At 59.5% G+C, this 57,671-nt stretch carries 42 protein-coding genes (2 of these 42 cut by a window edge); 20 read left to right on the top strand and 22 right to left on the bottom strand.

Annotation, left to right across the window (positions count from 1 at the left end; translation table 11 throughout):
- From EV281_RS19255 to cysG, 6 genes are all read left to right on the top strand, one after another.
- Positions 1–631, top strand: partial view of a CmpA/NrtA family ABC transporter substrate-binding protein gene (locus EV281_RS19255; protein WP_132655449.1) — the final stretch only. 644 nt of this gene lie to the left of the window's left edge; 631 of the gene's 1,275 nt are visible here — the last part of the coding sequence; the start codon falls outside the window, past its left edge; the stop codon is at positions 629–631.
- A 450-nt stretch (positions 632–1,081) separates the two neighbouring features.
- Positions 1,082–2,323 carry a nitrate/nitrite transporter gene (locus tag EV281_RS19250; protein WP_132655191.1) on the top strand — a complete coding sequence of 414 codons (1,242 nt, stop codon included), beginning with the start codon at positions 1,082–1,084 and terminating at the stop codon, positions 2,321–2,323.
- A gap of 18 nt (positions 2,324–2,341) precedes the next feature.
- Positions 2,342–4,792: a nitrite reductase large subunit NirB gene (gene nirB / locus EV281_RS19245; protein ID WP_132655189.1), complete on the top strand. Its 2,451-nt coding sequence runs from the start codon at positions 2,342–2,344 to the stop codon at positions 4,790–4,792.
- 11 nt (positions 4,793–4,803) lie between these two features.
- On the top strand, positions 4,804–5,133 hold the full coding sequence (gene nirD, locus EV281_RS19240) for a nitrite reductase small subunit NirD (protein ID WP_132655187.1): 330 nt from the start codon (positions 4,804–4,806) through the stop codon (positions 5,131–5,133).
- Entirely contained in the window at positions 5,133–7,790 is a 2,658-nt protein-coding gene (locus tag EV281_RS19235; protein WP_132655447.1) for a nitrate reductase, read from the top strand. The genes nirD and EV281_RS19235 overlap by 1 nt, the downstream gene beginning before the upstream one ends.
- Positions 7,762–9,237 (top strand): siroheme synthase CysG, encoded by a 1,476-nt coding sequence (gene cysG, locus EV281_RS19230; RefSeq protein ID WP_132655185.1) that lies wholly within the window; start codon positions 7,762–7,764, stop codon positions 9,235–9,237. Before EV281_RS19235 ends, cysG begins: the two co-directional genes overlap by 29 nt.
- Before the next feature lie 41 nt (positions 9,238–9,278).
- Here the strand turns inward: cysG and EV281_RS19225 are convergent, their stop codons facing one another.
- Entirely contained in the window at positions 9,279–10,166 is an 888-nt protein-coding gene (locus tag EV281_RS19225; protein WP_132655183.1) for an AraC family transcriptional regulator, read from the bottom strand.
- Positions 10,167–10,385: 219 nt separating this feature from the next.
- On the opposite strand from EV281_RS19225, the gene EV281_RS19220 reads away from it, so the two are divergent.
- Complete coding sequence (locus tag EV281_RS19220; RefSeq protein ID WP_132655181.1) at positions 10,386–11,141, top strand: SDR family oxidoreductase; 756 nt, start codon at positions 10,386–10,388, stop codon at positions 11,139–11,141.
- 297 nt (positions 11,142–11,438) lie between these two features.
- Complete coding sequence (locus EV281_RS19215; RefSeq protein ID WP_132655179.1) at positions 11,439–14,732, top strand: cellobiose phosphorylase; 3,294 nt, start codon at positions 11,439–11,441, stop codon at positions 14,730–14,732.
- A gap of 51 nt (positions 14,733–14,783) precedes the next feature.
- On the opposite strand, the gene EV281_RS19210 is transcribed toward EV281_RS19215, so the two are convergent.
- The 7 genes from EV281_RS19210 to EV281_RS19180 form a co-directional block, all read right to left on the bottom strand.
- The gene (locus EV281_RS19210; protein ID WP_132655177.1) at positions 14,784–15,791 is read right to left on the bottom strand and encodes a dipeptide ABC transporter ATP-binding protein; all 1,008 of its coding nucleotides are present in this window, start codon (positions 15,789–15,791) and stop codon (positions 14,784–14,786) included.
- A complete protein-coding gene (locus EV281_RS19205; protein ID WP_132655175.1) occupies positions 15,788–16,795 on the bottom strand; it encodes an ABC transporter ATP-binding protein in 1,008 nt (335 codons plus the stop codon). The genes EV281_RS19210 and EV281_RS19205 overlap by 4 nt, the downstream gene beginning before the upstream one ends.
- Positions 16,792–17,673 carry an ABC transporter permease gene (locus EV281_RS19200; RefSeq protein WP_132655173.1) on the bottom strand — a complete coding sequence of 294 codons (882 nt, stop codon included), beginning with the start codon at positions 17,671–17,673 and terminating at the stop codon, positions 16,792–16,794. The genes EV281_RS19205 and EV281_RS19200 overlap by 4 nt, the downstream gene beginning before the upstream one ends.
- On the bottom strand, positions 17,673–18,608 hold the full coding sequence (locus EV281_RS19195; protein WP_132655171.1) for an ABC transporter permease: 936 nt from the start codon (positions 18,606–18,608) through the stop codon (positions 17,673–17,675). The genes EV281_RS19200 and EV281_RS19195 overlap by 1 nt, the downstream gene beginning before the upstream one ends.
- 86 nt (positions 18,609–18,694) lie before the next feature.
- Positions 18,695–21,256: a hypothetical protein gene (locus EV281_RS19190; protein ID WP_132655169.1), complete on the bottom strand. Its 2,562-nt coding sequence runs from the start codon at positions 21,254–21,256 to the stop codon at positions 18,695–18,697.
- A gap of 203 nt (positions 21,257–21,459) precedes the next feature.
- A complete protein-coding gene (locus tag EV281_RS19185) occupies positions 21,460–23,079 on the bottom strand; it encodes an ABC transporter substrate-binding protein (RefSeq protein ID WP_132655167.1) in 1,620 nt (539 codons plus the stop codon).
- A gap of 221 nt (positions 23,080–23,300) precedes the next feature.
- Positions 23,301–24,395: a LacI family DNA-binding transcriptional regulator gene (locus EV281_RS19180; protein ID WP_245508310.1), complete on the bottom strand. Its 1,095-nt coding sequence runs from the start codon at positions 24,393–24,395 to the stop codon at positions 23,301–23,303.
- Positions 24,396–24,770: 375 nt separating this feature from the next.
- On the opposite strand from EV281_RS19180, the gene EV281_RS19175 reads away from it, so the two are divergent.
- Complete coding sequence (locus EV281_RS19175) at positions 24,771–26,960, top strand: alpha-amylase family protein (RefSeq protein WP_132655163.1); 2,190 nt, start codon at positions 24,771–24,773, stop codon at positions 26,958–26,960.
- 66 nt (positions 26,961–27,026) lie between these two features.
- Here the strand turns inward: EV281_RS19175 and EV281_RS19170 are convergent, their stop codons facing one another.
- Positions 27,027–27,839: an IclR family transcriptional regulator gene (locus EV281_RS19170; RefSeq protein ID WP_132655161.1), complete on the bottom strand. Its 813-nt coding sequence runs from the start codon at positions 27,837–27,839 to the stop codon at positions 27,027–27,029.
- Positions 27,840–28,406: 567 nt separating this feature from the next.
- On the opposite strand from EV281_RS19170, the gene EV281_RS19165 reads away from it, so the two are divergent.
- The 8 genes from EV281_RS19165 to EV281_RS19130 all read left to right on the top strand — a co-directional run bounded on the left by EV281_RS19165 (position 28,407) and on the right by EV281_RS19130 (position 37,783).
- Positions 28,407–29,540 carry a transporter substrate-binding protein gene (locus EV281_RS19165; protein ID WP_132655159.1) on the top strand — a complete coding sequence of 378 codons (1,134 nt, stop codon included), beginning with the start codon at positions 28,407–28,409 and terminating at the stop codon, positions 29,538–29,540.
- Complete coding sequence (locus EV281_RS19160; protein ID WP_132655157.1) at positions 29,537–30,118, top strand: ANTAR domain-containing protein; 582 nt, start codon at positions 29,537–29,539, stop codon at positions 30,116–30,118. Before EV281_RS19165 ends, EV281_RS19160 begins: the two co-directional genes overlap by 4 nt.
- The gene (locus EV281_RS19155; RefSeq protein WP_132655155.1) at positions 30,118–30,966 is read left to right on the top strand and encodes an ABC transporter permease; all 849 of its coding nucleotides are present in this window, start codon (positions 30,118–30,120) and stop codon (positions 30,964–30,966) included. Before EV281_RS19160 ends, EV281_RS19155 begins: the two co-directional genes overlap by 1 nt.
- Positions 30,966–31,886 (top strand): ABC transporter permease, encoded by a 921-nt coding sequence (locus tag EV281_RS19150; protein WP_132655153.1) that lies wholly within the window; start codon positions 30,966–30,968, stop codon positions 31,884–31,886. The genes EV281_RS19155 and EV281_RS19150 overlap by 1 nt, the downstream gene beginning before the upstream one ends.
- Positions 31,887–31,911: 25 nt before the next feature.
- Positions 31,912–33,531 (top strand): ABC transporter substrate-binding protein, encoded by a 1,620-nt coding sequence (locus EV281_RS19145; RefSeq protein ID WP_132655151.1) that lies wholly within the window; start codon positions 31,912–31,914, stop codon positions 33,529–33,531.
- Between the two features lie 66 nt (positions 33,532–33,597).
- On the top strand, positions 33,598–34,542 hold the full coding sequence (locus EV281_RS19140) for an acetamidase/formamidase family protein (protein WP_132655149.1): 945 nt from the start codon (positions 33,598–33,600) through the stop codon (positions 34,540–34,542).
- Positions 34,539–36,215, top strand: a complete 1,677-nt coding sequence (locus EV281_RS19135) for an ABC transporter ATP-binding protein (protein ID WP_132655147.1) — start codon at positions 34,539–34,541, stop codon at positions 36,213–36,215. Before EV281_RS19140 ends, EV281_RS19135 begins: the two co-directional genes overlap by 4 nt.
- 506 nt (positions 36,216–36,721) lie before the next feature.
- A complete protein-coding gene (locus EV281_RS19130) occupies positions 36,722–37,783 on the top strand; it encodes a porin (RefSeq protein ID WP_132655145.1) in 1,062 nt (353 codons plus the stop codon).
- A 294-nt stretch (positions 37,784–38,077) separates the two neighbouring features.
- Here EV281_RS19130 and EV281_RS19125 read toward each other — a convergent pair whose 3' ends face one another.
- From EV281_RS19125 to EV281_RS19110, 4 genes are read right to left on the bottom strand one after another with little or no spacing between them, the layout of a single operon-like run.
- Entirely contained in the window at positions 38,078–39,076 is a 999-nt protein-coding gene (locus tag EV281_RS19125) for a TRAP transporter substrate-binding protein (protein ID WP_132655143.1), read from the bottom strand.
- A gap of 17 nt (positions 39,077–39,093) precedes the next feature.
- Positions 39,094–40,923 (bottom strand): TRAP transporter large permease subunit, encoded by a 1,830-nt coding sequence (locus EV281_RS19120; protein WP_132655141.1) that lies wholly within the window; start codon positions 40,921–40,923, stop codon positions 39,094–39,096.
- A gap of 24 nt (positions 40,924–40,947) precedes the next feature.
- Positions 40,948–42,078: an LLM class flavin-dependent oxidoreductase gene (locus EV281_RS19115; RefSeq protein WP_132655139.1), complete on the bottom strand. Its 1,131-nt coding sequence runs from the start codon at positions 42,076–42,078 to the stop codon at positions 40,948–40,950.
- 10 nt (positions 42,079–42,088) lie between these two features.
- Complete coding sequence (locus tag EV281_RS19110; RefSeq protein WP_132655137.1) at positions 42,089–42,934, bottom strand: ABC transporter substrate-binding protein; 846 nt, start codon at positions 42,932–42,934, stop codon at positions 42,089–42,091.
- A 209-nt stretch (positions 42,935–43,143) separates the two neighbouring features.
- On the opposite strand from EV281_RS19110, the gene EV281_RS19105 reads away from it, so the two are divergent.
- Entirely contained in the window at positions 43,144–43,509 is a 366-nt protein-coding gene (locus tag EV281_RS19105) for a metalloregulator ArsR/SmtB family transcription factor (RefSeq protein ID WP_132655135.1), read from the top strand.
- 7 nt (positions 43,510–43,516) lie between these two features.
- Positions 43,517–44,152 (top strand): glutathione S-transferase N-terminal domain-containing protein, encoded by a 636-nt coding sequence (locus EV281_RS19100; protein ID WP_132655133.1) that lies wholly within the window; start codon positions 43,517–43,519, stop codon positions 44,150–44,152.
- A gap of 23 nt (positions 44,153–44,175) precedes the next feature.
- Here EV281_RS19100 and EV281_RS19095 read toward each other — a convergent pair whose 3' ends face one another.
- The 6 genes from EV281_RS19095 to EV281_RS19070 form a co-directional block, all read right to left on the bottom strand.
- On the bottom strand, positions 44,176–44,607 hold the full coding sequence (locus tag EV281_RS19095; protein ID WP_132655131.1) for a hypothetical protein: 432 nt from the start codon (positions 44,605–44,607) through the stop codon (positions 44,176–44,178).
- A 119-nt stretch (positions 44,608–44,726) separates the two neighbouring features.
- Positions 44,727–46,292 carry a SpoVR family protein gene (locus EV281_RS19090; protein ID WP_132655129.1) on the bottom strand — a complete coding sequence of 522 codons (1,566 nt, stop codon included), beginning with the start codon at positions 46,290–46,292 and terminating at the stop codon, positions 44,727–44,729.
- The gene (locus EV281_RS19085) at positions 46,289–47,566 is read right to left on the bottom strand and encodes a YeaH/YhbH family protein (protein WP_132655127.1); all 1,278 of its coding nucleotides are present in this window, start codon (positions 47,564–47,566) and stop codon (positions 46,289–46,291) included. Before EV281_RS19085 ends, EV281_RS19090 begins: the two co-directional genes overlap by 4 nt.
- A 36-nt stretch (positions 47,567–47,602) precedes the next feature.
- Positions 47,603–49,546: a PrkA family serine protein kinase gene (locus EV281_RS19080; protein ID WP_132655125.1), complete on the bottom strand. Its 1,944-nt coding sequence runs from the start codon at positions 49,544–49,546 to the stop codon at positions 47,603–47,605.
- A gap of 508 nt (positions 49,547–50,054) precedes the next feature.
- The gene (locus EV281_RS19075) at positions 50,055–51,422 is read right to left on the bottom strand and encodes a sigma-54 dependent transcriptional regulator (protein WP_132655123.1); all 1,368 of its coding nucleotides are present in this window, start codon (positions 51,420–51,422) and stop codon (positions 50,055–50,057) included.
- A complete protein-coding gene (locus EV281_RS19070; protein ID WP_132655121.1) occupies positions 51,419–53,296 on the bottom strand; it encodes a sensor histidine kinase in 1,878 nt (625 codons plus the stop codon). The genes EV281_RS19075 and EV281_RS19070 overlap by 4 nt, the downstream gene beginning before the upstream one ends.
- Positions 53,297–53,500: 204 nt before the next feature.
- Between EV281_RS19070 and EV281_RS19065 the strand changes: the two genes are divergently transcribed.
- On the top strand, positions 53,501–54,835 hold the full coding sequence (locus tag EV281_RS19065) for a dicarboxylate/amino acid:cation symporter (RefSeq protein WP_132655119.1): 1,335 nt from the start codon (positions 53,501–53,503) through the stop codon (positions 54,833–54,835).
- Positions 54,836–54,937: 102 nt separating this feature from the next.
- Here EV281_RS19065 and ugpC read toward each other — a convergent pair whose 3' ends face one another.
- The 3 genes in view from ugpC to EV281_RS19050 are tightly spaced (at most 24 nt apart) and all read right to left on the bottom strand, a layout consistent with a single transcriptional unit that may run on beyond the window.
- A complete protein-coding gene (gene ugpC, locus EV281_RS19060) occupies positions 54,938–56,011 on the bottom strand; it encodes a sn-glycerol-3-phosphate ABC transporter ATP-binding protein UgpC (protein ID WP_132655117.1) in 1,074 nt (357 codons plus the stop codon).
- Positions 56,012–56,035: 24 nt separating this feature from the next.
- A complete protein-coding gene (locus tag EV281_RS19055) occupies positions 56,036–56,884 on the bottom strand; it encodes a carbohydrate ABC transporter permease (protein WP_132655115.1) in 849 nt (282 codons plus the stop codon).
- On the bottom strand, positions 56,877–57,671 hold the 3' portion of the coding sequence (locus tag EV281_RS19050; RefSeq protein WP_132655113.1) for a sugar ABC transporter permease. Its footprint extends 144 nt past the window's final position; 795 of the gene's 939 nt are visible here — the last part of the coding sequence; its start codon lies off the right edge, out of view — the gene reads right to left on this strand; it ends in the stop codon at positions 56,877–56,879. The genes EV281_RS19055 and EV281_RS19050 overlap by 8 nt, the downstream gene beginning before the upstream one ends.

Raw genomic sequence — 57,671 nt, 5'->3', positions numbered from 1 at the left:
GGTCGCCTCGGAGCGCGGCGTCGGGCGCATCGTCGCCGCGAAGCAGGACATCTGGCCCTCTGCGCCGGAAAAGGTGATCGGCATGCGGCCGGAATGGGCCGAAACCCACCCCGAAACGGTCTCTCGCCTGATCGTCGCGCTTGACGCGGCCGCCCGCTGGTGCGATCAGCCGGAAAATCATGACGCTCTTGCCGAAACGCTCGCAGATGCCCGCTATATTGCTGCCCCGGTAAAGATCATTCGTCATGTGCTGGCGGGGGAATTCAGCCTCGATGCGAAGGGAACCCGGCGCGTCATCGACAATTATTTCATGTTCCATGCAGGATTTGCCAATTATCCGCGCACCAGCCAGGCGCTCTGGATTTACAGCCAGATGATCCGTTGGGGTCAGGCCGAACTCGGCCTCAACCCCGCTCGCGCCGCCGCCTCCGCCTATCGCCCCGATCTCTATCGTGCAGCCCTCGGGGAAGGCAGCGCTCCTGATGATGCCGACGTGCGCATCGAGGGCACGGACGAAGATGACCGCTTCATGGACGGCCACATCTTCGACCCCTCGAAGCTGCCGGACTATATCGCCGGTTTTACCGTCAAGAGCGCCCTACCCCTCTATTCCGGCAGCGATGAGATCTGATCTCATGCCTGTTTGCACAAAACGCCATCAAGGATCTGCGCCCGGCACACAAGGGCGCACAAAAGATTTGCACGAGCAGCAACAGCCCGAAAAACGGGCAAACGCTGAATCTTCAAAAAATCCTTTAGTTTCAACGCACTGTACCAACCGCCGAGAACTGGCACACGGTTTGCTTTGTTAATACTGCACTGGTCAAAGGCGATCGGAGCAGATGAGCGCGCAATAGGCGCTTACGGAGATACAGGAATACTCCTCAGGCCGTCTGGCGTACGGATCGCATGAGGCAGATAGGCCGAGAGGCCATGATTTGACGTCCAACGGCGGACGTCACCAGCAAAGCCGCTGATCAGGATATTTCGCGCAGCTCATACATGCGCGTCCTGACCAGCGGCTTTTTGTTTTAACCCCCAGCGATGAATCGGCACGACCTTGTCGGGCCACGGAGAAGCCATGTCTGTCATCAAGAAAGCGCAGCCCATGTCCGCCGGCGAACCAGCCAAAGCATTGTGGATCTCCACGATCGCCTTTACTCTCTGTTTTGCCGTCTGGACGATCTTTGCGATCATCGGCATTCGCATCAAACAGGAACTCGGGCTGAACGAAGCCGAGTTCGGGTTGCTGGTCGGCACCCCTGTGTTGACCGGTTCGCTCGTCCGCATCGTCCTTGGTATTTGGACGGGACGTTATGGCGGTCGTCTCGTTTATACGCTGACGATGCTTGCCGCAGCGTTGGCGACCTTCCTGCTTTCCTACGCCCACACTTATACTCAGATGCTGATCGCCGGCCTCGGTGTCGGGCTTGCCGGTGGTTCTTTTGCCGTCGGCGTCGCCTATGTCTCGCCCTTTTTCCCGGCGGAGAAACAGGGAACGGCGCTTGGCATCTTCGGCGCGGGCAATGTCGGCGCGGCCGTGACCAAGTTCGCGGCCCCCTTCGTGCTGATCGCATGGGGCTGGCAGGCAGTTGCACAGATTTGGGCGGTCGGCCTTGCGATAATGGCAATCGTCTTCTGGTTCACCACGACAGATGATCCGGCTTTCCGTCTTCGCCGCGAACGTGGCGTCGCCTCGAAGAGCCTAGCCCAAGAATTCGCACCGCTGCAGAACCTTCAGGTTTGGCGCTTCTCGCTTTACTACTTCTTCGCCTTCGGCGGCTTCGTCGCCCTGTCCTTGTGGCTGCCGCGTTATCTGGTCGGCGTCTACGGCTTCAACCTGGAAACTGCCGGCATGGTCGCGGCTGCCTACTCTATTCCGGGCAGCATCTTCCGCGCCTTCGGCGGTGTACTGTCAGACAAGAAGGGCGCGCGCAGCGTGATGTATGCGATGTTTGCCGTGTCGGCTGTCGCCACCCTCATCCTGTCGTTGCCAGCTGCTGCCATCACGCCTGTCATCTTCATCGTCGTCATCTTCGTGCTCGGCTTCTTCATGAGCCTCGGCAAAGCGGCGGTCTACAAGCACATTCCCGCCTACTACCCAGAAAGCGTCGGCGCCGTCGGCGGCATCGTCGGCATGATGGGCGGTCTCGGGGGCTTCATCCTTCCGATCGCCTTTGGCCTGCTCAAGGATATGACCGGCCTCTGGTCGAGCTGCTTCCTGCTGCTCTTCGCAATCGTCGCGATCTCGCTCATCTGGATGCACCTGTCCGTAAAGCAACTGTCGCGCCAGGGGCACTCCGCGCCCGTGCCTGCAACCTGATCCAAGGACCTGTAAATAATGACTGAAAAACTCGTCATCATCGGCAATGGCATGGCGCCCGGGCGCATGCTGGAACATCTCTTCGAACAGGCGCCCGGCCGCTACGACGTTACGATCTTCAACGCCGAGCCTCGCGTCAATTACGACCGCATCATGCTGTCGCCAGTCCTTTCGGGAGAAAAGGACTACGAGCAGATCATCATTCACGGCGACGGTTGGTACATCAAGCACGGCATTACGCTCTACAAGGGCCACAAGATCGTCAACATCGATCGTATCGCAAAGACCGTCACGTCGGATCATGGTGTCACTGAAAGCTACGACAAGCTGGTGATTGCTACCGGCTCGGTACCCTTCATCATTCCCGTTCCCGGCAAAGATCTGCCCGGCGTCATCACCTATCGCGATCTTGACGACGTGCAGGCCATGCTGCTGGCAGCGCAGTCGCGCGAGAAGGCCATCGTCATCGGCGGCGGCCTGCTCGGACTTGAAGCGGCTGCCGGCCTTGCCCAGCGAGGCATGGATGTCACCGTGCTGCACGTCATGCCGACATTGATGGAGCGCCAGCTCGATCCCGCCGCCGGTTACCTCCTGCAGAAGGCGGTCGAAGAGCGCGGCATCAAGGTAGTCTGCAAGGCCAATACCAAACAAATCATCGGCAACGGCAAGGTGGAAGGCGTCGAGCTCGATAACGGCACGATCATTCCGGCGACGCTTGTCGTCATGGCGGTCGGCATTCGTCCGAACGTTAATCTCGCCAAGGATGCCGGGCTCGCCGTCAACCGCGGCATCGTCGTCGACGCCGGCATGCAGACTTCGGATGGTAATATCTACGCGCTCGGTGAATGCGCCGAGGTGGGCGGCATGGTCTATGGCCTCGTTGCACCGCTTTATGAAATGGCCCGGGTTGCTGCCGCCCATCTTTCCGGCGATACGAAGCCAGGTTTCGTACATTCCGACACGCCGACAAAGCTCAAGGTCACCGGTATCGAGCTCTATTCTCTCGGTGATTTCGCCGATGGCGATGACCGGCAGGAAATCGTACTGCGTGATGCGACCGCCGGCGTCTATAAGCGCCTCGTGCTCAAGGACAATCGCATTATCGGCACAGTGCTTTATGGCGAAACGTCCGATGGCGCCTGGTTCAACGATCTTAAGAAAAAGGCGGTCGACATCTCCGACATGCGCGACACGCTGATTTTCGGCCAGGCCTACCAGGGAGGGTCCCCGCTGGACCCTATGGCGGCCGTTGCAGCCTTGCCGGATGATGCGGAAATCTGTGGCTGTAACGGCGTTTGCAAGGGGAAAATCACATCAACAATCACGGCTAAGGGGCTGACGTCGCTTGACGATGTGCGCGCCCACACGAAGGCCTCCGCCTCTTGCGGCTCCTGCACCGGCCTTGTTGAACAGCTGATGTCGCTGACGCTCGGCGACACCTATAATCCGAAGGCCGTCCAGCCGATGTGCACCTGCACCGAGCTTGGCCATGACGATGTGCGCCGCCTCATCAAGGCGAAAAAGCTGAAGACCATACCCGCTATCATGCAGGAACTGGAATGGAAGACTTCAGGCGGATGCGCGAAATGTCGCCCGGCACTCAACTACTACCTCGTTTGTGACTGGCCCGACGAATATGCCGACGATTACCAGTCGCGCTTCATCAACGAGCGCGTTCACGCCAACATTCAAAAGGACGGCACCTACTCCGTGGTGCCGCGCATGTGGGGAGGCGTCACCAGTTCCGGTGAATTGCGTGCCATCGCCGATGTCGTGGACAAATTCTCAATCCCCATGGTCAAGGTGACGGGTGGCCAGCGCATCGACCTTCTCGGCGTCGAAAAGGAAGACCTGCCGGCCGTCTGGGCCGATCTTGGCAAGGCCGGTTTCGTCTCCGGCCAGGCCTATGCCAAGGGCCTGCGCACGGTGAAGACCTGTGTCGGCTCCGACTGGTGCCGCTTCGGCACGCAGGATTCCACCGGGCTCGGCATCCGGATCGAGAAATTCATGTGGGGCTCCTGGACGCCGGCCAAATTGAAGATGGCAGTGTCGGGATGTCCGCGAAACTGCGCCGAGGCGACCTGTAAGGATATTGGGGTCATCTGCGTGGATTCCGGCTTCGAGATCCATTTCGCCGGCGCCGCGGGCCTCGACATCAAGGGCACCGAAGTACTCGGCCTGGTCAAGACCGAGGACGAAGCGCTCGAACATATCGTGGCGCTGACGCAGATGTACCGTGAACAGGCCCGTTATCTCGAGCGCATCTACAAATGGGCCAAGCGCATCGGCCTGGATGAAATCCGCCGGCAGATCATGGAGGATCACGACAAGCGCAAGGCCTACTACGAGCGCTTCGTCTTCTCCCAGAAATTCGCGCAGGTCGATCCTTGGTCTGAGCGTGTCTCCGGCAAGGACAAGCACGAATTCCGGCCGATGGCGACCATCGGTTTCAGTCAGGCAGCCGAATAAGGAGAACGATCATGAACTGGCACCCGATCGGCGATATCTCGGATATCCCGCTGCGCGGTTCGCGCTGCGTCAAGACCCCGCATATGAACATCGCCGTCTTTCGCACCGGCGAGGATGAGGTCTATGCGATCGAAAACCGCTGCCCGCACAAAGGCGGGCCGCTTTCAGAGGGTATTGTGCACGGCAATGCCGTCACCTGCCCGCTACACAACTGGGTGATTTCGCTGGAAACCGGCAAGGCGCTTGGCGCCGATGACGGCGCGGTGCGGACGATCCCGCTCAAGAACGAGGGAGGCTCGCTTTATATCGCACTCGAAAGCCTGATGATGGCGGCCGAATGATGGAGAAGGAGGTCAAGACCACCTGTCCCTATTGCGGCGTAGGCTGCGGCGTGATCGCCAAGGTGGACGAGGCAGGCAGCGTGACCGTGAAAGGCGATCCCGAGCATCCGGCCAATTTCGGCCGGCTCTGTTCCAAGGGGTCAGCACTTGCCGAAACGATCGATCTCGACGGCCGCCTCCTGCATCCGGAAATCGAAGGCAGGCAGGCCGAATGGGACGAGGCCCTTGATCTTGTCGCGCAGCGTTTTGCCGACACCATCGCCGAATTCGGGCCGGACTCTGTCGCCTTTTATGTGTCTGGGCAGTTGCTGACCGAAGACTATTATGTCGCCAACAAGCTGATGAAAGGCTTTATCGGCTCGGCCAATATCGATACCAATTCCCGCCTCTGCATGTCCTCTTCGGTCGCCGGCCATCGCCGCGCTTTCGGATCCGATACCGTGCCGGGCCTCTATGAGGATCTGGAACTTGCCGATCTCGTCATCCTGACCGGCTCGAATCTCGCCTGGTGCCATCCCGTTATTTACCAGAGGCTGGCAGCCGCCAAAGCGGCCCGGCCCGGCCTGAAGATTGTCGTCATCGATCCGCGCCGGACGATGACATGCGATATCGCCGATCTGCATCTGGCCATAAGGCCCGACGGCGACGTGGCTCTCTTCATGGGACTGCTCGCCCACCTCGCGGCGAGCCCCTCCATCGATCAGAACTATATCGGCGCCTATACGGAAGGTTTCGGCGCGGCCTTTGCCGCTGCTGCAGCGCAGACATCCGATGAACTGCTCGACCGGACCGGCCTGCCGGCTATGCAGGTAAGAGAGTTTTTCCGTCTGTTCGAGACGACCGAAAGGGTTGTCACTTGCTATAGCCAGGGCGTCAACCAGTCCGCTTCGGGCACCGACAAGGTGAATGCGATCATCAATTGCCACCTGGCGACCGGCCGCATAGGCCGGCCCGGCATGGGGCCATTTTCGCTGACGGGACAACCAAATGCCATGGGTGGGCGCGAGGTCGGCGGGCTTGCAAATATGCTTGCCGCCCATATGGCGATCGAACGTGCCGATGATCGCGACCGGGTGCAGCGCTTCTGGAACGCACCCGATATCGCCGCAAAACCCGGCCTGAAAGCTGTCGACCTGTTCCGGGCGGTCGAGGATGGGCGCGTCAAGGCGCTCTGGATCATGGCGACCAATCCCGTCGTCTCCCTGCCCGATGCCACCAGGGTCGAGGCGGCGATTGCAACCTGTCCTTTCGTCGTCGTGTCCGACATCTTACAAAAGACCGATACGACACGACACGCCCATGTGCTCCTGCCATCGCTCGGCTGGGGCGAGAAAGATGGCACAGTCACCAATTCGGAACGTCGCATATCGAGGCAACGTCCTTTTCTCGACCCGCCGGGCGAGGCACGTGCCGACTGGTGGCAAATGGCCGAAGTCGGCCGCAGGATGGGCTTTTCGGCAGCCTTCGACTATGCCTCGCCGGCTGATATTTTCGCCGAACATGCAGCCCTTTCCGCCTTTGAGAATGACGGCAGCCGCGACTTCGATGTCGGCGCCTATGCGGAGACGAGAGCACCAGCCTATGATGCGCTGAAACCATTCCAGTGGCCGCAGCCTTTAGGAGCGGAGAAAAGAGAAACGCGGTTCTTCGCCGAAGGTGGCTTTTTCCACCCCGATCGCAAGGCGCGCTTTATTGCCGTCGATGCTCCGGCAACCGACAGAACGGATGCAGCCTATCCTTTCACGCTGAACACCGGGCGGATTCGCGACCAGTGGCACACGATGACACGCACAGGAAAGAGCGCGCGACTGTCTTCCCATATCGCCGAACCTTTCGCCGAAATTCATCCGCGCGACGCGATGGAGCTCGGCGTGGCGGATGCGGCTCTGGTTCGGGTCGAAAGCGCTTACGGAAAGGCTGTCATCCGCGCGCTAGTGACGGAGCGGCAGGCGCGCGGCAGCATCTTCGTACCGATGCATTGGAGCGACCAGAATTCCGCACAGGCGCGGATCGGCGCCGTCGTCAATCCGGCAACCGATCCGCATTCCGGTCAGCCGGCTTCTAAGAATGTTGCTGTCGCCATCGGCCGTTATCGCGCAGATTATTATGGCTTTGCCGTCAGCGCGGCCAAACCAGAGGTTTCCGATGCGGACTATTGGGCGCTTGCGAAGGCAGATGGTGGCTGGCGGCTGGAACTTGCCTTCAACAATGGGCACGAAGACTGGACGGCATGGTGCAGGCAGATCTTCGCCATTCCCGACCATGTCGAGCCAATAGGCTATGCCGACCGGCAATCGGGAGACCGGCGTATTGCCTTTTTCGATGAAGAGAGGCTGCTTGCAGCGCTCTTCCTCGCTAGAGGGCCGGTTGCCGTTGCGCGTAACTGGGCGGTGTCGCAGTTGACGGCAGATCACCGTGATCAGCGCCGCCGCTTTGCCATCATTGCCGGCCGACCGGGTGCCGACAGGCCCGATCCGGGAGCGACGGTCTGCTCCTGTTTCAGCATCGGCGTCAACCAGATCGTTGCCGCCGTACGTTCAGGCTGCCGCAGCGTTGAGGCGATCGGAAACGAACTGAAAGCCGGCACCAATTGCGGTTCGTGCCGCGCCGAAATCAGGGGGATCATCAATGCCTGTGTTGCAGATGCTGCCGAATGAGATTGCCGAGCGGGCGCCTGCCCGCATGGCGCCGCTCGCCAAGCTGCCGGTTTTCTGGGCGCTCGCCGGACAACGGGTCATCGTCGCGGGCGGCTCCGACGCCTGCGCCTGGAAAGCGGAATTACTCGCTGCCTGCGGCGCGCAGGTTGAGATCTATGCCGACCGGCTCAGCGAAGCCTGTGCTGCTCTCGTCGAACGCGGTTCCACGCATCCGGAAAGCGCGCTCATCCATCGTCACACAGTATGGCACGAGGATATATTTGCGGGGGCAGCACTTGCCGTTGCCGATTGTGAAGACGAAGCCGACGCCCGGCAGTTCTTCGAGGCCGCGAAGCTGGCCGGTGTCCCGGTCAACGTCATCGATAAGCCGGCTTTCTGCCAGTTTCAGTTCGGCTCCATCGTCAACCGCTCCCCAGTCGTGGTGTCGATCTCGACGGATGGCGCGGCACCCATCCTCGCGCAAGCCATTCGCCGCCGCATCGAAACGCTGCTGCCTTCATCTTTGAAGTCATGGGCGACTCTTGCCCAATCGCTGCGTGATGAGATTGCTCTTCGCTTGAAACCCGGAAGAGAGCGTCGCGCTTTCTGGGAGCGCTTTGTCGATCGCGCCTTTGCAAGTGTACCGACTGAGGCCAGTGCACTCGATCTGCTCGCCGAGACGCAACGGCGAGCTCACACACGTCCGGTTGGACGCGTGACGCTTGTCGGCGCCGGCCCCGGCGACGCGGAGTATCTGACGCTGAAGGCCGTGCGGGCATTGCAGGCGGCCGATGTCATCCTCTTCGACGATCTGGTGTCGGACGAGGTTCTCGAACTTGCGCGGCGTGAAGCAAAGCGCCTGCTCGTCGGCAAGCGCGGCGGCCGAACCAGCTGCCGGCAGGAAGATATCAACGAGATGATGCTGACCTTCGCCACGGCCGGCAAGAATGTCGCCCGGCTGAAATCCGGCGACCCTATGATCTTCGGCCGCGCCGGCGAGGAAATCGCCTATCTGAGACAGCATGATATTCCGGTCGAGGTGGTACCTGGCATTACGGCGGCGAGCGCTATGGCGTCGCGGCTCGGCATTTCCTTGACACATCGCGATCATGCGCAAAGCGTACAGTTCGTCACCGGCCATTCGCGCCACGGCGAGCTGCCGGAGACGATCGACTGGCAGGCGCTTGCAGACCGAAACAAGACCACGGTCTTTTACATGGGTGGCCGAACAGCCGGCGCCATACAGACGAGGCTGATCGACGCTGGTCTCGATGCAGGAACGCCGGTTGTGATCGTCAGCTCTGTTGCCAACAGCGACGAGCGGCGCTGGGCCGGCAGTCTGGACGGCCTTTCTTCGGCCATGGCGGAAATGGGCCTCGACCGGCCAGTATTGATCGGCGTCGGGAATGTTTTTGCCGCTTGCGACCTGACGGCTGAAGCCAATCTGCCGTTCTTTGCCCAGGCTTAAGGAAACGCCGGAACGCTAAACAAAAGCTTGTGTTGGCAAACTCACGCAACGGTTACGCCATTTTGCAGCAACGCCTTGAGATCACGAACGGGCGGCGCCCCAAACTGGCGGGCATATTCCCTCGTGAACTGCGTGACGCTCTCATAGCCGACGGAATACGCAGCCGAACTGGCCGGAATGCCTTCCGAGATCATCTGCCTTCGCGCCTCGATCAGGCGCAACTGCTTCTGGAACTGAAGTGGTGACAATGTGGTGACTGTGCGAAAATGCTGATGAAATGACGAAAGGCTCATGCCCGCCGTCTCGGCAAGCTCATTCACCCGTAAGGGACGAGCGAAGCCTTCGCGGATGACGGCAACAGCACGACCAATTCTCTCCGCGTGGCTATCTGTCTGACCGAGCGCCCGCATTGGTGCTCCGTGCTTGCCGGTCATCAGCCAGAAGTGCATCTCCCTTAGATGCTGCCTCGCCAGGATCGGCATGACTGAGGGCCGATCGATGAGGCCCATGAGCCTCGTGGCGATGTCCGCGACCTCGGTTTCCGTCGGGTCTACGCTAACGGGTTTCGAGGTCGAAGCTGTCATTGGACCAATTTCCGAACCCAGTTCGCGAATCATGGCGAGGTCGAGTTCTAGAACGAGAGAATAATAGGGAGCAATGCGGCTTGCCGTTGTGATTTGGCTCACCGTGGGGACATCCGCGGTGATCAGGAGGCTATCCCCTGCTCCGAAGTCGAATGTTTCCGACCCGATGCTCACTCTCTTTCGACCCTGGAGAACCAGCGCAACCAGAGGCCTGTTGATCGCAAACTGGATTTCGCTTGGGTTCAAGGCGCGGATAGCCGTGAGACCGGCGATCGGGGTTACTGCCGCTCCGAAGCGATCGACGTTGACGTCTGCATGACGGCGGACGATATCCAGCAAACTCATTACACCCCCTGCGACAATGGAGAAAAAGGCAAGTCGAGTTTGTCGCCGGCCTTCGGCAATGCCAGATTAGCAAGCCTTCGAGCCATACTGCAAGCAGGCGAGACGGTGGCATGCTTCGCTTTCGGATAAATAGGCAACTCGTTTGGAGAAATAGGCAGCAGTTCCAATCCAGTTGAGAGCATAGTGCTGATCAGCAATCAGCACAAAAGGAGTTGACCTATGACGACGATCTCAATTGTAACAGGCGGCAGCCGCGGCCTTGGACGTAACACCGCCATCAGCATCGCCAAGCATGGTGGCGATGTGATTTTGACCTACCGAAATGGCGCAGAAGAAGCCAATGCCGTTGTGGCCGAAATAGAAGCTCTCGGCCGCAAGGCGGTGGCGCTGCAGCTCGACGTCGGTACCACATCGGCGTTCCCGGCCTTCGCGGAAGCCGTTCGATCCGCCCTGACGGTTACCTGGTCGCGCACCAATTTCGATCATCTCATCAACAATGCCGGTCATGGTGAGATGGCGGCTTTCGCGGAGACCACGGAAGTGCAATTCGACAATCTCTTCAATGTCCACGTCAAGGGCGTCTTCTTCCTGACCCAGACCCTGCTCCCGCTCCTTGTCGATGGCGGTCGTATCGTCAACTTCTCGTCCGGCCTCACCCGCGTTTCCTACCCGGGGTTTTCGGCCTACTCCGCAGCTAAGGGAGCGGTCGAAATCCTCACGCTCTACCTGGCGAAAGAGCTCGGAAGTCGCGGCATCACAGCGAATACGGTCGCTCCGGGCGCGATTGCGACAGACTTCCTGGGCGGCGCGGTTCGTGATACGCCGGCCTATAACGAGGCATTCGCAAACATGATCGCCCTCGGCCGTGTCGGGTTGCCCGACGATATCGGCCCGATGGTCGCCAGCCTGATTGGGCCTGACAACGGCTGGGTCACGGCACAGCGCATTGAAGTGTCCGGCGGTCAGAACATCTAGTCAGCCAGGGGCGGTTCGGCGTTACGCGGGACCGGCCTCGTATATCTTCAATGCATCTGCCCTCCCCGAGAAGATCTTGTTCCTCGACGTTGGGAAGGTTATGCGCTTCAATACTCGCGTCGTCGAGGGGCCAAGGCGGATTTGGTTCTGCTGTCCTCGGTCCTGAGCCAGTGTTTGTTACACTCTAGGGCGGGTTCGTCACACGTCACTGATCTAACTCAGTGACAACGGTATTTATTTGGCTCAAACATTTTTGCGTCATTGTCCGATTCCCTGTTAGGCGACACGAGATCTCACATGTCTTCGAGACTGAATCGCAAATTGCAAATGCCCCGCCGCGACGACCTTGGCCTTCTGACAATTGCCAACGGCTCCGGCCTCTCAATATCCGCGCTGTCGAACGGCGCGCTCTTTTCGATCGACTATGTCGATAGCCTTGGATCGGTGCAGATCAACCAGATCCAGGGCTCGCCGCTTTCCGGCGGCGTCGGGCGCCTATACCTGCGGGTCGGCGGCAAGAAGCCTGCCGTTGCAGAGATCGTTGGGCCTCGGGCGCGCGGTCGCTTCGGCCACAGCGAGACGGGTTTTTCCTGGAGCGGCGATGTCGGAGACATCCGCTATCAGGTGAGCCTGCTGCTTGCTCCTTCCGAGACGACGTGGTTCTGGCAGGTCACGCTCACGCATTCCGGCAAGGTGACGCTACCGGCCGATCTCGTACTGGTTCAGGATATCGGCCTCGGCGACCGCGGCTTCCTGATGAACAGCGAGGCCTATGCCTCGCAATATATCGACCACCATATTGCTAAGCATCCGGCATTCGGCTTTGTCGTAATGAACAGGCAGAACCTCAAGCAGGGTGGCGGGCGCAATCCCTGGCTCGCGCAGGGCTGCCTCGAAGGGGTCGCCGCCTATGCCACCGATGCAATCCAGCTCGTGCAATCAGCCGCCCGGAACGACGATCTGCTGGTCGGCCCGTTCGGCACGGATCTGCCAAGCCAGCGCCGTCAGCATGAACTTGCCTGCCCTGCCCTCCAATCCCAGCCGCTCTCTGTATCGTCCGAGGGGGTGACCGCGACCTTCTTCGGCCTGTTCCTCAACGATCATCCGGCGGCGTCTGACGACACCGACCTTTCCCGTCTCGACCTTCTGGGCACAGTGGAAAAGAAAGCCTCCGGTTCGGCCGAGCAAGTGCCGCCGCGCAGCATCCTGCAGGACGCCGGCCTGCTGGCGGCCGAAACGCTTGACGACAAGGCGCTCAGCCGCCTCTTTCCCGATCGCATGCTCGAAGAGCGGATAGACGGAAAGCTCCTGTCCTTCTTCGTCCCAGAAGGGGCCCTCAACCGGCATGTCGTGCTGCAGGAGAAGGAACTGAAAGTGGCACGCCGCCATGGCGCGATCGTGCGCAGCGGCCAGAACATGCTGCTCGACGACGTCACGCTGGCGTCGACCTGCTGGATGCAGGGCATATTCGCTGCACAGCTGACGATCGGCAACACATCGTTTCACAAGCTGTTTTCCGTCTCGCGCGATCCGTATAACCTGACGCGAACGAGCGGATTGCGCATCATCGTCGATGCCGGCCAAGGCTGGCAACTGCTCGGCGTCCCCTCGGCCTTCGACATGGGCCTCAGCGACTGCCGCTGGCTCTACCGTCTCAAAGACCGCACCATCACTGTGACGGCCACAGCCTCCGGCGAGGATCCCGCCATGCAATGGGCGGTCTCTGTCGAAGGCAAGCCCTGCCGTTTCTTGATCTTCGGCCATCTCGTTCTTGGCGAGCGTGAATATGACACGAGCGGCTACGCCGAATTCGACGACGACGCCAAGCGCATTCTCTTCCGCCCGGATCCGCACTGGCTCTGGGGCGAACGTTTCCCCGACGCCAGTTACTGGCTGGTGAGCTCCAAGCCTGATGACATCGAGGCGATTGGCGGCGACGAACTCCTCTATGAGGATGGCGTGGCCCGCAACGGTGCCTTCATTGCCCTGCGATCCAGGGAGACGCAGTCGCTCTCCTTCGCTATCGTCGGCTCGATGACGGATAAGGCAGAGGCTGAGCGTCTTGCGGAGCGTTATGCACGCGGCGTGACGCAGGAAGCAATGCTGACACCGGCACTGCGCTTCTGGCAGCACACGATCCGTGGCTTGGCGCTCGACAAGCCCAAGGCCGACGCTCAGGCGCATGTGGCGATGCTGCCTTGGCTGGCACATGATGCAATCGTGCATCTAAGCGTGCCGCATGGGCTCGAACAATATACGGGTGCCGCCTGGGGCACGCGCGACGCCTGCCAGGGACCGGTTGAATTCCTGCTCGCCTATGAGCATGATCGCGAAGCCAAGGAGGTCGTGAAGACGGTCTTCAGCGAACAGTACGTCGAAAAAGGCGACTGGCCGCAATGGTTCATGCTGGAGCCCTATTCCAACATCCGTTCCGGCGACAGCCATGGCGATATCGTCGTCTGGCCGCTGAAGGCGCTTTGTGACTATATCGAAGCGACCGGCGACCTTGCCATCCTCGATGAAAAGGTCTCTTGGCGCGATGACAAGACGATGGGCAAGGCGCCTGCCGATACGATCTCCGTGCACGTCGACAAGCTCCTTGACGCCGTGCGTGAACGCTTCATTCCCGGCACGCATCTAATCCGTTACGGCGAAGGTGATTGGAACGATTCCCTGCAGCCGGCCGATCCGCATCTGCGCGACTGGATGGTGAGCAGCTGGACCGTTTCCCTGCTCTATGAGCAACTCGTGCGCTATTCCGCGATCCTTCGCCGTGTCGGTCAGGGCGCGAGCGCTACGGAATTGCGGAAGATCGCCACCGCCATGCGCCGCGACTTCAACAAGCACCTCATCCGCGATGGCGTCGTTGCCGGCTACGGCATCTTCGATCCGTCCCACGACGGCGTCGAACTGCTGCTCCATCCCGACGACAAGCGCACGGGACTGCATTACTCGCTGATCTCGATGACGCAGGCTATGCTCGGTAAGCTCTTCACGCCGGAACAGCGGCAGGAGCACATGAAGCTGATCGAAAGGCACCTGCTCTTCCCCGATGGCGTGCGCCTGATGGAAAAACCTGCGACCTATGCCGGCGGTCCGGAAACACTCTTCCGTCGCGCGGAGTCCTCATCCTTCTTCGGTCGCGAGATCGGCCTTATGTATGTGCATGCGCATCTACGCTATTGCGAAACTCTTGCCATTGCCGGAGATGCCAATGCGCTGTGGAAGACGATAAGCCTCGTCAATCCTATCGCCGTCACAGATGCACTGCCGAATGCATCGCTGCGCCAGCGCAACACCTATTTCAGCAGCAGCGACGCCGCCTTCCATGACCGCTATCAGGCAATGCGGGAATGGGATCAGGTCAAGAAAGGTCAAATCGACGTCGATGGCGGCTGGCGCATCTATTCCAGTGGCCCCGGTCTCTTCACTCGCAGCTTCGTCGAAAACATCCTGGGCCTCAAACGCCGCTTCGGACGGCGCAAGCATGTGCCACTGCTGCCGTCGTCCGCCTCGATCACGATCAAGACGGATCATGCGCCCTGGCGCCAACTGAAAACTCCGTCAAAGACGCCGAAGCGGAAAGGTTAGCCTCGTTTCACGTAATTCCGGCAAACCGCAGTATAGTTCTGACCAAATTGCTTAGGCAACCTCGCGCGCCCGAGCCGGGATCGGATTGGGAGCAGCAAAATGGCAGGCGGCCATCTGGCCGCTCGCGACGTCCCGCAATGCCGGCCGCTCGACTTTGCAGATGTCCTGGGCAATCGGGCAGCGCGTATGGAAGCTGCAGCCGGGTGGGATGCGCGACGGGCTCGGCACGTCGCCTTCCAGCACGATGCGGCGGCTCTTACGATCCGGATCGGGTTCGGGTGCTGCTGAAAGCAGTGCCTGCGTATAGGGGTGCTGTGGTGCGGAATAGACCTTCCGCTTTTCGCCGATCTCCACGATCCTGCCGAGATACATCACCGCCACACGGTCAGCGATGTGCCGGACGACAGCGAGGTCATGGGCGATGAAGAGGAAGGAAAACCCCTTCTTCTCCTGCAGGTCCTGCATCAGGTTAATAATCTGCGCCTGCACGGAAACATCGAGAGCCGAGACAGGTTCATCTGCGACGATGAAGCCGGGATTGAGCGAGATTGCCCGCGCGATACCAATGCGCTGGCGCTGGCCGCCGGAGAATTGCCGAGGGTAGCGATCCATGGCACTCGTCGGCAGACCCACCTGGGTCAGGAGGTCGGCCACCCTTTCACGCCGCTCGCGCTTAGAGCGGACAAGGCCGAAGGCCTCCAGCGGTTCGCCGATGATCTCGGAGATCGAGCGACGCGGGCTCAGCGAGCCATAGGGGTCCTGAAAAATCATCTGCACATTGCGCCGCATGCCGCGCATCTTTTCGCGCGACAGCGCCGTCAGCTCCGTGCCGTCGAAAAACACGCGGCCATTCGTTGGCTCGATCAGCCGCAGCAGCAGCCTTCCAAGCGTGGACTTGCCGCAGCCGGATTCGCCGACCAGTGCAAGAGTCTCCCCGCGAAGGATCTCGAAGCTCACCTCGTCGACGGCGCGCACGCCACTGTTCTCTTGGCCGAAGGACAACATGGTGCCCTCGGAAAAAACCTTGCTCAGCCCTTCGGCACGCAGGATCGCGCTCATCGTATATGCTCCTCGATCGCCGGGGCTGCTGCCTTGTTTTCGGCGGTGACCCAGCAGGCCGCCTTGTGTCTGGGACCAAAGGAAAACATCGGCGGCATCTCGCTGCGGCACCTGTCGACGTGCAGCGGACAACGTGCGTAAAACGGACAGCCCTGCTTCACCGAACCTGCCGTCGGTACCGAGCCGGGGATCTGGTAGAGCCGCTTCTGATCGTCGTCGAGACGCGGAATGGATTTGAGCAGACCCTGCGTATACGGATGGCTCGGATTGGCGAAAATAGAGCGGACATCGGCATCCTCGACGACGCGGCCGGCATACATGACAATCACCCGGTCGCAGACTTCGGCGATCACACCGAGATCGTGCGAGATCAGCAGAACGGCCGTGTTCAGCGTCTTTCGCACCTTCGCCATCAGGTCGAGGACCTGCGCCTGGATGGTGACGTCGAGCGCCGTCGTCGGTTCGTCGGCGATCAAAAGTTTCGGATTGCAGGCGACTGCCATGGCGATCATCACGCGCTGGCGCATGCCGCCGGAGAACTGATGCGGATAGGCGTCGAGACGACCCTCGGGATTGGGGATGCCGACGAGTTTCAGGAGTTCGATGACGCGCGCGCGCCGCTGCTCGCGGCTCATCTTCTCATGCAGTTTGATCGCTTCGCCGATCTGGTCGCCGATGGTCATGACCGGGTTCAGCGAACTCATCGGTTCCTGGAAGATCATCGCGATATCGCGGCCGCGGATTTCGGGCAGGGCACTTGCCGGCAGTTTCAGCAGATCATTGCCCTGGAAACTAATCTTGCCGCCGGAAATCCGACAGAGTTCCGGCACAAGCCGCATGATCGCCAGCGAGGTAATCGACTTGCCCGAACCGGATTCGCCGACGATACCAACAGCGCCGCCGGGTTCAATCTCGAAGCTCACATCGTCGACGACGACAATCGGGTTCGTGGGTGTTCCGAACTCAACACGCAGATGTTCCACACTCAGCAATGGCTGCTTCATTGCGCCGTCTCCGGATCCAGTACGTCGCGCACGGCGTCGCCGATCAGGTTGAAGGAGAGCACGACCAGAGTGATGGCAATACCGGCGCCTATGATCGGCCAGGGCGATCCGAAGAGATTGTTGAGACCATCGCGGATGATATTGCCCCAGCTCGGATTCGGCGGCTGAGTGCCGATACCCAAGAAGGAGAGCGAGGCTTCGAGGCGGATGGCCGAGGCGACCCACAGCGTCATCAGCACGACGATGGGGGCTGCGATATTCGGAATGATGTGGCGGAAAATGATGGTCGGGGTGCGCACGCCGACGGCGATCGCTGCTTCCACATAGGGCTCCTGCTTGACGGCGAGGGTCGAGGCACGGGCGACACGGGCAAAGCCGGGGATGAAGGCGACGGTGATGACGGCGATGATATTCCAGAAGCCGCCGCCGAGCACGGCTGCGATGATGATCGCCAGGAGCAGTTCCGGAAAGGCAAGCAGCAGATCGATAAGACGTGAAATGATGCGATCGGTCATGCCCCCGAAATATCCTGCGGTAACGCCGAGCAGCGTGCCGAAGATCGCTGCCAGCACCGGCGAGACGAATCCGAAGATCAGCGAGTTGCGCGAGCCGTAGATCATGCGCGAGAGCACATCACGTCCGAACTGGTCGGTGCCGAGCCAGTGGGCAGCCGACGGGTTTTGGTTGATCGCCAGAATGCTCTGGGCGAGCGGATCATAGGGTGCCAGCCACGGCGCAAAGGCCGCAACGAAGATGAAGATCAGAACGACGAGCAGCGCAAAGCTGGTCGAGATCCGTCCGTAGAGAATGTGACGGAACGCATCTGCCAGCCGGTGGTCGTCCGCAATCACCTGCGGAGCCTGTTCAGTTGCAGCCATTACTTCACCCGGATTCTTGGATCGACGACGATGTAGATGAGATCCATCGCCAGGTTGATCAGCACGACGAACATTGCAAAGACCACGACACCGCCCTGGATGACGCCGTAATCGCGCTCGGAAATGGCGCTGATCAGGAGCTTGCCGATGCCGGGACGGTTGAAGACGAGCTCGATCGCCACCGAGCCCGAGAGCGTGGCGAGCATGCTGAGGCCAAGCCCCGTTGTCAGCGGCAGAAGCGCATTGCGCAGACCATGGCGATAGATCACGCGCGTCTCGCGCGCGCCCTTGGCGCGGGCGGTGCGCACGTAATCGCGGCCCATCACTTCGAGCAGCGACGTACGGGTAAGACGGCCGATGAAGGCAGCTTTGACGAGCGCAAGAGTGACTGCCGGCAGAAAGACATGGTGCATGCGGTCGATGAAACCCGTGCCGCCGCCGTTGATCGGAAACCAGCCGAGATTGAGCGCGAACCCGATCAGCAGCAAAGCGCCGAGATAGAAATCCGGAATGGCATAGCCGAGCAACGAGAAGCCGCGCATAGCCGAATCCGGCAGGCCATTGCGATGTGTGGCCGCCCAGACGCCGAAGGGAACGCCGACGACGACGCCCATGATCATGGCGACGATCGTCAGCTCGATCGTATAGGGAAGGTTATAGGCGATTAATCCGAGCACCGGCTGATCGGTCATCGCGGAACGGCCGAAATCAAGCCGCAGCGTACCGATGACGAAGTTGATATATTGCTGCCAGAGCGGAGCGTTCAGCCCCATGCGCTCACGAAAGAGTTGAAGCTGTTCGGCTGTGGCATTGTCGCCGAGAGCCGCAATCGCCGGATCGCCGGGCAGAATGCGCATCGCGATGAAAACGAGTGTCAAAACGAGCAGGACGGTCGGAATGGCATCCGCCAGCCTGAGCAAGAGATATCGGGTCACTGATCCGTTTCCTCCCTGTCACCGCTTGAGCGGTCTCCTTTGGCGTATCCGCGTTCCCGTCGGCGGACGCCTGTGGTCTTGCCTGTCTAGTCCTGCAGCGCCGTATAGTAGGGTTCGTTGGACAGGTTGTCCTCAAGACCCGGTGAAAGCACACTCCGTCCGCCCCTCCTCGAGCTGACGAAAAATTGCAGGTGAAACTTGGAGTCGGTATAATCTCCAAGAATGGTCGCAGCAAAACCGCTGCCATTTCGGGTCATTTTCGCCGAATTCCAGCGCTCGGCCTGATTGACGTGACGATAGTGCAGCACCGGTTCGTCGTCCACCGTTTCATCAATCCGCACCGTGAAGGCCTCGCCGGCCTTGAATGTTGCAGGTGCAACGATACCCGCAGTGCTGGATATGACCGGCTGACGGGCTCTGAGTGCCTTAACGGCTGCACGTACTTGTTCGTCTGCGACAACAGATTCGAATTTGCCGGCGCCGCGCAGCGATTCCAGGTCGAGAACCTCAGCCGTCATTTCTGGCAGTCGTGACTGCCAGGAGCCGCGCAGCCAGGATTGTGGACCATAGGTCAGGTCGTCGTGATAGACATCGCGGGAAATGTCGGCGGCCGCTTGCCAGGCCATGACAGACCGTCTCGCGTGATCGATCACGGGTTCGATCAGCGTCGTGACCTTGGTGGCGATGAACAATTCCGCCCAGCACGCGGCCCGGAAGCGCTCGGCAAAGAAGCGGGCGATACCGGCTGAGATCTGGACGTCGATCATGATACGCTGGACAGCCGCCGAGCCGTAGCTTCCGGTTACCTTTGCTCTGATCAGGGCCGCTTCGCAGCCCTCTGCCATCTCTTCCAACCAATCGGCCACATCAAGCGGCGTATAGCGGTGAGAAGGCTTTCCGGCGAGAAGCAGTTCGGCATATTCGCGCGCATTGGCAAAGAGCGACGAATCAAAGGTCGGCGCATTTCCGAAGCGGACCGGCCCTTCCATATCGAAGGCGTAGGCGCGGCGGCCGGAACCTTCGACGAGCGGCAGATTCGTATAGATTTCCGGCCAGTAATGATTGTTGGAGGCCGAAGGACCGTGCGCCAGCGTGATCAGCGGCAGCACACGGCTCGCCCAGGAAAGCCCCTTCTCGCAGTCGACGGCGGCATCGCCGCATTCATGCTCGAGATAGCGCATCCAGCTTTCGCGTGGCGCGTCCGGATAATAGAGCAGACGCCCCCACACGCGGTATTGGTACTCATATTTCTGCCAGTCGTGGCGCGTCGGCAGGCCGTGCTTCTGATAGTTGAAGCGGCCACCGGGAATGCCGGTGCCCATGCGGCCCTTGAAACTCTGCGGCTCGCACCATTCGACTCCATCCGAACCTGCAAACATCGAGCTGCGACCATAGCCGGCAGCAAATTCCGGATCGCCCCAGAGCAGAACGCGCTGCGTTCCAGCCCAGATGCGGTAGATGACCTTGTAGTCCTTGTCCTTGGCGAGGAGGTCGCCGTAGCTGTAGCGCAGGAACTTACGGGAGCCTTCACTGAGCTGCTCGCGCTCGCTGCGCGCCACTTCCGGCGGGTACTCCTTGTTGCGGATGGCCGACTGGTGGTAGGGCGGCCCCATATGCTCGGCGAGATATTTCGGCGAGGCAGCAAAGGGCATGCCGGATTCACGGGCGATCTGCAGCATGGTGTGATCGAGGCCCTTGCCGTGCATGTCGATCTCGACTGGACGGCCGGCTGCGGCGACGCCCGCAAACGCCTCTTTCCAGAAGCCATATTCGCCTTCTGCAATGCCACCTTCAACATGGACGCGAAATGTCAGGCCGGTAATCTCGGGAACTTCCCGCAGCAACTGTGTAATCGCGTCGCGGCAATAGGGCGCGAGATTATTATCAGTGACACCCGTCACCGTGTAATTGGCGCGCGGAACATCGTCGAAATCATAGCGCTGCGTCCAGAGTGCCAGCTGGAATTCGAGGCCGCGCCTTGCAGCCTCGCGGCCGATGAACTTCAGCATTTCGAGATTGGTTTCGCGCTCCTCATCGGAGAGCTCGGTGACCTCGACATCGTAGCCCGGCAGCTTCAGCAGGAACGGATAGGGGAAGTAAAAATAGACGTCGGTGATCCAGGGATTGTGGTAGGGATAATTATAGCCCATGCCGAGCGTCAGGGCGAAACGGTTGAAGCGGTTCGATGCCAGCATGGTCAGATAATCGCGCCACTGCTGCTTGTCGTAGAACCAGACCTTGTCCTCCTCCTCGCTGCAGAACAGCCGCGCCATGCTGCGGATGCGTGCAGCCGGCTTTTCCGCAAGCGGAAACTTACCCGCAAATAGATCCTCGCCATCATTGTAGCGCACGCGGTCGGCAAGTTCGGTCAGGGCATAGACCATACCCCTTTCATCATGCGCCCATACTGTAATCGTATTGCCGTTACGAGCGAGAGCAAATGCTTCTTCATCGCGCGCCATGGCTGTCGGCGCGTGAGGCGACCCGACTTCGGCGACCACGATTGAGATACCTTCGCCCACCGTCTTGTCTGAGGTCCTTACACCTCGGCGCCTCAGGCGGCTGCGCAATTCGTCGATCGCCCATGTCACGCTATCCGAAAGCGGAGCGGACGGAAGGTTGATGGATACGCTATCGGCTCGCGCCATATCTGACCTCGCAAAATAGGACCAATGTCTTCGCGCAAAGGCGCAATGCCCCCGGCTTAAAGCCGGGAGAAAGATCACGATTTCGGAACGTGTTCGCGACTGGTGCATCGGGCCGAAATGCGTGACACGTTTTTCGGATGATCCGATGTTTGAACCTGGAGAGGCGGACGCGTTTCCGCTTCCCTGCCGCCGCTCCAGGCGGCTCAGGCCTTGATCTTGGCCTTGGTGAGCGGCCAATTCACATAGCCGGAGACGACGTCATAGCCGAGATCGACCTTTTCGGAGCGAACGATCATAAAGCCGTTGTTGGAAACGGGTAGGATGACCGCGTCCTTGAGGGCTTTGATCTCGATTTCCTTGACGATCTCCAGACGCTTGCTGAGATCTGGCTCGGCAAGTGCCTTGCTCAGAAGGTCGTCGATGCCCGGAATGGCGACTCCATAATGACTCATGTTCGCCCCGCCATTGCCATCCGAGCGGACTTCGGCGCCCTTCGATAGGTAGGTGACAATCACCTGCGTCGGCACCGGCGGCAATGCAGACGACTGCTGCGACAGCGTATTGGTGCCGATGTTCTGGTCGGCATGGAAGGCCGTATGGTCTTTGATGTTCAGATCCATATTGATGCCGACCTTGCGCAACTGTGCCTGGATCATCAGCATGATGGCCGAGAAGTCCTCGCGCTGTGATGTATCGTTCTTGAAACTGAAACCATTCGGGAATCCGGCTTCGGCAAGCAGGGATTTCGCCTTTTCGGGATCATATTTGTAGGCGACATCAGCTGGAATGCTTTCTGCCGAGAAGCCACCCGGATAAGAGGGAGGATTGAGCCCGTAGGTACGCTTGCTGATCGGCGCGATCGCCGTGGTGATTTCGTCGCGGTCGATTGCATAAAACAGCGCCTGACGTACACGCACATCGTCGAAGGGCTTCTTCGTCACGTTGACCTGCATCGTGAAGAAACTGCCGGGGCTGACGACATCGAAGATCAGGTTCGGATCGCGCTGCGACATCGAAGCCGCCCAGCCGGGGGCACGAACGCCCTCGATCAGATGCACGTCACCGGAGAGCAGCGCAAGCGTACGCGCCGTCGTATCGGCGATGTAGAGGCACTGCAGCTTCGGCGTCGCCGGCTGGACGTCCCAATGTTCCTTATTGGCAACCAGCATGACGCCCTGTGACGGATCCGGATAGACAGTTTCCAGCACATAGGGACCGGTTCCGATCGGATCCCGGCCAATTGGCTCCTCACCTTTTTCCTCGACCGCCTTTTTGCTCATGACAGAGGCATCATAGTCGCTGAGGACGCCGAGCAGGAAGAGCGGGTCAGGCTGCGCCAGCTTGAAGGTGATCGTATAGGGATCGTCGGCGATGACCTCGCTGATATTTGTGAATTTCGGGCGTACCCCGCCGACGCGCACGGCATCGCGGATGCGGTCGAAGGTGAACTTGACGTCTGCAGACGTCATCTCGCCATAGCCCTTGTGGAACTTCACGCCTTGGCGGAGCTTCAGCGTCCAGGACTTGGAATCCGGCGTCGAAGTCCAGCTCGTAGCAAGACGCGGCACGAGCTCGTCCATGGTCGCCGGGAACTTCCAGAGCGGCAGATCGACGAGCTTGTCGTAAATATGGATGATGGCCCAGTTGTCGACACCCTGGATCGATTTCGCAGGGTCGATAGTCCTGAGGCCACGGGCGGCAAAAGCAATTTTCAATGTATCGGTGGTTTGCGCGAAAGCGGCCGCCCCAAGGCTTGCCGCAATACTGGCGCCGACAGCAGCAGCCGCAGAATTTTCGATAAGTTTACGTCGAGTAATCGCCATGCTCAGATCCTCCCTTATCGAGGCGCTGCATCCCGGCTGACGCTGAATTTCTGGTGTTTTTATTGTCAGGCGTCTTCTGGGTCGACGAGCAACGCAAGGGCACGGTAGCGCTACCAGATACGAGCGTCAAGTTTTGTTCGGCTGCGGATTTATGGCGTTTTGGAAAAGCTCTTATTCAAATTGCGACATATGCGTGAAGCAAGAAACCGGCAGTCCCGACATCACCTAGCCGCCTGCTGGCGACGAAGTTCGCCGCTGCGATCCGTGCTGGCGCGTTTTTGGATTTTGAAGCCCAAGTCGACAATCCGGTCTCCGCTGTCGTCTCCGCTCAAACGGCGACGGAGCGCCATGACGGCATGGTAGCCGGATTCCCAGCGGGGGCTGCGCACGCTAGTGATCGACGGATAGGCTGCTTCCATGATGTCGAAATCGTTGAAGCCGGCAATACCAAAATCCTCAGGCACGCGGATGCCGCGCTCCATGCATTCGAACAGCGCGCCAAGCGCCATGACGTCATTGTTGCAGAAGACGGCATCCATATCCGGATTGGCGTCCAGAAGATCGGCCATCAGCTTGCGGCCCGTCGAAGGTGTTGCAAAGCGCGGCGTTTCCCAGCCCACGCCTTCGGGAATATGGTCGCTCCTGTCGATCGGCGAGATATAGCTCGGATTATAGATGCCGGCTTCCGTCAACGTATCCTTCAGACCGGAATAGCGGCCGAAGGAGCGGCCATTCAGCCAGCCGCTCAGGAAGCCGATATGCCGATAGCCGGCCTCGATTAAATGCCGGGTGATCGCCCGGCCCGCCTCGTAATGCGAAAAACCGATGATCGTATCGATCGGTTTATCCGTCAGGTCCATGATCTGGATAACAGGGCAACGAGCATTTTCCAGCATCTCGCGGGAGCGGTCGCTCTGTTCGGTCCCGGAGACGATCATGCCAGCCGGCTTCTGCCGCAGCATCTGGGCAATCAGCCGCTCCTCTTCTTGCAGCTGGTAACGGGTGTTGCCCATCTGGATCTGCAGTTCGGTGCCTTCGACACCGTCATAGACACCGCGCAGAACATCGGAGAAGATGTTCTGGGTCAGCGATGGAACGAGCACACCAATGACATCGGCCCTGACAGAGGCAAGCGCCCTGGCGCTGAGGTTGGGAACATAGTTCAGTTCCCTTATCGCCTTGTCGATATTTGCGCGCAGGGTCGCAGAAACCTGACTCGGATCGCGCAGCGCCCGCGACACCGTGATCGCGCCGACCCCGGCCAGGCGCGCGACATCGGCAATCGTGGGACGACCATCGGTCCGTCGGCTTCGCAATCTTTTGTCTCCTCGCGGCATCTAGGAACGGCGCTGCCCCTTCCCCGGAAGGTGTCTCAGGCATTACTCAAACCGAATATGTCAATTCCAAAAAGCAACAGCGGAGTCAACGCAGGCGTAAATCGGCCGGTCCACGTAGCGCCCGCTGCTGGACATTTCTCGATGATCCAAAGGAACCTGATATCGATACGGTGCAATTGCTGCAGAGTTCGAGCGCAAGCAAGTAAGTTGAAAAATATCCCCATTTCCGGCTGGCCATCGAACGCTTTGCTGTGATTTTCCGCATCGTGGAATTTCCGGGAAAAGTCGGCGACTAAGCGCCGCTTTCATTTAGTCTGGCGACGCAAACCAACTGAAACGAGGGTGGAAATAATCATGGGATCGGAGCCTTGGTACCGCACGGCGCTGCGATGGGGACAGACCAATCTGGTCGAGATCGACCCGTCGCGTTACGACGATACATGGTGGCGGGAACACTGGCGCAAGACGCGCGTTCAAGGCGTCATCATCAATGCCGGCGGCATTGTCAGCTACTATCCGACGAAGTTTCCGCTGCATCATAAGGCCGAAGCACTGGGCGACCGCGACCTCTACGGCGAGATTGTCAAGGCGGCCCGCGAGGAAGGATTGAAAGTTATCGCGCGTATGGATTCAAACCGCGTCGCGGAAGATTTCTACCGCGCCCATCCGGACTGGATCTGCCTCGATATCGACGGCAAACCCTATCGGCAAGCAGACAAATACGTCACCTGCATCAACTCGCCCTATTACAGCGAATACCTGCCCGATATCATGCGCGAGATCATCGAGCGCACCATGCCGGACGGTTTTGCCGACAACAGCTGGGCCGGCATCCCGCGCAAGAACATCTGCTATTGCCGCCATTGCACCGAGCAGTTCTTCGCATGGTCAGGTGTAGACCTGCCTCGCCGCCATGATTGGGCCGATGAAAACTATCGCCGTTGGATCCAGTGGAATTACAAGCGCCGCACCGATCTCTGGGAATTCAACAACAAGGTCACGACCGAAGTCGGCGGCAAGGATTGCTGCTGGATGGGCATGATCAGCGGCGATATCCTGAACAACGGCAACCGCTTTATCGACCTTAAGGAAATCCTTGCCCGCAGCCCGATCGTCATGCTCGACCATCAGCGCCGCAATCTCATCGATGGCTTCGAGGACAATACCGAAACCGGCAAGCGGCTGCATGAAGTCGGCGGCTGGGATAAACTCATTCCCGAAAGCACGCCGCAATATCAGCTTGGCTCGCCAGCCTTTCGTCTCGCCAGCATGCCGCCGGCCGAAGTGCGGCTCTGGTCGTCCTCCGGCTTTGCCGGCGGCATCCAGCCCTGGTGGCATCATATCGGCTCGCTGCATGAAGACCGCCGTCAGTACAAGACGGCCGAGCCGATCTTCAAATGGCACGAAGCGAACCAGGATATTCTGATCAACCGTCAGCCGCAGGCTGATGTCGGTGTCGTCTGGTCGCAGAGCAACCACGACTATCACGGTCGCGACAAGGCGAACGACCGCACGATGAACCCCTATCGCGGAGCGACGCGGGCACTCGATCGCGCCGGCATCACCTATCTGCCCGTCAACGCCGACGATATCGGCAAGGCAGCGGGACGCTTCGCCGTGCTTGTCCTTCCGAACCTTGCGACCATGTCGGACGCGCAGGTTGCCGCCGTCGAAGCTTTCGCGGCTCAAGGCGGTTCGGTGATCGCCTCGTCGGAGGCGAGCCTCTACAACGAGTACGGCGACCGCCGGACAGATTTCGCCCTTGCCAAGCTCTTTGGCGTTCATCGCAAGAGCGGTGCGCATGGTGACTTCGAGGCAGCCAACCCTGATATCGAAACCAGTGCGCGTCACACCTATCTGCGCCTCTCGCCCGAACTGCGCGCCGGTGTGCACGGTCCTTCAGACAAGACAGCTCCGAAGGCGGACGGAAGCCGCCATCCGGTGCTTGCCGGCCTCGATGAGACGGATACTCTGCCCTTCGGTGGTTATCTACCTGTCGTGAGTGTCGACGACGACGTCAAGGTTCTGGCGACCTACATTCCAGATTTTCCGATCTATCCGCCGGAAACCTCCTGGATGCGGCAGCCTTATTCGGATGCGCCCGCCATCACCGTTCGCGAAAACGGCAAGGGCAAGTTCGTCTGGTTAGTCGCCGATCTCGACCGTTGTTATGCGCGGGACGACCAGTTCGAGCATGCGCGCCTGATCACCAATGCCGTGCGCTGGATGCTTGCCGATCGCTCGCTTCTGAGGCTCGAAGGCACGCACGGTCTCGTTACGGCCGTGCTCTATCAGCAGGACAGACGGCAGATCGTTCACCTGAACAACCGCGTGCTGGTCTCCCGCGTGCCGGGCCGCCAAAACGAGCTCGTGCCGATCGGTCCGGTAACGCTGCGCCTGCGTAAACAGACCGGCAAGGCTGTCTCCCTTGCAAGCCTCAGGGTTGCCGGGAAGACGGTGAAGGTCAGCGACGAAGGCAGCGAGATCGCCATCGATGTCGGTGCAGTCCTCGATCACGAAGTAATCGTTGTCGACTGGTCCTGATTGGCAAAAGAAAACCGCCGGTACATGCGGGTCGGCGGTTGACTTGAGCGAGCAGAGTGTTTCGCGTCAGCTCGCCATGGCGTTGAACGGCGGCATCTCCCCACTGAGAGCCGTCGTCAACTGCGCCGAGGTTTCGGTCAGCAGGCGTCCCAGCACCGGAACCCGCTGCGGCGTGATCCTTGATGCAAGGCTCGACAGCGATATGGCGCAAATCGCCTCGCCTTGATGGTTATAGACGGCAGAGGCCACGCAGCGCAGGCCTGATACCAGTTCCTCATCGTCGACCGCATACCCGTCCGCCCGGATTCTATCGAGATCGGCACGCAATGCTGCCTGGCCCGTCAATGTATTCGCCGTAAAGCGCCGGCTTCCTTCGCGCGAGAGGATCGCTTCGAGATCCTGCTGTGAGTAGGTTGCGAGAATGGCCTTGCCCATGGCGGATGCCGTCATCGGCACCCGGCTGCCGACGCGAGCGACGGTGCGGGTGATATCGCGGCTTTCAACACGATCGACGAAGACGACCTCGCCGTCGTGGACGAAACCGAGATTGGCAGTTTCGCGCGTCTGATCGCGCAGTCTTCTGAGATATGGGAGCGCGGTAGCGACGAGATTGCTCTGGCGGGTGAAGACCGAACCGATGGCAAAGGCCTGCCGGCCGATATGCCACATGCGATCATTAGGATTGTATTGGATGAATTGCCACTGCTCCAACGTCGTCAGAATGCGGTGAACCGTCGAGGGCGCCAAGCCCGTACGGCTGGCGAGATCGACCAAGCGGTTGCCATCCTCTTCCGTTCCCATCGCTTCGAGCAGCATCATGGCGCGGTCGATCGACTGAACGCGCCCGTGAAGACTTTTCTCCTCCACATGCTCTCCCATGCGTCTCCTCCGTTGCTATTTCCAAGCGTCTCCCCGGCGCTGTCGATGCTGATGGTAACGCTACCATGTAACAGCGTCAACGGCGGAAACGCGGTTAACCGGAGCGAAAAACGCCTCCTCACGGGATCGTGCGCCTTGCCGGCAGCAAGTCCGGCGATATCTTGCGACCGAACTGGCGTAGGTTTGAAGAGGTCGGAAATGTCGCGAAACTATCTGCGGCAATTCATTAGACCTGGGCAGTTTTCCTGTTTATTAATAACAGGATGCCTCAAGAGCCGATCTTGTTTCGCGCCACGTCCACAGCAGATATTTCCGCTGTCATGCCCCTACTCTCTCGAATCGATCTCCCCCAGAGTATATGGCTGCAAATGGATCTTGCCGGGCCGTCCCGAATCCGCCGGATACACGCTTGACAAAACTGGGGTGCCTGTATTTTATTCAAGCCTGCGGATTAGGCAAAGTGCCCCGTAACCTTACATGACTCCGACAGTCGCTGGGCAGTTTCGCCCCATGATGGCCCCATCGCGGATGGATGCCCTCATGGGGTTTTTGGTTTTTGGCTAACAGATGAATGATGCGTTGAAAATCGGCATTCTTTACTCCACCACAGGGCCTTACGGCTCGATGGGGCGCGACGCGCGCGATGGCGCGGAATTCGCAATCGCCGAATTTGCCGCAACGAGCGATCGGCCGATCGAACCGGTTTTCTTCGACCCGCAGGCCGATCTTGCCGCCTATCTCGAGGGGGCGCGTCATCTGTTGCGTGCCGGCTGCCGCCATATCATAGGCACCATTACCTCTGCTTCCCGCAAGGAGGTCATCCCGCTCATCGAGAAACATGACGGCCTGCTCTGGTATATGTGCCCCTATGAGGGTTTCGAGGCGAACGAGAATGTTATCTATGTCGGCGGCTGCCCAAATCAGCACCTGCTGCCACTCTTCGAACATCTGATTCCGCGCTACGGAAACCGGCCTTATCTCGTCGGTGCGAACTATGTCTGGGGCTGGGAGATGAACCGGCTCGCTCGCGAACTGACCACCAACGCCGGTGGCGAGGTTCTTGGCGAGCGTTACCTGCCGCTCGAGGAAACCGCAGTCGAGCGGATCGTGGCCGATATTGAACAGCGCCGGCCAAGCTTCATCCTGAACAATCTGATTGGGCCATCGAGCTATGCCTTCCATCAGGCAATCCGTCGGCTTGCCGATCGCGACGCGACCTTCAGGCCGGAGAACTGCCCTGTTGTCAGCTGCGACCTGATGGAATGCGAGCTTGACGATATCGCGCCGGGTGCCGCGATCGGCCAGCTCTGCGCTGCCTCCTATTTCGACAGCGTCGTAACCTCGGAAAATGCCGATTTCAAGCAACGTGTCGTCATGCATCACGGCGCTCCGCGTCGGATTTCCAGCGTTTTTGCCAGTGCCTATACTGCGGTTCGCCTTTGCGTCGAAGCAATCCTGGCTGCCGGCGGGGACGAGCCTTCCGCTGTGCGTCACGAACTCTATAGCAAAAGCTGGGCGACGCCCTTCGGCGCGCTCAACATCGATAGGGACACAAACCACGCTGCCTTGCCTTTCCATCTCGGCCGTATCAATAGCCAGAACGGTTTCGACGTGATCGCATCCCGCCCGCCACTCGCTGCCGATCCCTATCTGACCGGCCGCAATAAATCGGCCTCGCCGAAATTGCGGGTGGTGTCATGAAGGAAACGCCCAATTTCACAGGCTGGCATGCCGTCGTTCTACACCGCGAAGACGGCAATACCGATAGACTGATCCGTCAACTGCGTCTTCTCGGCTTATCCGCAACGCTGCAATGGGCACCGCTTTCAGCCGCAAGCGTACCCGATCTCGTCATCGTCGATGCCGACCAGGGTTTTGACGATCTCCTGCCCTGGAGCGGTGCCGCTTCGACATGCCCGGTTGTCGCGCTGCTCGGCTCGGAAGCGCCAGGCCGTATCGCATGGGCGCTTGTCCAGGGTGCCGGCGCGATCATCGCCAAGCCGATTGCGGCCTCCGCCGTCTATCCGGCCCTCGTCATGGCCGTCTCTATTCATCAGGAGCGCAAAGGTGTTGTCGAGCGCCTGCAATATCTCGAAGAGCGCGTGCGCCTGCGCCCGCTCGTGCATGCCGCCGTCGAAAAGCTGATGAAGGCGCATGGGATCGATGAGGAACGCGCTTATTCAATCCTGCGCAATTGCGCCATGCGCCGCCGCCTGCCGATGGAGCAGATCGCCGCCTTCATCATCGGTGGCATAGAGCCCCTGCCGGAGGCCGGCTGATGCGTGTAATCAAAGCAATGCTGCGGCAGCCGACCGCTCTCTTCGGCCTTATCGTCGTGCTCGTCGTCATCGGTCTTGCAGTGGCCGCACCCTGGATCGCGCCCTTCAATCCCGATGAGCAGATGTTCGACGGATTGTCTCTGGAAGGTGCGCCGTTGCCGCCCGGCGGCCCCTATCTGCTCGGCACGGATACACTGGGGCGCGACCTCTTCTCGCGGATGCTCTTTGGCGCCCGCACCTCGCTTGTCATCGGCCTCGTTGCCAACGGCATTGCGGTCGCGATCGGCCTCTTCATCGGCATTCTCGCAGGCTATATGCGCGGCATCGTCGGCAACATCCTGATGCGTTTCACCGACCTGATGATGGCTTTCCCGGCCTTGCTGCTGGCGATCGTTCTTGCTGCACTGCTGCGACCTAGTCTCTGGATCGTTGCGATGGTGATTGCGCTCGTCAACTGGGTACAGGTCGCACGCATCGTCTATACGGAGACGCGCGGACTTGTGGAGCGTGATTTCATCATGGCGGAACGCTCGCTTGGCGCCGGCCATATGCGCGTGCTTTTCCTGCATATTCTGCCGCATCTGATGCCGACGGCAATCGTCTGGGGCACCCTCGGCATTGCAACCACCGTGCTGCTCGAAGCGACACTCTCCTTCCTCGGCATCGGCGTGCAGCCGCCGCAGCCCTCGTGGGGCAACATCATCTTCGAAAGCCAGAGCTACTTCCAGGCGGCGCCCTGGCTCGTTTTCTTCCCCGGCGCGATCATCCTTCTGACGGCGCTTTCCTTCAATCTCGTCGGGGATGCTCTGCGCGATATCCTGGATCCGACCCAGCGCGGGAGAGGCTGATGTTTTTCCTCGCCCTTCGCCGTCTTGTCCAGGCCGCCCTCATCCTTCTCGGCGTTGCCGCCATCACCTTCGTGCTGCTCTACGCACTGCCCGCCGACCCAGCGCGTATGATCGCCGGGCGCAGTGCCACGGCGCAGACGGTCTCGAATATCCGTCACGAGCTTGGCCTCGACCAGCCCCTACTCGTGCAGTTCAGCACCTATCTTACCAATCTCCTGCACGGCAATCTCGGTCGATCTTACGCGCAGAAGACGGAAGTCTGGACGCTGATTACCGCCCGCCTGCCGGCAACGCTTGTCCTCATGCTGGCCGGCATCCTCGTGGAAGTAGCCCTTGGATTGACGCTCGGCACGATTGCCGCCGTGCGCCGCGGCGGTTTCGTCGACCGGCTTGTCATGACGGCCTCCTTCGTCGGGGTTTCGGCGCCGCAATTCGTCCTCGCGCTGCTGCTTCTTTACGTCTTTGCCGTAACGCTCGGATGGCTACCCATGAGTGGCTACGGCACTTTTGCTCATGTCGTGCTGCCAGCCTCCACCCTAGGCGTCCTTGGCGCCGGCTGGTATGCACGCATGGTACGATCAGCGATGATCGACGTCCTCAATCAGGACTATGTCCGCACCGCCCGCGCCAAGGGCCTCTCTTCGCGTCGCATCATTTTCCGCCATGCTTTGCCGAATGCCATCCTGCCGATCATCGCCATGATCGGCATCGACATCGGCCAGTTCATGGGCGGCGTGGTCGTTGTCGAGGCGGTCTATGGCTGGCCGGGCATCGGCCAGCTCGCTTGGCAAGCCATCCAGCAGGTCGACATCCCCATCATCATGGGCGTCACGCTGACCTCAGCGCTCGCCATCGTCATCGGCAACCTGCTCGCCGATCTCGTTGCGCCGCTCATCGATCCACGCATCCGCACACGTTGAACGCAACCAAAGAAGGGGAACACGAATGTTCAAACGCTGGCTTCGACATACGACAATGGCAACGATGGTGGCACTCGCCCCCTTCACCGCCAAGGCGCAGGAAACGCCTAAGCAGGGCGGCGATATTGTCGTCACCTACAAGGATGACATCACCACGCTTGACCCGGCCATCGGCTACGATTGGGTCAACTGGTCGATGATCAAGAGCCTCTATTCGCGGCTGATGGACTACGAGCCCGGCACGCCACACCTCATCCCGTCGCTAGCCGAGAGCTTCACCGTTTCACCTGACGGCCTCACCTATACATTCAAGCTGCGCAAGGGTGTGAAGTTTTCGAATGGCCGCGAAGTTGTTGCTTCCGACGTGAAGTATTCGATCGAGCGTGCCGTCAATCCAAAGACGCAAGGCCCCGGCGCCGGCTTCTTCGGTGCTATCCAAGGCTTTGATGAGGAAACAGGCGGCAAGACTGAGACGCTTTCGGGCATCGAGACGCCGGATGACGGCACTGTTGTCTTCCGTCTGTCGCGTCCGGATGCAACCTTCCTGCACGTTCTCGCCATCAATTTCGCATCGGTCGTGCCGAAGGAAGCGGTCGAAGCGGCTGGCGGCGATTTCGGCAAGAAGCCGGTCGGCTCCGGCACCTTCATTCTGAAGGACTGGACCATTGGCCAGCAGCTCGTTTTCGAGCGCAACAAAGACTATTTCGTGAAGGATATGCCGCATCTCGATAGCTTCAAGGTCGAAGTCGGTCAGGAGCCACTTGTGGCATTGCTGCGCCTGCAAAAGGGCGAGGTCGATATTGCCGGCGACGGCATCCCGCCGGCAAAGTTTCTGGAAATCAAAAACTCGGCCGATGGCGCGCAGATGATCGTCGATGGCGAACAGCTGCACACCGGCTACATCACACTCAACACCAAGGTGAAGCCCTTCGATAACGTCAAGGTGCGTCAGGCCGTCAACATGGCCATTAATAAGGATCGCATCGTCCGCATCCTGAACGGCCGCGCCACACCTGCCAATCAGCCGCTGCCGCCGCTGATGCCAGGCTACGACAAGTCCTTCACCGGCTATGCCTATGATGTCGCCAAGGCAAAGGCGCTGCTTGCCGAAGCGGGCTTCGCCGACGGCTTCGAAACCGTGCTCTACTCGACCAACACCGATCCGCAGCCGCGCATCGCTCAGGCGATCCAGCAGGATCTCGCCGCGATCGGCGTAAAGGCTGAAGTCCGGGCTCTCGCCCAGGCCAACGTCATTTCTGCCGGAGGCACGGAAGGTGAAGCGCCGATGATCTGGTCTGGCGGCATGGCCTGGATTGCCGACTTCCCGGATCCGTCGAACTTCTACGGCCCGATCCTTGGCTGCGCCGGCGCTGTTCAGGGCGGTTGGAACTGGTCCTGGTACTGCAATGCCGATCTCGACAAGCGCGCCGTTGCTGCCGACTCCATGTCCGATCCGGCAAAGTCCACCGAGCGCACCGCAGCCTGGGGCAAGGTCTTCACCGACATCATGGCCGATGCGCCGTGGGTTCCCGTCATCAACGAGCGTCGCGTCGTGGCCAAGTCGCTGCGTATGGGTGGTGCGGACAACATCTACATCGACCCGACCCGCGTCATCAATTACGACGCGATTTTCGTGAAGCAATAAGCCCTAAGGAAACAGTGTCTTCCCGGGCAAACCGGGAAGGCATCATAAAATCGTGGGAGACACCTTATGTGCATTGCCTGCACGCACACCATTCACCGCGCCCAGCATAACTTCGGTTGGAACAAGGACTTCGCACCGGCCGCGGTCGCCAAGCCCGGAGAAACCATCCATTTCGAATGCCTGGATTCTTCCGGCGGCCAGCTCGGTCGCGATGCGACGCTGGATACGCTGAACAATCTTGATTTCGGTAAGATCAACCCGGTTTCCGGCCCCATCTATGTCGAGGGCGCCAAGCGCGGCGATGCGTTGAAGGTAACACTGCGCAAGTTCATTCCCTCGGGCACCGGCTGGACGGCCAATATTCCAGGCTTCGGCCTACTGGCCGATCAGTTCAAGGACCCGGCATTACATGTCTGGTCCTATGACGCCAATAGCATGACGCCAGCCCTTTACGGCCCCGGCGGCCGTGTGCCGCTCAAGCCCTTTGCCGGCACCATCGGCGTCGCCCCCGCCGAGCCTGGTACTCATTCGGTCGTACCGCCTCGCCGTGTCGGCGGCAATATGGATATTCGTGACCTGACTGCCGGTGTCACTCTTTATCTGCCGATCGAGGTCGAAGGAGCACTCTTCTCCATCGGCGATACACATGCCGCGCAGGGTGATGGGGAAGTCTGCGGCACGGCGATCGAAAGCCAGATGAACGTCGAAGCGACGATTGAACTCGTCAAAGATGCCCGCCTGCAGACGCCGCGCTTCACGACGACCGAACCGGTCACCCGCCATCTAGACGGCGCGGGCTATGAGGTCACCACCGGCATCGGCCCCGACCTGATGACCGGCGCACGCGAAAGCGTCATGCGCATGATCGACCTTCTGACAGCTGAGCATGGCATGAGCGCCGTCGATGCCTATCTGCTCTGCTCGGTCTGCGGCGATCTGCGCATCAGCGAAATCGTCGATATGCCGAACTGGGTCGTCTCCTTCTACTTCCCGAGGATCGTATTCGCGTGATCGACGCCATGCCCGCCGCACCCGTTCTCAGCGTTCGCAATCTTAGCGTCGATGCGCGAACGCCAGAGGGTCGCAAACCGGTTCTGAAAGATATCAGCTTCGACCTCGCCAGCGGCGAAACGCTTTGCCTTGCTGGCGAATCCGGCTCCGGCAAGTCGGTGACGTCGCTATCAATCATGGGATTGCTGCCCAAAGCCTCTCTCAGGGTCGCCTCTGGCAACATCATGCTCGGCGAGCGCGATCTGCTGCATCTGTCCAACCGGGCCATGCGCAGCGTGCGCGGCGGCGATATAGCCATGGTCTTCCAGGAACCGATGACCTCACTCAACCCGGTCATGTCGATCGGCGCGCAATTGACGGAGGCGATCCGGGAACATCAGGGCAGAGAGAATGCCGACACGGTCGCGATGCAGATGCTCGATGCCGTGCAGATCACCGATCCGGCACGGCGGATGAAGCAATACCCTCACGAACTCTCGGGCGGCATGCGCCAGCGCGTGATGATCGCCATGGCGCTCTCCTGCCGCCCCAAGGTGTTGATCGCCGATGAACCTACCACGGCGCTCGATGTGACGGTGCAGGCGCAGATACTCAAGCTCATGCGCGAGCTGAAATCGGAATTCGGTACGTCGATCATCCTGATCACCCATGACATGGGCGTCGTCGCCGAGATGGCCGATCGTGTCGTCATCATGCAGAATGGCGGGATTGTGGAGGAAGGCTCGGCGGCCACCGTTTTCCGTACGCCGCGGCAGATCTATACGCAGCAATTGCTCTCGGCCGTGCCGCGCCTTGGTGCCTTTGCTGGTACCGACGGTCCGCCGCGCATAACCTCACGCAGCGTCGAAACCCTGCACCCCGACCGCACCCCCGTGCTGAACGTGCGTGGCCTTAACGTCACCTATGGCAGCTCGGCAAGCTTGCTCTTCAAGGGCAAAGCACCGGCTGCAGCCGTCAGCGACATCTCATTCGATATTCTGCCAGGTGAAACACTCGGCCTTGTCGGCGAAAGCGGATCAGGAAAATCGACGACGGGCAAGGCGGTGCTCGGCCTCATCCCGTTCACGGGCGACGTGGTCATCGACGGCCGCAATATCGCCAACCTCGGCCATCGCGCAATGCAACCTGTACGCCGCACCGCGCAGATGATTTTTCAGGACCCGTACGCTTCGCTCGATCCGCGCATGGCGGTCGGCGCTGCAATCGCCGAACCATTGGTCATTCACGGCATCGCCAGCAAGTCCGAACGAAAGGACAGGGTTGCAGAACTTCTACGCCGTGTCGGCCTGACGGCAGACGCCGCCACACGCTATCCGCATGAATTCTCCGGCGGCCAGCGCCAGCGCATCTGCATTGCGCGCGCACTTGCACTTGAACCGAAGCTGATCGTTGCCGACGAAAGCGTTGCGGCACTCGACGTCTCCGTGCGCGCGCGCGTGCTAGACCTGATGCTGGAACTGCAGGAAAGCATGGGGCTCTCCTATCTCTTCATCTCGCACGACATGGCGGTTGTCGAACGCATGTCCCATAAGGTCGCCGTCATGCGTAGCGGCAGGATCGTCGAAACCGGCACGCGCCGTCAAATCTTCGAACACCCGGAAGAGGATTACACGAAGGCCCTGATGGCCGCCGTTCCGATCCCCGATCCTGAAGCGCGGCGAGCACAGGTCTGAGTTCCTAGAAGCGGAGCAGAAGCGCCTCCTTTGCCTTGTAGCGTTGGCGAGGCTTGCCTTGGCCGGCGCGAATCATCGCTCAAAATCGAATTGCGGCACAGTCGGATGGCTGTCCGGCCTGCCACATAAACATATTTTTCGGCCGTATTTTCTCTCGGCAGCCCTTTCCGGATGCGTAAACACAGGCTCGCGGCAGCGGGATTTTCGATAGATTGAGGCTTCAGCGACGGACTCCCGTGCGCATTTGCGCTCGGCCAATCCCCGCTAACTCGTACTAATATAGCGATATTTCGCCATTCTATTTTACCTCTTGTTAATACCCGCCCAAGGGGTGTTGTACTTCTGTCACACACATGGCGGTTTAGTTAGAATTCTCTGTAAAATGAGACCATTCATTGTTGAGCCCTCCTGCCTTTCGGTTATTTTAGGTCTCACCGAATTAATCGGTTTTATCAGAGGGGACGTTCTTTCGTGGAACGCACTCGAACTTAGGAGATTGGCTTTCCATGAACATTCGTATGATGTTGCTTGGTTCTGCAGCTGCCCTCATCGCTGCACCGGCATTCGCAGCAGACGCAATCGTTGCTGCCGAGCCGGAACCGGTTGAGTACGTTCGCGTCTGCGACGCTTACGGCACCGGCTACTTCTACATCCCGGGCACGGAAACCTGCCTGAAGATCGAAGGCTACATCCGTTTCCAGGTTAATGTCGGCGAAAACGTTGGCGGCGACTCGGATTGGGATGCTGTAACCCGTGGTCAGGTTCAGTTCACGGCCAAGAGCGACACCGAATACGGCCCGCTCACCGGCGTGATCGTTATCCAGGCCAATGCCGACAACGCGACGGACCAGGATACGATCCTCGACTCCGCTTACCTCGACGTCGCGGGCTTCCGCGCTGGTCTGTTCTACTCCTGGTGGGACGATGGTCTCTCCGGCGAAACGGACGACATCGGTTCCGTCGTAACGCTGCATAACTCCATCCGTTATCAGTACGAAACCGGTTCCTTTTACGCTGGTCTCAGCGTCGACGAACTGGAAGACGGCGTTTACCAGGGTAGCGTAGATCCCGTCACCGGCCTCCTGGTTCCGGATGATGGTCCGAACAATGTCGGCATTGCCTTCGGCATCGGCGGCACGGCTGGTGCCTTCAGCTACCAGATCACCGGCGGCTGGGATGTCGACAACGAAGACGGCGCAATCCGTGCAATGGGTACGGTTGAAGTCGGCCCGGGCACGCTCGGCCTCGCAGCTGTCTACTCCAGCGGCCCGAACTCCTACTACTCGACGGCTGAATGGGCAGTTGCTGCCGAATACGCCATCAAGGCAACGGACAAGCTGAAGATCACCCCCGGTGTTCAGTACTACGGCAACTACATCGGCGGTGCCAGCGCGTTCGACACCGTTCCTGATGATTTCGACGGTACCGGCGATGCCTGGAAGGTCGGTCTGACGGTTGACTACCAGATCGTTGACAACTTCTACGCCAAGGCTTCCGTCCAGTACCTGGATCCGGAAGATGGCGACGACTCCACGACCGGTTACTTCCGTCTGCAGCGCTCGTTCTAATTTGAATATTGAAGACCCCGGGATAATATCTCGGGGTTTTTCATCACGAGCTTCTGGTTTGGTGACCTCCAATTCAGAAGATAGAGGTCGGGCCGGTTCCCTGCCGGGCCGGCCTCGCCCATCGATACAGAACTCCACTCCTGTAGATGGTTATGGCCCGCCCTCACAAGAGGGCGGGCTTTTTTGATATGGCGAGCTTGTTGACCCGGCTGCTGTCAATCTGGCAATTGTTTCGGCAAGACCGGCAAGCCTGAGAATACACGCCGCTTATGTGTCATCTCCCGTCCTCCTTCGTCAGGCCGATTGGACGGCCTTAATGCGATCGAGGCCGCCGACAATCGGAGCGAAATCGTTCCAAACACCTTGGGCGCCTTTCTGCCATTCCTCGAAAACTTCCGGCTTCAGGAGCTTGCCACCGTTTTTCAGCGAGACTTCGACCGATGCCACTTCGTCATCGGCAATGAGCTGGTTGAAATAGGCAGCTCCTTCGGTCGATGTCTGCTGGAAGACGGCCTTCTGTTCGTCGTTCAGACCGGCCCAGAAGGTCGAGGAATAGTAGATGACGCCCGATGCCCAGATGTGACCGGTCTCGGTCATATAAGGCACCACCTCGTAGAGCTTGAAGCCGGCATAGGCCGATTTGGTGAGATCCATCGCGTCGGCAACGCCGGTTGCCAGCGAATTATAGGTCTCGGTGATCGGGATGCCGATCGGTGTCGTGCCGAAAGCACTCCAAAGCTTGGTGTGCAGCGGGCTCTGGATGACGCGGATCCGCTTGCCCTTGAGTTGTTCCGGACGCGTCACCGCCTCCTTGGTCAGGAGATGACGCGCGCCGTAGTTGATAAAGTCGCCGACGACAAAATTCTGCGCCTGCAACCTGCCTTTCAGATCGGCGCCTACACCACCGCTAACGGTGCGACGCACATGATCTGCATCACGAAACAGGAAAGGAAGATCGAGGATCTGCAGTTCCGGAGTCCAGCCGGAGAGAGAGGAGACTGTTGACAGGCTGGCGTGGATGGAGCCGAGCCGAACACCTTCAGCTACCTCCTTTTCACCGCCGAGCGCACCATTCTTGACGATATTGAATTTGAACTGACCGGGCAGCTTGGCTTCCACCAACTGGCTGATCTTCACCCAGATCTTCGTCTCCGGCTTGTCGTCGCCGAGCAGCGAGGCAATGGTGATCGTCGTCGTGCGGGCGGCGGCCCTGCGAACGAAGGCCGGCGCGGCAAGGGCAGTGGAGGCAACCGTGGCGGTCTTCAGGAAATTACGTCGGTTGAGATTATCCATGGATCAGGTCCTGTCCGTTAAAAGATGATCGCCCAAGCGCAGAGAATTGCGAGCGAGACGAGAAGGGCAAGCAGATAAGGAACGACTGCCTTGAAGAGAGCGGAAGCCGGGATACGGGTCACGCCGCTGACGACGTAGATCAGCATGCCGAGCGGCGGCGTCAGGCCGTGAATCATCAGGTTGACCACGATGATGACTCCGAAATGGATGGGATCGATACCGGCGGCGACGGCTGCCGGCAACAGGATCGGCCCGAACAGCAGGATCGCAGCGCCAATATCGAGAACGAGCCCGACGACGAGTAGGATAATGTTCGATAGCAGGATTACGGCGAGCGCGCTGCCGCCAAGCGCCGTCGTCAGGTTAGAGATCAGGCCTGAGACATTGTCGACGGCGAGCAGGAAGGCGAAGGGGCCGGCCGTGCCGATCAGCAGGCCGATCGCCGCAGCTTCGACGGCAGCCTGCCGGAAGGCAGCATAGAGCGAGAGTATGCCGAGTCGCGCGCCGATACCAAGCAGGAAGGTATAGAAGGCGGCAAGGGCCGCGGCCTCTGTCGTTGTGACAACGCCGATACGGATGCCGACCACCACAATGATGCCTAGACCGAAGGCAGGAATTGCCTGGACAGCCGACTGCCAGCGCTGTGCAGATGTGGCCCGCGGCAGCGGCGCCTGATCGCGGACCGTCAGATGAATTGCGACGGCAAGGCAGATGGCCATTAGGCCACCGGCAAAGAAGCCGCCGACCAGTAGTGAACCGACCGAAAGATTGGTGGCAGTTGCAAGAATCAGGAAGGCGATCGACGGGGGAATGACGTTGTCGAGCACCGAGGTCGCCGCGATGATCGCCGCAGCCTTGGCCGGCTGATAACCGTGGCGGACGAGCTCCGGCTGGAAGGTGGATGCACCGAAGGCGGCATTGGCAACCGATGAACCGGAGGCGCCGGAGAACAGCACGCTGGTCAGCAGCGTCGTCTGGGCGAGACCAGCACGACGATGGCCGACAATGGCGGCGGCAAAGCGAACGAGCTGGTTGGCGACGCCCGATGCTGTCAGCAATCCGCCGGCAAGCAGGAAGAAGGGAATGGCAAGCAGCAGAAATTTCGAGATGCCTGTCACAGTCGATGAAACAATCGCCGGCTCCGGCAGGCTGCTACCGAAGGCGATCACGACGTAGGCAGCCGCCAGAAAGGCATGTGGGAGCGGCGCTGCGAGCACCAGGCCGATTGAAGCGATCAGGCCGAGAAAAATGCTGGGCGGCCAGTCGACTTCAATCGAGATGAAAGGGATGCCGGCATAGAGCGCTGCGCCGATTGCGAAGGAGAGCAAGACTGGCCATGTTTTTCCCTCGGCGATGCGCTGCAAGAGAAGAACGATCAGGATCAGCCCGCCGCCGGCACCGAGAAAACCGAAGCGGATCCATTCCGGCACGCCGAGCGTTGGTGAAACGCCGCCGAGCATGGTCATGATCTCGTTACCGCCGAAGCTCAGAATGAAGCCCGAAAGCACTGTGAAGACGTCGGCAGCAACCTGCGTTGCCGGATACAGCCGTTCCGGCATCATCTTGATGAAGACATCCAGACGCATGGCGAGCGCACTATTGAGGCTGAGGGGCGCGCCGAGCGCAATGAGCAGCACATGCAGCCAGATACCGAGATCTTCCGCGCCGATGAAGCCAGCGGCAAAGAAATAGCGCATGCAGACCGTGATAAGCACCATGAACAGCAGCACGGCCAGCACCAGGGCGGCTGCGGCGCCGAGCACCGCCTCGATTGCGCGCAGAATACGGGCCGCAAGCCCGTCGCCTGTCGCTTCCTGTTCGGCTGGATGAAATTCGCTTGCTGCCACGGTGCTTGCTTTCTTGCCGTATTGTCAGGCGCTCTTGACGGTGGAAAGGTCGCGATCGAAGAGCGTTGACCAAGTGTAGTTGCGCGCCGTCGACACCTCCCTGGTGACATCGAGACGCGGCAGAACCTTTTCGCCGAAACGATAGGCTTCCTCAAGCAGCGGCATGCCGGAAAGAATAAAGGTTTCGACACCGGCCTCCTGATAGGCTTCCAGCGTGCGCAGCACCGTATCGGGAGAGCCGACGATCGCCGTGCCGGGTCCGGGGCGCACAAGGCCGATGCCGGCCCAGAGATTGGGGGCGACTTCGAGATCGCGTAGGTTGGCCGGCTTCAGACCGCCGTGGAGCGCCGTCATGCGCTGCTGGCCGACCGAATCACTGCGGGCGACGAAACGCTGATTGGCGGCGATAGCCGCGTCATCCATGCGACCATAGAGATCGGCTGCTGCCTCCCAAGCTTTCTCGTCCGTGTCGCGTACGATCACATAGAGGCGGATGCCATATTCGAGCTCGCGTCCGTAACGGGCGGCTCGTGCTTTCACAGCCTCGACCTTGCCTTTAATTTGCTCAGGAGTTTCGCCCCAGGAAAGATAGGTGTCGACATGTTTTGCCGCGACATCGAGCGCCTTGTCCGACGAGCCACCGAACCAGAGCGGCGGCGGAGCGATGCTTTCGCCGACGGGCAAGGCGAGCTTGGCGCCGTCGGTGGAGAAATATCTTCCCTGATAAGTGACGCTTTCGCCGGCAAAGAGGCGATGCCAGAGCTGCAGATATTCATCCGCCATGGCGTAACGTTCGTCATGCGGCAGCATCATGCCATAAGCGCCGAGCATCTTCGCATCGCCTGAGACCACATTGATCAACAGGCGCCCGCGTGCGAACTCCTGAAACGTGGCGGCCATCTTGGCAAGCAGGGTCGGCGCGACCAAACCCGGATGGATGGCCACGAGGAAACGAAGCCGTTCGGTATAGGAGAGCAGCGCGCTTGCCAGCACCCAGACATCATGGGCGCCAGTCGCAAAGAGCGCGCCAGTATAACCGAGGTGATCATAGGCCTGTGCAAGCTGCTTGTAATAGCCGTAATCGACCTGACGCGAGCCCTCCGGCTGCCATGGATAAGCACCGTCAGGCGCGCACATATACCAGAAGACATTCATCTCCGGCTCCTTACTTGGTTGCCTGCAGCGGTCGGCCAATGGCGACCGCGCGATCGAAATGGCCGTGGCGGAAGAGCGTATCAGCCTCTTCCTGCTGCTCGGCAAGCACTGGCGCATCGATCGACACGACCGAGAAATCACGTGAGCGCACTATCTGCCCCCAGGCGTCAGCACCAGTGCCGCTGCGGTCGTTTTCTGCCAGAAGATGGGCCGCCGTCACCGGATCCGCCGCAATCTCACCGCCGATCCGGGCAAGCTCTGAAACAATACCTGCGATTTCTGCGGAAGAGAGCCCGATGCGCGCAAGGCTCCAGAACAACGACCGATTGGGAATAGTCGCCCCGCAGCGGACGATGAGGCGGAGATCGGTGCGCCCGATCGCCTTCTCCAGCCGCGGCGACATGGCAACCCAAGCATCCACCCTGCCCTCCAGCAGTTCTGCCAAGGAATCTCGTGTGCCACTTTCGACGCGTTCGACATCGTCAAGCATAAGACCCTCGGCCTCGAGGCTGCGGGCAAGCAGATAGGTATGAAACGAACCATCGATCAGCGAGATTCTGCGCCCAGCAAGACCGGCGACAGACTCGACATCAGTCTCGGCGCGCACGAAGATCGCGCCATTGGCAGGCCGTGGCGCGGATGCTCCAACATACTCAACGCCGAGGCCTCGGGCATCCGCCTCGATCGGCGGCGTCGATCCTGTTCCACCAACATGGATAACGCCGGCTTCGAGCAGCGACGCCGTATCGCGGCCCTCGCTATAAGGAACGAAGATCGGATCGAGATCAGCAAAGGCACCGGGCCAGACGCTGGCGAGCCGCAGATGGAGATTGTTGGGATGAACGCCGATTCTCATCTTCATTCCAAGATTGTGACTGCGATCAATCTACTTTTTTATATATTGACGGCGAGAAATGTCATCCCTGGAAGCGACAGGAAACCAAATCAAAAATCTATAAAATCTACCGATAATAAAATCTTCTGCCACAACACTCGTGTCAGTATGTTCAGCATTGAAAATCCGACTTGCTCACTTTACTTTTTTGTAGAACAAAAGAGGTGGCCATGACCAAACCCGTGTCATCGAGGGTCTGCCGCAGTGTCGGCGAGGCGAGCGAACTGCTGAAGCTTATCGCCAATGCAAACAGGCTGGCGATCGTCTGTTATCTTATGGAAACCGAGGCGTCCGTCTCTGCGCTGGAGGAAGAGCTCGGCATCCGTCAGCCGACGCTCTCGCAACAGCTTGCGGAACTGCGCGAAGCAGGCGTCATCGAGGGGCGTCGCGAGGGCAAGGCGATTGTCTATCGCGTCGCCGATGCGAGGGTCGAAACCATTGTCTACGCGCTGCGGAACATGTTCTCCGGCCTCGACGATGTAACCGGTCGTTTCGGCATGGCAAAGCTGCCAGTCGATGAAGTGATGTTCGACTGATCGCCCTATGATCGATTTCTATACCTGGATCACGCCGAACGGCCTGAAGATATCGATCGCACTTGAGGAATTCGGCCTTCCTTACAAAACCCACGCAATCGACATCACTAGGGGCGATCAGTTTTCCGCCGGCTACCTTGCGATCAATCCGGGCGGCAAGATCCCGGCCATCGTCGACCACGAGACCGATGTCACCCTTGCCGAATCCGGCGCCATCCTGTTCTATCTCGCCGAAAAGACGGGAAGATTCCTGCCGCGCGAAGGCAGTGCTCGCCACCACACCATCGAATGGCTGATGTGGCAGATGGGTGGCTTCGGACCGACGCTCGGCCACGCGCATTATTTCCTGACCTATAATGAAGGTCACGCGCCCTTCGCCGAGACGCTTTTCCGCAGAGACACGATCAGGCTTTATGAAACGCTCGATGCAAGGCTCAATGGCCGGGAACACCTTGCCGGTGACTATTCCATCGCCGACATGGCTGTCTGGCCCTGGGTTTCTCGCTTCACGCGCCACAAAATCGACCTCAACGACTTCCCGAATGTCCGCCGCTGGTATCTGCAGATCGCCGCCCGGCCTCAGGTGAAGCGCGGCTACGAAGTACCGCACTTCACCGGGCCGGTTCCGCTGCCCGGTCTCTAATCGCTAAAGTTTTCGGCCGCAGCCTATCGCGTGAAAAGCAGCCGCATGCGTGCCAGGATACCCTTCACACCTGGCATGGAGGCTGCCCTCAGATGGCGGGCGACAACACCTGCATCGACCTGTGCTCCAAAATGGCAGGAGCACACGAGCCCGTGCAACTGACGATCGTTAAGGTCGAAAAAGCTCTGAGCGTCCCCATAGGTATCGCCCTCGAGACCTGCGGCACGCAGAACCGGATCGGCATAGGCTACGGATATCGGCGATCCGGCGATCCTCATCATCACCCGCTGGTCACGGGGCAGATATTCGGTTTCCCGAAGGGTAACGAGCGAACGCGTGGGATCGCTTTCCAGAAGCTCCGCCCACCGCTCCAGGCGCTCGGCGCGAGACAGTTGTGGAGTGGTGCGGCTGACTCTGGCTATAGCTTTGAGCTGATCGACTGCGTATTGTTCCATAGCGGCCTCCTATTCGGAAATAGATTGCACGCCCCCATCAGAAGGTTGACCCCAACTGCGCTGCCTGTCCAATCACGTTTGAAGAATCAGGCCCCTCGAACGGACAGAATCTTGGCTCCTCAGGCGAATTCGCCTTGTCGCGAAAAAGTTCGCGGATGCGCGATATGCTTCCGAACGATACTTTCCTTGCTGTCGAGCTCTTCCAGCAGAACGTCATAGCTCCACAAATCGGCAAGGTGCTGCAGAACGAGCTTCAGGTCATCCTCTTCCAGGAATTCGTCGTTGCTCGCCCGGTGCTGTAGCAGCAGTCTGCGGTCGCCGGAGAGATCGACGTCGACGATCTCAATCGCCGGATCGGTATAGCCTATGTCGTAGTCGCGAGAGAGCTGCCGGCGGATGCGCCGGTAACCACGCTCGTCATGGATTGCCGAAACCAGAATACCCTCCTCAATCTCCGGATCGTCATGGAGCTGGAACATGCGCCACTGCCGCATGAGGCGTGGACTGAGGAACTGGCTCACAAAACTCTCATCGCGGTAATTGGCCCAGATATCGCGCAGGACAGCCATAGCATCGCCTCGTCCGGCGATATCAGGAAACCACTCGCGATCTTCGTCTGTCGGCTCCTTCACGATGCGTTCGATATCCTGCATCATCGCAAAACCCAACGCATAGGGATTGAAGCCGGAGAAGCGGCGGTCGTCGAACATGGGCTGGAACACGACGTTCGTGTGAGATTTCAGAAACTCGAAATAGCTGCCGTCGCTAATCTGCCCACGCTCATGCAGGCGCTTCATGATATTATAGTGGACGTAGGTGGCAGTTCCCTCGTTCATCACCTTGGTTTGGCGTTGGGGATGAAAATACTGGGCGACGTGCCGGACGATGCGCAATATCTCGCGCTGCCAGGAATGGAGCCGTGGCGCCGATTTCTCGAGGAAGTAGAGAATATTGTCTTGCGGTAAACCGAGTGCAGCCCGCCTCTGCTCCAGATCTCGGTCCGACTTGCTGCGCTTCTGGCCGACAGGCACCGTCCGCCAGAGGTCGTTGAAGATCTTCTCTTCATGGGCGCGGCGTTCCTGCTGCCGTTTTTCCTCCTGCCTCAGGTCCACCTGCGTCTTGCCGGCATAGCGGTGTACGCCATGCGACATCAGCGCATGGGCGGCATCCAGCGTTCGCTCGACGGCTACCTCTCCATAGCGTTCCTCGCAGCGGGAAATATAACCCTTTGCGAAGTCGAGATAATCTAGGATGCCCTCTGCATCGGTCCAAAGCTTGAAAAGGTAGTTGTTTTTGAAGAAATGGTTATGGCCGAAGGCGGCGTGCGCAATGACCAGGGTCTGCATGGTCGCCGTATTCTCCTCCATCAGATAGGAGATGCAGGGTGAACTGTTAATGACGATCTCATAGGCGAGATCGCGCATCCCGCGGCGGTAGAATGCTTCATGATGGGCAAAGTGCTTGCCAAAGGACCAGTGGCGATAGAAGAGCGGCATGCCGGTCGAGGAATAAGCGTCGAGCATCTGCTCCGAGGTGATAACCTCGATCTGGTTTGGATAGACATCCAATCCCAGTTCTCCGAGGGCGATGTCCTCGCAGGCGTCGTGGATGTGCTGCAGGGTCGGGAAATCCCAATCGGCGCCCTCAAACAGCAGCCCTCCCCTATGTCGTGCGCTGGTTTTCATGCCGTTTCTCCCGCCTTGGCGGTCTTTTTCTGGAACAGATCGTGGAAAACAGGAAATATCTCGTTCTTGCGGCAGACCTTTCGCATGGCCAGAGGAAGCGCTGCGGAGCGAATCTCCTGATAGAGCGTCCAGAGCGGTGATCGCGACATCGAGGAATCGCCGTCCTCGTCACCGACTTCGATATAGGCAAAGTACTGGCAGACCGGCAGGATTTCGTGCTCCAGCAACTGGCCGGTCAGAGCGCCGTCGGAATAGGAATTATCGCCATCCGAAGCCTGGGCTGCGTAGATGTTCCATTCCGTCGGATCGAAGCGCGCGGCAACGATCGAACGCATGGCAGCCAGCGCACTGGAAACCAGCGTACCGCCCGTTGCCGGGCTGTAGAAGAAGGTTTCCTCGTCGACTTCCTCTGCCTTCTCCGTATGCCGGATGAAGACAATCTCGACCTTTTCATAGCGCTGCGACAGGAAGAGATAGAGGAGCAGGTAAAAACGTTTGGCGAGATCCTTCATATGTTCGCTCATAGAGCCGGAAACATCCATGAGGCAGAACATCACTGCCTTGATGACAGGCTTCGGCGTGTTTTCAAAGCGCCGATAGCGCACATCGAGCGGATCGATATAGGGGATGCGTTTGCTCTTGAGGGTCAGCATCTTCAGCCTCTCCTCCAGTATGAGGCGCTCTTCAGCGCTGTCGCATTCGTCGATCTGCTTCTGAAGCGCCTCGATTTCCTGTGCCTTCGGACGGTGAAGCGCGAGGCGCCGCATCATGGCAAGGCGCGTGGTGCGACCAACGGCGATGTTCGAGGGGGAGCCGGAGACGGAGAAGCCCGCCCGTTGCGGCGTCACTTCTTCGGTCTCGCTCAGCTTACGTTTTGCGAGGTCAGGCAATTCCAGATCTTCGAGGAAGATATTGAGAAATTCCTTCCGAGTGAGCACGAAACGGAAACCATCCTCGCCGTCGCCCTCTCCTGCCTCCTTCGGTCGGCCGCCGCCCGATGCCGGTGGCCGTTTGATAAGGTCGCCCTCGACGAACTCCTGATTGCCTGGAAGAACACGGTCGTGAACCCCGCCTCCACCCCGGTGAAAACCTGGCTCGGACATGCCGCCGATCGGAAGAGTGACTTCGCCGCCATCAAGCACATCGCGAATGGAGCGGTTTTGCAGAGATTGTTTTACCGCTTGCCCGACGGCGTCCTTGGCGCGCCGAAGGAACCGTTGTCGATTTTCCAAACTTTTACCGCGCGGATTAAGCCGCCGGTCTATGATGTGCATGTTTGCTCCTACAGGGTACTCGCTCGGACAGCCTACCTAACTTGCCTGCTTGACCCGCATGTACCATTCCACCAGACGGCGAACCTGCCGTTCCGTGTAATTCCTCGCGACCATGCGCGAAACGAATTCACTGTGTTTCTTTTCGGTTTCGCTATCTTTCTTCGAACCGAAGGAGATCACCGGCAGCAGATCCTCGACTTGCGAGAACATCCGCTTTTCGATGACTTCCCGGATTTTCTCATAGCTCGTCCATGAAGGATTCTTGCCGCCGTTAGCTGCCCGCGATCTAAGCGAGAACTTGACGATCTCGTTGCGGAAATCCTTGGGATTGGCAATGCCCGCCGGCTTTTCGATCTTCGTCAGTTCCTGGTTCAGAAGTTCGCGATCGAGCAACTGTCCCGTATCCGGATCCTTGAAATCGATATCCTCGATCCAGGCATCCGCATAGTCGACGTAACGATCGAACAGATTCTGACCGTAATCAGAATAGGATTCCAGGTAAGCCTTCTGGATCTCGTTGCCGATGAATTCCGCATAACGCGGTGCCAATTCAGCCTTGATGAACTCCATATAGCGCTTTTCCGTCTCCTCGGAAAACTGCTCGCGGCGGATAGCCTGTTCCAGAACATACATCAAATGCACCGGATCGGCGCCGATATCCGTCGTGTCGTGGTTGAAGGTCGACGCAAGAACTTTAAAGGCGAAACGTGTCGATATTCCGTCCATGCCCTCATCGACGCCGGCAGCATCGCGATATTCCTGCACACTTCTGGCGCGCGGATCGGTTTCCTTGAGGCTTTCGCCGTCATAGGCACGCATCTTCGAAAAGAGATTGGAATTCTCGTGCTTGCGAAGCCGTGACAGGACAGAGAAACGAGCGAGCATCTCGAGTGTTGCCGGCGCGCATGGGGCGTTCGCAAGCTCCGATCCTTCGATCAGTTTCTCGTAGATTTTCTGCTCCTCAGTGACCCTTAGGCAATAGGGAACCTTGATCACGCATATGCGGTCGATGAAGGCTTCATTGTTTTTGTTGGCCTTGAAGGTCTGCCATTCCGCTTCGTTCGAATGGGCAAGGATGATACCGGAGAACGGGATCGCACCAATATTTTCGGTGCCCATGTAGTTGTTTTCCTGCGTCGCCGTCAGCAGCGGGTGCAGCATCTTGATCGGCGCTTTGAACATTTCGACGAATTCCAAGATGCCCTGATTGGCGCGGTTAAGACCGCCGGAATAGCTGTAGGCATCGGAATCGTTCTGCGGATAATGCTCGAGCTTGCGGATATCGACCTTGCCGACCAACGATGAGACGTCCTGATTGTTCTCATCACCCGGCTCAGTCTTGGCAATCGCGATCTGGCGAAGCCGGGACGGCTGGATTTTCACGACGCGAAAGCGTGAGATATCGCCGTCGAACTCGTCAAGACGCTTGAGGCACCATGGGCTCATCAAGCCGCTGAGGCGACGGGTCGGAATGCCATATTGCTCAAGCAGCAACGGCCCCATGGTAAGCGGATCAAAGAGGTTGAGGGGGCTTTCGAAGACCGGGCTCAATTCGTCGCCAGCCTTCAGCACATAGATGGGATTGACCTCCATGAGCTGCTTCAAGCGCTCTGCAAGCGAGGACTTGCCGCCGCCGACAGGGCCGAGCAGATAAAGGATCTGCTTGCGCTCTTCGAGACCTTGGGCGGCGTGACGGAAGAAGGAAACGATCCGCTCGATCGTCTCTTCCATACCGAAAAATCCCACGAAGGCCGGATAGGTTCGGATGGTTCTGTTCATGAAAACGCGTCCGAGCCGCGAATCCTTTGCAGTGTCGATGATCTCGGGTTCGCCGATGGCATCGAGCAGGCGCTCGGTGGCATTGGCGTAAGCCATCGGCTCCTTCTTACACAGCGTAAGATAATCCGCCACAGACATATCCGTCTCGCGGCGAGCCTCGTAGTTGCGGGTGAACGCGTCGAATAGGGAGTTTTCTAGCATAGGCCCTCCTAATAAAGGTCTGCCTCAGCGATTTTCGCTTTCGCTAAGTAAGATGGTGCGCCAATGTCTCGAAAGATCAAGGTCTGGAGCGACGGAAATAAGACATGGCAGGCATTCCGGCCTCGCCACACAAAAAAGTGCGCGCAATTCATCGATTTGATCCTCGAAAGTTGACCGTCTCTATAGCTTTGCGGCAGCGCCGGGAGTATCATTCGCGCCCGGTCTCAAAGAACGCCGCACACCTTCACCTCAATGACGCAAACTTGTGTTAGTGCCGATTGAGGGCCACCTGATTCGCTGGAGCGAGGATTTCTCGCTGTCCACCTTGTGGTATTGTCTCCAAGAGGCACCTCCAAGAAAAGCAAGACATGATCGAAAACGCGGCCATTTACTCAGCCTATGAGAGCTGAAGCTTCGATCTCCTGTGCATGTCGACGGCTTGTTATGGCAAGGGAATTGCAACTTAACGTTTTGCATTCGCTTCTGCCGCCAGCACATGCCTAGCATGTCAACTATCCGCCTTCGAAGGGCTGAAAGCGGCTCGCTCGATGCCGTGGCGCTGCAGCTTGTCATAGAACGTCTTGCGTGGGATGCCGAGTGTCTCAATGGTCCGACGCACGTTGCCCTCGTTGCGGGTCAATGTTTCGCGGATGATATCGGCCTCGAAGCGGTCGATCCTCGCCGGCAGAGACAGGGGAACCTCTTTGTCCTCCATCCCTCCCTGCTCCGGCTCCGCCGGCGTTGTTTCGAGGCCGAGTACGAAGCGCTCGGCAAAATGCGAGAGCTCGCGCACATTGCCCGGCCAGTCGTGGTTTCTCAGATGCCGATACAGCTGAGGTGAAGCCGAGGGAGCCGGGCGCTTGAAACGATTGGCAGCGCGTTCCGTGAAATGGGCGAAAAGAAGCGGGATGTCATCGCGCCGGTCGCGCAGCGGTGGGATGCTGATCGTAACGACATTGAGGCGATAGTAGAGATCCTCGCGGAATTCGCCACGCTGGCGCGGATCACCGAGATCGACCTTTGCAGCAGCGACGACACGCAAATCGACCGGCCGCACCTCGTTGGTGCCGAGCGGCATGACTTCACGCATTTCCAGCACGCGCAGCATCTGAACCTGCGCAGCAGCCGGCATGCTTTCGATTTCGTCGAGGAAAAGCGTCCCGCCGCTCGAATGTTCGATACGGCCGACACGCTTCTTTTGGGCCCCGGTAAAGGCACCGGCCTCATGGCCGAAGAGTTCGCTTTCGATCACCGTCTCCGGCAGAGCACCGCAGTTCAGCGCCACGAAGTTTCCTTTGGCACGGCGGCTCCAGCGGTGCAGAAGGCTCGCCACCACTTCCTTACCGCTGCCGGTCTCACCAGTTACCAGCACATCAACGTCGGTATCGGCAATCTGGCGGAGCGTCCGTCGCAAGCGCTCCATGGCCGGCGTCTGGCCGATCAGCGGCAGGTCGCTCTGTGCCTGTTCGGCGGCCTCGCGCAGCAATCGGTTGTCGAGCACGAGACGGCGCTTTTCCGCCGCCCGATGCACGCTCTGCACCAGCCGGTCAGCTGCGAAGGGCTTGGTGATGAAATCATAGGCTCCGTCCTGGATCGCCTTGACGGCCATCGGGATATCGCCATGCCCGGTGATCAGGATCACCGGCAGGTCTTCGTCCAGCCGGCGGATGCGATCGAAGAGCTGCAGCCCGTCAACATGCGGCATGCGGATATCCGAGACCACAACTCCGGAAAATTCTGATGTCAGCACCTTCAACGCCTCAGCGGCGGCGAGAAAGGTCGAAACGGAAAAGCCGGCAAGTTCCAGCGTCTGTTTCGTCGCCTTCAGGAGATCCTTGTCGTCATCGATAAGGAGGACTGGGATCATGTCGCTCATGCCTGTGCTCTCTGGATATGGACGGTAAAGCGCGTGCCGCACTCATTGCTATCGACCTCGATGCGGCCGCCATAATCGGAAATAATGTCCTTGGTAATGACGAGCCCAAGGCCGAGGCCCTTTTCCTTCGAGGTATTGAAGGGCGAAAAAAGCGAGCCGAGAATGTCTTGCGAAATGCCGGGGCCGTTGTCGGCGACAATCACAGCCACCTCGCCCTCAGTCTCCTCACAGAAGATATCCACCTTTGCTTCCTCCCTGCCTTCAAGCGCTTCGAGCGCATTCTGAAACAGATTGATCAGCACCTGTTCCAGGCGAACACGGTTTCCGCTCACCTTCAGGCCCGCTGACGGCAGCTTGATATTCAAGGCATCCAGCCGTCCGGCAAAGCGGCTTCGCAGCAGCATGACCGCCCCTTCAATGACGGCGCGCAGCTCCACCGGCTCGGCGGCGGTGCGGCCCTTGCGAGCAAAGGCCTTCAGCTCCTCGGTGATCATGCCGATGCGCTCCGTCAGGCCTGCAATCGCGTCGAGATTGTCGTCGGCTGATTCCGGCTGCTGGCGTTTAAGGAAGGTGCGGGCATTGTCTGCATAGGCGCGGATGGTCGCCACAGGCTGATTGATCTCATGCGCCACGCCCGCAGCCACCTGACCGAGGATCGCCAGACGATTCGCCTGGACGAGTTCCTGCTGCACCACCTGCAGCCTTGCTTCGGTTACGCGATGATCGGTTATCTCTTCCTGCAGCCTGTCACGGGCGCGGCTCAGATCCTCCGTGCGCTCCAGCACCCGGCGCTCCAGCAACTCTCGCGCGGCGCGTTCGGTCGCAATACGCATGCTCGCGATCTGGCGACGGCGCAGCAGGAAGGTCATGATAGCCAGCACGGGAAGGAGCCCGGCCAGTGTCAGCAACCGCCACTCGCGCACGGAAGTGGCGATCGGTGCTTCGGTCGGCACAAGATATTCGAGCTGCCACGATGTCGATGGCACCTCGGTGCGCAGCCGCAGGAACTCGCCCTCCCCGCCGCCCGGCATGATGGCACGCACGATCGCGGCTCCGGGTCGAAGTGCCTGACGCTCATCGATCGGCAATGGCAGCAGCGGCGCCTCGCCGAATTGCAGGCTGTTCCTGATCACCGCAAGACTTTCCTGCGGCAGCGGCTTTGCCGTCATGAAGCGCCAGGACGGTAGGCTGGTGATCAACACAACCCCATGCTCATCGGTGACATAGGCCGGTCGGGCTGCATCGCGCCAGTCGGATTCCAGCTGATCGAATTCCATCTTGACCACGACGACTCCGAGCGGATCTGCAGCATTCCCAACCCGCCGGGAAATATAAAGGCCGGGCCGGCTGCTGACATTGCCGAGCGCAAAATGCTCCGCCGTGCCCGTTTCCATCGCACGGCGGAAATAATCGCGAAAGGAATAGTCGTTGCCGACGAAGCTCAACGGCTCCTGCCAGTTGCTGGAAGCGATCGCGATGCCATTATTGCCGGTTACATACAGAACCGAGGCGCGGGTGCCGGCGACCAGACTCTGCAGCTTGCGATCAAGCCCCATGACGGCCTCGCCCTGCCCCGAGGCCAGAGCGTCTCGCACCTGCTGATCATCGGCGAGAAGCAGCGGCAGGGCTCGTGGTCCCTCGAGCACGGCGCGCAGCAGCGCCACCTTGAGATTGGCGTCCGTTTGCCCCTGATCCTCCAGTGCCGCGATTGCCTGCAAGCGGCCATAAGTGCCGGCGCCGTAAAGCGCTGCGCCAATCACGATGGCGGCAAGTGCCGCAAAGATCAGCCAGACGGAACGGGATCGCCGGCCGAGCTGTTCGAGTGTCAGGAAACGTTCAGATGCGATGCTTTGGTGCATGGCGGTATTGTGCATGTATTCGCACTGCGGGCAATTCACATTGTGCGAAAATCCGCACTTGTCCGAAAACGACGAAGATCATGAGCAATGATATCAATGGGTTAATGCGAGCCAGAAACTGGCACGCGCATTGCAAGCCATGTCCTCATCAGTCGGGAGGCTGTTTGACCATCATGACTTGCCCGCCGCCGCCTTGGCGCCGGCACAGTGGAGGACACCATGGATATCGCAATGAACCCTGCCGCGGAGCGCGGCAAGATTCCCTTTTACCGGCACCTCTACGTGCAGGTTCTGGCGGCCATCGCCGCCGGCATTCTGCTCGGCCACTTCTACCCGTCTCTTGGCGCTTCGTTGCAGCCGCTTGGAGATGCCTTCATCAAGCTCGTGCGCATGGTGATCGCGCCCGTCATCTTCCTGACTGTCACGACCGGCATTGCCGGCATGGCCGATCTCAAGAAGTTCGGCCGCGTCGTCGGCAAGGCGCTCGGTTATTTCCTCGTCTTCTCGACGCTGGCGCTCGTCGTCGGCCTCGTTGTCTCGAATGTCCTGCAGCCTGGCGCCGGCATGCATATCGATCCGGCAACGCTCGATACGAAAGCCGTCAACAACTACGCCGCTCAGGCCCATGACGCGACGGTCGTCGGCTTCCTGATGAACATCATCCCGGATACGATCGTCGGCGCTTTCGCCAAGGGTGATATCCTGCAGGTCCTGTTCTTCTCCGTGGTCTTCGGCATTGCGCTCGGTTCCGTCGGCGACCGCGGCAAACCCGTGCTTGACTTCTTCCAGGTTCTGACGGCCCCGGTCTTCCGCCTCGTCGCGATCCTGATGAAGTTTGCGCCGATCGGCGCCTTCGGCGCGATGGCCTTTACGATCGGCAAATACGGCATCGGCGCGATTGCCAACCTCGCCTTCCTGATCGGCACTTTCTATCTGACATCGCTGCTCTTCGTGCTGGTCGTGCTCGGCGCGGTCGCCCGCTATAATGGCTTCTCCATCCTGGCGCTGCTCCGCTATATCAAGGAAGAGCTGCTGCTGGTGCTTGGCACCTCCTCGTCCGAAGCCGCCCTGCCCGGCCTTATGAATAAGATGGAACAGGCCGGCTGCAAGCGCTCGGTCGTCGGCCTCGTCATTCCGACCGGCTATTCGTTCAACCTTGACGGAACCAATATCTACATGACGCTGGCAGCGCTCTTCATCGCTCAGGCGACGGACACGCATCTGAGCTTCGGCGATCAGATCCTGCTGCTGCTCGTGGCGATGCTGAGCTCTAAGGGCGCCGCAGGCATCACCGGTGCCGGCTTCATCACGCTTGCCGCCACACTCTCGGTCGTCCCCTCGGTTCCGATCGCCGGCATGGCGCTGATCCTCGGCATCGATCGCTTCATGTCGGAATGCCGTGCGCTGACGAACCTGGTCGGCAATGCGGTTGCTACCATCGTCGTCGCCCGCTGGGAAAACGAGCTCGATCAGACCCGTTTTGCCGCAGCAATGGCCGGCAATTTGCGCGATGACCGCGATCTGCTTGTTCCGGTGGCTCAGCCGGCGGAATGAGCTTAAGACAAATAAATTCTCCGCCAGTCGTGCGATTGGCGGAGGATCGCATTTGGTGTCGGCGGACACGCCATGAGGGGAGCAGCCTGTCGTCCGTCCGGATTAAAGTGCCAAGCCTGTGCCGCGGTCGAAAATATGGACCTGCTCGCTGGCGATATTCGCTTCGAAGCGAGCGCCATAACGAGCAGCATAATCCCCATCCACCACAGCCGTTACCGGTTGACCGGCAAGATCGAAGACGACATGGGTCTGAGCACCGGTCGGCTCGACGAGCAGGGTGTGCCCGGCAAGCGCACTTCCATCTTTGCCACCCGGCGTCAGATGCTCGGGGCGCAGGCCAATAGTCACCGCCTGACCGGGGCGAACCTTGCGGTCAGGAGCGATGCGGATCGCAGTGCCATCCGAAAGACGCGCGGCCGGCTTGCCGTCTTCGCCATCCACGGTACCATCCAGCATATTCATCGCCGGCGATCCGATGAACGCGGCCACGAAGAGATTGGCAGGTTTCTTATAGAGTTCAAGCGGCGTACCCTGCTGCTCCACTCTGCCCTGATTGAGCACGACGATGCGATCTGCAAGCGTCATCGCCTCGATCTGGTCATGCGTGACATAGATCGAGGTGGTTTTGACCTTCTGGTGCAACGTCTTTATTTCCGAACGCATCTGCACTCGCAGCTTGGCATCGAGGTTGGAGAGCGGCTCGTCGAACAGGAAGACGGCGGGATTTCGCACGATAGCGCGGCCCATGGCGACACGCTGGCGCTGGCCGCCGGAAAGCTGGGCCGGCTTGCGGTCGAGAAGCTGGGCGAGATCCAGCATTCGGGCGGCCTCGGCGACGCGGGCCTCGATCTGCGGTTTTGCGACACCGGCGAGCTTGAGATTGAAGCCCATGTTTTCTGCGACCGTCATATGCGGATAGAGCGCGTAGGACTGGAAGACCATTGCGATGTTGCGCTCGCGAGGCGTCATACCGTTGACGACATTACCGCCGATCGCGATCTCGCCATCCGTGATCTCCTCCAGGCCGGCGATCATCCGCAGCAGTGTCGATTTTCCGCAGCCGGACGGCCCGACAAGGGCGACGAATTCCCCATCCGCGATATCGAGCGAAATGCCGTGGATCACGTCGACGGCACCATAGGCCTTGCGAATGTCGCTCAGTGAAACGGATGCCATGATTGCACCTCCAATAGCTCGGGCTCAGGACTTCACGGCGCCGGCGGTCAATCCGGCGATGATGTGCCTCTGGGCGATGAAAAAGACGATGATGGTCGGCAGAATGGTGAGCGTGATGAAGGCCAGCACCAGCTGCCACTCAGTCCCGTATTCGCCGCGATAGACCATAATGCCGAGAGGCCAGGGATATTTAGACTCGGAATTCAACATGATCAGCGGCAGGATATAACTGTTCCAGCTGCCGACGAAGGAGATGATGCTGACGGTAGCGACGATGGGGCGGGAAAGCGGCAGCGATATATGCCAGAAGAAGCGCAGATAACCGCAGCCATCGACGAACGCCGCCTGGAACAATTCTTCCGGAAGATTGCGGAAATAGTTGCGAAACAAGAGGATGCTCATGCCCAGACCGAAGGCCACCTGCGGCAGCACCACGCCCCAATAGGTGTTCAAGAGGCCAAGATCGCGGATGCGGATGAAGAGCGGCAGGATCGCGGTCGCAGCAGGAAACATCAGGCCGAGCAAAAAATAATTGAGCAGGAAGGACGAGCCGAAGAACCGGACATGGGCAAAGGCAAAAGCCGCCATGGACGAGACGATCAGCGTCAGGAGCACAGTGAGAGCTGCGATGACGAGCGAGTTGCCGATCTGCAGCCAATAACGCTCACCGAAGAGAATGTCGGTATAATTCGCCCATTGCCATTCCGTTGGCAGGCCGAAAGGGTTGGTGCGCAGGTCGCCTAGCGTCTTAAAGCCGCCGAGTGCCGTCGTCACCAGCGGCACGAGCACGATCGCGGCAATTAGGCTCAGCGACGCGTAGAGGTAGACGCGCGTAGACACGCTCATGCGAATGGAAGAGCTCATATCAGTCATGGCGCATGAAGATCCTTTTGTAACCGAAGGCGAGCGTGACGCAGATGATGAAGAGCACCACGCCGACGGCGCTCCCCAAACCCACCTGCATACGCATGACGCCATAGGTGTAGAGGAAGGTGACCATCGTCTGCGTGGAATTGGACGGCCCGCCGCCTGTCAGCGGCATGATCATGTCGAAGAGCTGCAGCGAGCCGACGACCGCGAAGAAAATCGAAAGGCGCAGGGTTGAGCCGAGCAGCGGCAGCGTGACGTAACGAAATTTCTGCCAGCCGGTTGCGCCATCGATTTCGGCCGCCTCTAGCACGTTCTTGTCGACGGACTGCAGGCCGGCGATAAACAGCATCATGTGGAAACCAAAATATTTCCAGACGATGACCCCGAGTATCGCATAGATCGCTACGTCCTTGTCGGCGAGCACATAAGGATTGGCGAAACCGAAGAAATTGGAAACGGCCGCAAACAGGCCGTAATCGCCGTCGTAGACGAAGCGCCAGATGAGGCCAGCGGCGACATCCGCCAGCACATAGGGCAGGAAAAAGATCAGGCGGAAGCCGACTACGCCGGGAATGCGGTGGGCAAGCATTGTCGCCAGCCAGATGGCGAGCGGCACCTGAATGCAGATCGAGATGACAATGATCAGGCCGTTATTGATCAGGGCCTGCGTGAAAGCCGGATTGCGGAACAGGACCTGGAAATTGCGGAGTGCTACGAACTCGGTCGGCGTACCGTATCCGTTCCATTTATAAAGGCTGTACCACGCCGCTTCGCCCATCGGCATGATAAC

Source organism: Rhizobium sp. BK418 (assembly GCF_004341105.1).
Taxonomy (GTDB): domain Bacteria; phylum Pseudomonadota; class Alphaproteobacteria; order Rhizobiales; family Rhizobiaceae; genus Rhizobium.
Note: the sequence above shows the minus strand (reverse complement) of the source record. Positions and strands in the feature narration are given on the sequence as shown.

Excerpts from the sequence above, each read along its gene's own strand:
- EV281_RS19250 (WP_132655191.1), top strand. The coding sequence starts at position 1,082 with ATGTCTGTCATCAAGAAAGCGCAGCCCATGTCCGCCGGCGAACCAGCC.
- nirB (WP_132655189.1), top strand. The coding sequence starts at position 2,342 with ATGACTGAAAAACTCGTCATCATCGGCAATGGCATGGCGCCCGGGCGC.
- nirD (WP_132655187.1), top strand. The coding sequence starts at position 4,804 with ATGAACTGGCACCCGATCGGCGATATCTCGGATATCCCGCTGCGCGGT.
- EV281_RS19235 (WP_132655447.1), top strand. The coding sequence starts at position 5,133 with ATGGAGAAGGAGGTCAAGACCACCTGTCCCTATTGCGGCGTAGGCTGC.
- cysG (WP_132655185.1), top strand. The coding sequence starts at position 7,762 with ATGCCTGTGTTGCAGATGCTGCCGAATGAGATTGCCGAGCGGGCGCCT.
- EV281_RS19225 (WP_132655183.1), bottom strand. The coding sequence starts at position 10,166 with ATGAGTTTGCTGGATATCGTCCGCCGTCATGCAGACGTCAACGTCGAT.
- EV281_RS19220 (WP_132655181.1), top strand. The coding sequence starts at position 10,386 with ATGACGACGATCTCAATTGTAACAGGCGGCAGCCGCGGCCTTGGACGT.
- EV281_RS19215 (WP_132655179.1), top strand. The coding sequence starts at position 11,439 with ATGTCTTCGAGACTGAATCGCAAATTGCAAATGCCCCGCCGCGACGAC.
- EV281_RS19210 (WP_132655177.1), bottom strand. The coding sequence starts at position 15,791 with ATGAGCGCGATCCTGCGTGCCGAAGGGCTGAGCAAGGTTTTTTCCGAG.
- EV281_RS19205 (WP_132655175.1), bottom strand. The coding sequence starts at position 16,795 with ATGAAGCAGCCATTGCTGAGTGTGGAACATCTGCGTGTTGAGTTCGGA.
- EV281_RS19200 (WP_132655173.1), bottom strand. The coding sequence starts at position 17,673 with ATGGCTGCAACTGAACAGGCTCCGCAGGTGATTGCGGACGACCACCGG.
- EV281_RS19190 (WP_132655169.1), bottom strand. The coding sequence starts at position 21,256 with ATGGCGCGAGCCGATAGCGTATCCATCAACCTTCCGTCCGCTCCGCTT.
- EV281_RS19185 (WP_132655167.1), bottom strand. The coding sequence starts at position 23,079 with ATGGCGATTACTCGACGTAAACTTATCGAAAATTCTGCGGCTGCTGCT.
- EV281_RS19175 (WP_132655163.1), top strand. The coding sequence starts at position 24,771 with ATGGGATCGGAGCCTTGGTACCGCACGGCGCTGCGATGGGGACAGACC.
- EV281_RS19170 (WP_132655161.1), bottom strand. The coding sequence starts at position 27,839 with ATGGGAGAGCATGTGGAGGAGAAAAGTCTTCACGGGCGCGTTCAGTCG.
- EV281_RS19165 (WP_132655159.1), top strand. The coding sequence starts at position 28,407 with ATGAATGATGCGTTGAAAATCGGCATTCTTTACTCCACCACAGGGCCT.
- EV281_RS19160 (WP_132655157.1), top strand. The coding sequence starts at position 29,537 with ATGAAGGAAACGCCCAATTTCACAGGCTGGCATGCCGTCGTTCTACAC.
- EV281_RS19155 (WP_132655155.1), top strand. The coding sequence starts at position 30,118 with ATGCGTGTAATCAAAGCAATGCTGCGGCAGCCGACCGCTCTCTTCGGC.
- EV281_RS19150 (WP_132655153.1), top strand. The coding sequence starts at position 30,966 with ATGTTTTTCCTCGCCCTTCGCCGTCTTGTCCAGGCCGCCCTCATCCTT.
- EV281_RS19145 (WP_132655151.1), top strand. The coding sequence starts at position 31,912 with ATGTTCAAACGCTGGCTTCGACATACGACAATGGCAACGATGGTGGCA.
- EV281_RS19140 (WP_132655149.1), top strand. The coding sequence starts at position 33,598 with ATGTGCATTGCCTGCACGCACACCATTCACCGCGCCCAGCATAACTTC.
- EV281_RS19130 (WP_132655145.1), top strand. The coding sequence starts at position 36,722 with ATGAACATTCGTATGATGTTGCTTGGTTCTGCAGCTGCCCTCATCGCT.
- EV281_RS19125 (WP_132655143.1), bottom strand. The coding sequence starts at position 39,076 with ATGGATAATCTCAACCGACGTAATTTCCTGAAGACCGCCACGGTTGCC.
- EV281_RS19115 (WP_132655139.1), bottom strand. The coding sequence starts at position 42,078 with ATGAATGTCTTCTGGTATATGTGCGCGCCTGACGGTGCTTATCCATGG.
- EV281_RS19110 (WP_132655137.1), bottom strand. The coding sequence starts at position 42,934 with ATGAGAATCGGCGTTCATCCCAACAATCTCCATCTGCGGCTCGCCAGC.
- EV281_RS19105 (WP_132655135.1), top strand. The coding sequence starts at position 43,144 with ATGACCAAACCCGTGTCATCGAGGGTCTGCCGCAGTGTCGGCGAGGCG.
- EV281_RS19100 (WP_132655133.1), top strand. The coding sequence starts at position 43,517 with ATGATCGATTTCTATACCTGGATCACGCCGAACGGCCTGAAGATATCG.
- EV281_RS19095 (WP_132655131.1), bottom strand. The coding sequence starts at position 44,607 with ATGGAACAATACGCAGTCGATCAGCTCAAAGCTATAGCCAGAGTCAGC.
- EV281_RS19090 (WP_132655129.1), bottom strand. The coding sequence starts at position 46,292 with ATGAAAACCAGCGCACGACATAGGGGAGGGCTGCTGTTTGAGGGCGCC.
- EV281_RS19085 (WP_132655127.1), bottom strand. The coding sequence starts at position 47,566 with ATGCACATCATAGACCGGCGGCTTAATCCGCGCGGTAAAAGTTTGGAA.
- EV281_RS19080 (WP_132655125.1), bottom strand. The coding sequence starts at position 49,546 with ATGCTAGAAAACTCCCTATTCGACGCGTTCACCCGCAACTACGAGGCT.
- EV281_RS19075 (WP_132655123.1), bottom strand. The coding sequence starts at position 51,422 with ATGAGCGACATGATCCCAGTCCTCCTTATCGATGACGACAAGGATCTC.
- EV281_RS19070 (WP_132655121.1), bottom strand. The coding sequence starts at position 53,296 with ATGCACAATACCGCCATGCACCAAAGCATCGCATCTGAACGTTTCCTG.
- EV281_RS19065 (WP_132655119.1), top strand. The coding sequence starts at position 53,501 with ATGGATATCGCAATGAACCCTGCCGCGGAGCGCGGCAAGATTCCCTTT.
- ugpC (WP_132655117.1), bottom strand. The coding sequence starts at position 56,011 with ATGGCATCCGTTTCACTGAGCGACATTCGCAAGGCCTATGGTGCCGTC.
- EV281_RS19055 (WP_132655115.1), bottom strand. The coding sequence starts at position 56,884 with ATGACTGATATGAGCTCTTCCATTCGCATGAGCGTGTCTACGCGCGTC.